The following is a 55,959-nucleotide window of genomic DNA, read 5'->3' on the forward strand; positions in this document are numbered from 1 at the left end:
TGTACTCGTCCGAATAAGAACGTCGCTGCCGTTTCGTCATCTGACACCTCTTGCTGTCTAAGCTATAGGTGTCCACCGATTTAGGGGAGGCTCAATCCAGACTGCCTCCGCGGAAGCAGTCTGGATTGCTTCGTCGCAAGCGCTCCTCGCAATGACGGAGTATGTGGCGACTACTCCATCTCCCGCATCCTTCGTGCATAAAGTCGTCGCAGCGGCTCCAACTGCGTCGCGTCTGTCGCCGCGCGATAGGCCTCGCGCGCCTCCTCATTGCGGCCGAGCCGCCGCAATAGATCCGCCCGCACCGCTGGCAGCAGCTCGTAGCCATGAAGCCCGCCGCGTGCGGCGGTCGCATCCACGAGATCGAGCGCACGCGCGGGCCCGTCGACCATCGACACCGCCGCCGCGTGGTTGAGCTCGATCACCGGTGACGGGTTGATGCGCAGCAGCACCTCGTAGAGCCCGGCAATCTGCGGCCAGTCTGTCTGCTCATAGCTCGGCGCACGCGCATGCAGCGCGGCGATCGCGGCTTGAACTGCGTAGGGCTGCGGCCGGCCGGGCACGCGCAGCGCGTCGTCGACCAGACGCAGACCCTCCTCGATCTGTGCACGGTCCCACCGCGAACGATCCTGCTCTTCCAGCAGCACGATATCGCCGGCGGCGGTCTGGCGCCCTGCGCGGCGCGCATCGTGCAGCAGCATTAGCGCCAGCAGGCCCTTGATCCCGGCGCGATCGGGTAACAGCCGGTCGAGCAAGCGGCCAAGCCGGATCGCCTCGGCCGCAAGATCGGGCCGCATCAAATCCGCACCCGACGTCGCCACATAGCCTTCGGTGAAGACGAGATAGATCACGGCAAGCACACCGTCGAGCCGCGGCACCAGCGTGTTGCGCTCGGGGACCTCATAGGGAATGCCGGCGAGTCGGATCTTCTGTTTGGCGCGGACCAGACGCTGCGCCATGGCTTCTTCGCCGACCAGGAAGGCGCGCGCGACCTGCGCCGTGGAGAGCCCGCAGACGGTGCGCAGCGTCAGCGCGACCTGGACTTCGGGCGCAAATGCAGGATGGCAGCAGGTGAAGATCAGCCGCAGCATGTCGTCGTCGAGCATCGCCGGCGGCTCGGCGGGCGCTTGCGCGTTCAGCTCGAGCTCGTGCACGAGCGCCTGCTCCTTGCCGCGGAAGACGGCCTGGCGCCTGATACGGTCGATCGCCTTGTGCCTGGCGACATTGACCAGCCAGGCACGCGCATTGTCGGGGACCTCGCACGCCGGCCAGCGCTCCAGTGCCACCGCAAAGGCGTCCTGGAGCGCGTCCTCGGCAAGATCGAAATCGCCGACGAGGCGGATCAGCGTGGCCAGCGCCCGCCCCGCCTCGTCGCGAAAGATCGTCTCGATGTCGGCAGGAGAGATCACTTGTTGTAGATCATCACGGGCCTGACCTCGATCGACCCTTCCCTGGCCTCGGGAATTCGCGCCGCTAGCGCAATGGCGGTGTCGAGATCCTTGGCCTCGACCAGATAATAGCCGCCGAGTTGCTCGCGGGTTTCCGCGAACGGGCCGTCGGTCGTCAGGGTCTTGCCCTCGCGCACGCGCACGGTGGTTGCCGTCGTGGTCGGCTGAAGTCCGTCGCCAGCCTTGAAATGACCGCTCTGGACGATGGACTGCGTATAAGCGCCGTATTCCGCCGTCACTGCCTGACGGTCCGCGGGGGACATGTTGACCAATTTCGCTTCGTTCCGGTAGATCAGCAGCAGATACTGCATTGCTTAACTCCTGTTGTTCGGCGGGATCGCCGACATCCAGTCGAACGGGACACACACCAAACGACATCTTCAGGATAAATTATTTCGGGCGAACCGTGCATGGCGATATCGGCTTGCGGAACCGACACAAATGCTTCATGCGTAAGCCGTCAGTCGGCCGGACGGCCGCTCCGGCAAGCGCCGAAAGGCCGCCGGGGAGGAAAGTCCGGGCTCCCTTGACATACGGTGCCGGATAACGTCCGGCGGGGGCGACCCCAGGGAAAGTGCCACAGAGAACGAACCGCCCGCCGTCGCAGCGCAAGCTGCACAGGCAGGTAAGGGTGAAAAGGTGCGGTAAGAGCGCACCGCGGCTGCGGCAACGGAGCCGGCATGGTAAACCCCACCGGGAGCAAAACCGAATAGGGACGGCGTAGCGGGCTGTTCGCGAAAGCGATAACGCCGCGGGGCGATGTCAGGCCCGCCGTCCGGGTAGGTTGCTCGAGGCCATGTGCAAACATGGTCCCAGAGGAATGGCCGTCACGTATCGTTCGCGCAAGCGGACGGTGCCTTACAGAACCCGGCTTACAGGCCGGCTGATATCTTGCAACGAGGGGTTCGATGCTGACCGCATCGAGCCCCTCACCATTTGGGCGCTCACTATCCGACGATCTCTTGCAATACGCCCATCAGCGCGTCCGGTGCTGTCACGTTCGGCGCGTGGCTGGCGTCGAGCTCGACAAAACGCCAGCCGTCCTCGCTCCTCGTGCGCCTCGCGAATTGCCCGAACACGTCGCCCGGCGGAATGCGCGTGCAATAGATGTAGCTGCGCGGCATCGCCGGCTCGCTACCTTCGAGCTTCAGCTTTGTCTCGAAACATTTGATCGGCATGTTGATCCGGCGGGCGTTGAGCCAGTCGAGATCGGCCTGCGGCGTGTCCGGCGGCGGCGGGTTCGGCGGGATGCGGTAGCCGTCGCCTGAGCTTGCCGCCTTGCGCATCGGCTCGCGCCCGCCCTCATGGAGATCGAACAGCGACTGGCCGTCACGCGGCACGAAGGCGTCGAGGTAGATCAATTGCGTCACCCGCTCGCGCGCGCGATCGGCGACGCCGGTGGCGACCATGCCGCCATAGCTGTGGCCGAGCAGCACGATGTCGCTGAGATCCTCGAACCTGATGACGTTGAGAATGTCCTGGATATGCGTGTCGAGATCGATCGCGGCACTGGCCAGATGCGCGCGCTCGCCGAGCCCGGTATAGGTCGGCGCAATCAGGCGGTGGCCGGCCTGCGCCATCAGCGGATGCATCTTCTTCCAGGCCCACCCGCCAGACCACGCGCCGTGACAAAGCAGGAAGGTTTTTGAGCTTGCGGCCATCGGCGTTTCCATCGTTCTTGTTTGTACGATGGAGTGTAGCGGGCGAGCGCGCGATGTAAACGCTATGGCTTCTTAAGCCGCGCGAGTGGTCACCTTCACGAGGGCGGGTGCAGGCCGACCAGCTTCGCGCCGCAGCTTGCCCGTCTCAAAACCGTGCATGCCGATCTGCCATTGCAGCCCGACGATGGCACCCTTGGTCGGCTGCAACAGCGCGAGCGAAGCGAACAAGGTCACCGGCAGCCACACCGCCAGTTGCAGCCAAACTGCTGGGGCATAGGCGGTCTCCACCGCGAGGATTGCCGGGACCACGAGATGGCCGACGACGACCATCACGAGATAAGCCGGAAAATCGTCGGCGCGCTGGTGGAACAGCTCCTCGCCGCAATGGTCACAGGTATCCGCCACCTTCAGGAAACGGCCGAACGCATGGCCTTCGCCGCAGTTCGGGCACTTGCCGCGAAATCCGCGCCACATCGCTTTTGCCAGAGAGACTGAACCGGTCGCCATGACCCCACCTCTTCCTTTTCTACGATCCATACAATAATATCTTGTATCCATACATTCAAAGGATATAGGCCTTAATTGCATGGATTGGACCCCTACAATCTCGGAGCTGAGCGGGCCGCGCTATCAGCGCATCGTCGAGGCCATGGAGGCCGACATCGCCGCCGGCCGGCTGGTGCGCGGCCAACAATTGCCGACGCAGCGGGCGCTGGCAAAGGCGCTCAGCGTCGACCTCACCACGGTGACGCGCGCCTACACCGAGGCGCGGCGCCGCGGCATCATGGAGGCCCGGGTCGGCCAGGGCTCGTTCGTGTCGGAGACCAGCGCGCGCCGCGCGGTCGACCTGCCGCATCCCGTCGCGATTGACCTCTCGATGAACGTGCCGCCGCAGCCTCTCGAAGCGCAGCTCGACGAGCGCATCATCGCCGGGATGGACGCCATCCGCGCGCAATCGGGCCTGACGGCGCATCTCAACTACCAGCCGCCCGGCGGCAGCGCACACGAGCGCGAGGTCGCCGCGCGATGGATGCGCGCACGCGTGCCGCATGCGCATGCCGACAGGCTCGTGATCTTTCCCGGCGCGCAGACCATTCTGTTCAACCTGCTCGCCCATCTCGCCCGGCCCGGCGACGTGGTGCTGACGGAGGCCCTCACCTTCCCCGGCATCAAGGCCGCCGCGGCGCGGCTCGGAGTCAAGCTCGTCGGCGTCGCCATGGATGACGGCGGCATCCTGCCCGACGCGCTGGCGGAAGCTTGCCGCACGCATAGACCGAAAGCGGTCTATCTCATTCCGACGCTGCACAATCCGACCACCGCGACGCTTCTTCCCGAGCGCCGCGGCGCCATCGCAAAAATCATCAACGATGCCGATACGATTCTGATCGAGGATGACGCCTACGGGCTGCTCGATCGCTCGGCATCGCCGATCGCCAATCTCATTCCGGCACGGACATATCTCGCGACCACGCTGTCGAAATGCATCGCGCCCGCGCTACGGGTCGCCTATCTGGTGACGCCCGACAGCAGCTCGCAGCGGGAGATGCGCAACTCTTTGCAGGCGACGGTGCAGATGCCGGCACCGCTGATGGTCGCGCTGGTGACGCATTGGATCGAGACCGGGATCGCCGACCGCATCATCACCGCCATCAGGAGCGAGGCGGTCGGCCGCCAGCAGCTCGCGCAACGGGCGCTCAAAGGATTCGAGTTCCAGGCCAAACCCGCCGCTCACCATCTGTGGCTACGGCTGCCGGAGGGCCGCGCCGACGTCGCGGCGCATCTCCTGCGGAATGGACTAGCCGTCGTCGCCGGCGAGGCCTTCACCGTCGACGGAACGCCGCCACACGCGGCACGCGTCTCGCTTGGCGCGGCGCGCAACAGGGCGGAATTGACGGAAGCGCTACGCATCCTCGTGAGCGCGCTGCACAGCCCCGCCGACACCAGACAGATCGTCTAGCAATGCTTATCGATGCTGACGGCGATGCCGCGAGCGAACGACTGGTGCGACGGGGGACGGATAGGCCGCATAGGCTTCGCTCGGCGCGACGGACTCGCCGCGGGCCCCGCGCGCGGCGGGTGTGAGCTGGCCGCCATTCAGAACGTCGCGGTCGGGATGGGCAGCCTGATAGGCCGCGGGCTCGGAAAACTGAGCCTGCGCCATTGTCGGCATCAAGGCCGCCGCCGACACTAGTGCAGCCGCGACGGCAATCTTCGTGCGGGTCATCGTCCTTCTCCATAGTCTCGTTCGGGAGACTGGCCGATCGAACCGGATGATGGCGTCGAGCGGGCCCCCAGGTTGAAGTACGAGCACCATCTAGGCCTGTCTTTCGCGAACGCCCGCCGTCGGGGATCACGCTTGCGTGCAGTTTTGAAATTGACCTGCACGGCCGCAGCTGTGCTATGCGAGCGATGGCGATCAACAGTTCGGGATCGCCCCGATAACAGGGACAATCTGTTGGAAATGCTCACCTACGCGCTGCTGCTGCTCGGCGCACTGGCCGGCGGCTTCGTCTCGGGCCTTGCCGGATTCGGCACCGCGCTGATGGCACTCGGCATCTGGCTCTACGTGCTGCCGCCCTCGCTCGCGGTGCCCCTGGTGCTGATCTGCTCGGTGATTGCGCAGAGCTCGACGCTTCCATCGATGTGGAAGAGTTTTGATCTCTCGCTGGTCTGGCCGTTCCTGATTGGTGGACTGATCGGCGTGCCGCTGGGCACCATGCTGGTCGCCTCCGCCGATCCAAAAGTGTTCAAGCTGAGCGTCGGCGTGCTGCTGCTGATCTTCTCGACCGCGCTGTACCTCAACAAGAAGCCGCTCGCCATCAGCTTCGGCGGTCGCATTGCCGACGGCGCGATCGGGTTTGCCGGCGGCATTCTTGGCGGTCTCGCCGGACTGTCGGGGCCGCTTCCGATCCTGTGGGCCAACATCCGCGGCTGGAACAAGCACGAGCGGCGCGGCATCTTCCAACTCTTCAATTTCACCGTGCTCGCCACCGCTTTGGTGTTGCAGACGGCCTCGGGCCTCGTCGCGTTCAAGGTGGTCTGGCTCGCGGTGGTCGCCTTTCCGGGCACGCTGATCGGCGCATAGGCCGGCGCGCGCGTCTATCACGCGCTGAGCGACAAGCATTTCGGCGATGTCGTGCTCGGTCTCCTGTTCCTGTCAGGCCTCGGCCTCGTCTGGAACAGTTTGGGCACGCCCTAACTCCGTATTTTCTGCGCGGCGAGCGCCATGCCGCCGGCCATTCCGACGCCAAGCACGTAGACAAGCGCTCGCTACGCGGGTGCGCGTACAGGAGACGCCACGGGCTCGGGGGTGGCCTGCTCGGGGGACTCCTCGTGCCGAAGCACCACAAGGCGCTTCCTGAATTCACGCCGTAGCAGCCATAAGCTCAAGGCAGCCTGCAGCGTGGTCGTCGCGATCGACAGGTACCAGACATGCTCCATCCGGAAGCCCGGCCATTTCGAGAGCCAGATCGATGGCAGGGAATAGGTGAGGACCCGCGTTGCCGAGGTCAACAACACCGGCTTGGTGTTGCCGAGCCCCTGAAACAGGCTGGAGCAGGTGAAGATCAGCCCCTGCGCCACCATGTTGAGCGAGACGATGCGCAGAAAAAGCGACGCAACCGCCATCGTCTCCTGATCCTTCGAGAACCCGGTCAGCAACAGACCAGGCACGAGCTGCGCCGGGATCAAGAAAACAACCATCACGGCCGTCGCGACAAGCGCCGCCTTGACAAACGTCTCCCTCACGCGCGCGCCATTGCCCGCGCCGAAGTTCTGGCCGGCGATCGGCCCTGCGGCAAGGGCGATGGCGAGCGCCGGCATCTGCATCAGGCCGAGGAGACGCGTCCCGATGCCAAATCCGGCCTGTGCCGCCGAGCCGAAAACGCTCAGCACGTAATAGCCCACGGCCATGATGATGAAGACCATCGCGAACTCGCCGCCTGCAGGCAGGCCGACATTGAGGATCCTCTTCCACTGTCGAAGCTGCGGCCGCCATTGCGCGGGATTAAAGGCGACATAGCGTTCCAATTTCAGGAAATACACCAGCAGCATGAGCACACCGATGAAGACGGCAATCGAGCTTGCGAGGCCCGCTCCGGCAACACCGAGCGCGTGCCCGGTGCCCCAACCCGAGATCAGGACCGGCGCCAGCGCGATGTTGATGACCACCGCAAGCGCTTGAACCAGCATGCTCGGCCGCACAATTCCCGTGGCCCGCAACGCAGACGCCATGACCTGCGACGCAAACTGCAGCGCCAAAGCCGGCATGAACCAGAGCAGATAAATCGCGCCGGCTTCGACCGTGGCCTCATCGGCCGCGACCGCGCGCATATATGGACGCGACAATGCGAAGCCCGCGCCCAAGGTCAGGAGCCCGAACAGCACCGACAGGAGGACCGACTGGTTGAAGACGAGGTTGGCGTCGCCGCGATCCTTGCGCCCCACCGCGTGCGCCATCAGCGCCACGGTGCCGACGCCAAGCACCTGCATCAGCGCATTGACGAGAAAGCCGGCATTGCCGGCCGCGGCGACACCCGCGATTGCCGCATCGCCCAGTCCCGACACGAAATACAGGTCGACGAGCTGGCAGATCATGATCGTGATCATGCCGACCACGATCGGTGGCGCCATGCTCAGGATGTGGCCCACGATGGAGCCGCGTGTCAGGTCTTTCATGTCATTCATCCTCTGGCGGCGCGACGGCGGGACTTTCGTCCCGCCAGCCGCGCGCCACTCACTCCGCTGCTGCGATATGTCCGAGCTCCACCACCTGGCGCTCGAACAGGCCGCGATAGATGCCGCCGGGCTTGGCCGCGAGCCTGGCATGCGTGCCTTGCTCGACGATCTCGCCGCGGTCGAACACCAGGATGCGATCGAGGCTCTTCACCGTCGACAGCCGATGCGCGATCACGATCGAGGTACGGCCTCGCATCAGCCGCTCCATCGCCTGCTGGATCAGCGCCTCGGATTCCGAATCGAGGCTCGAGGTCGCTTCGTCCAGGATCAGCACCGGCGCATCGGCCAGGAAGGCGCGCGCCAGCGCCACGCGCTGGCGCTCGCCGCCGGAGAGCTTGACGCCGCGCTCGCCGACCAGCGTCCCGTAACCCTTGGGCAGGCGCAGGATGAAGTCGTGCGCGTTGGCCAGCCGTGCCGCCTGCTCGATCGCCTCCAGGCTGGCGCCGGGCCGGCCATAGGCGATGTTCTCGGCGAGCGAGCGGTGAAACAGGATCGGGTCCTGCTGCACGATCGCGATCTGGCTGCGCAGCGAGTGCTGGGTGGCCTTGGCGATGTCTTGCGCATCGATCAGAACGCGGCCGCCGGTGACGTCGTAGAGCCGCTGCACCAGCTTGACGAAAGTTGTCTTGCCGGAGCCGGAGCGGCCGACGAGACCGACGCGCTCGCCGGCGCGGATCGTGACCGACAACCCGTCATAGAGCGGCGCGTGATGGCCGCCGTAATGGAACGTGACGTCGTCGAACACGAGCTCGCCGCGCTCGATCGCGATCGGCCGCGCGTCCGGCGCATCCGCAATCCCGATCGGCTCGTCGTGGATCGCCACCAGCTCCTCCATGTCGTTGACCGAGCGCTGCAGGTTGTTGATGTGCATTCCGACGTCGCGCAAATAGGCATGGATGACGTAATAGCTCGTCAGCACATAGGTGACGTCGCCGGGCGAGGCTCGCCCCGACATCCACAGCAGCACGGCGCCGCCGATCACGGAGGCGCGCAGGGCCAGCAGCACCGAGAGCTGCGCCAGATTGGTGTAGTTGTAGCGCAGCCAGGTCCGCCGCACGCGCACGCGCCAGCGGTTGACGACACGGGCAAGCCGCACATCCTCGCGCGCTTCCGCGCCGAAGGATTTCACCACCGCGTTGCAGGTCAGCGCGTCCGCCAACGTGCCGCCGACCTTGGTATCCCAGGCATTGGAGATGCGCGCGGCTGGCGCGATGTAGCGCGTCGAGAACAGCACCGTCATCGTGACATAGGCCAGCGCACCGAGCGCGATCACCGCGCCAAGAGAAGCCCAGTGCATGCCGAGCAGGATCATCGACCCGATCAGCACCAGCAGCGACGGCGCCAGCGCCATGAGAATGGTGTCGTTCAACAGGTCGAGCGCCCACATGCCGCGGGTGACCTTGCGCACCGTGGATCCCGCGAAGGAGTTGGCTTGCCAGTCGGTCGAGAACCGTTGCACGCGCATGAAGGCTTCCTGCGCGACCTCGGACATGATCTTCAGCGAGAACGGCACGATGGCCTGCAGGCCGGTCAGCCGCAGCACCATGGAGGCAGCGCCGAGCGCCACGATACCGCCCAATGCCATCAGCGCCGCGTGACGCGCGGCGGGATCGGATGGGCCGCGCGTCAAGGCGTCGACCAGATGTCCGGAGAAGACCGGCATGAACAGGTCGGCGACGGTTGCGCCCAACAAGCCGCCGGCCACGACGAGGGTACGCCCCGGCTGCTTCAGCCAGTGCCGGAACACGAATGGCAGCACCACGCGTATCGCCGCGGGCCTTTTTGACAGAGCGGTCATGGCGTCATCCGGCCGCTTCTGGCGCGGGCCGGCTCCATTGATGGACGCAGGCCGGCCGCGAGGGCCGAGACGGCGTCACTTAAAGTTGGCTTTGGACTTGGGGAGCGGAGCGATCGGGACTGGAAGCCCAATCGAAGCTGGCGGAAGAGGCCTCTAGGAGGCCGCGCACATACCGAGCCAGAACATCATCGAGCGCGGGCGTGCGATCTGCGAATGCGACGAAATCATGCAAATCCTCCCGGTTCGATGGAATGAGGTGCGCTTTATAGATGTGTCATTGGTGATTTGCAACGGGGCTCGCGCGAGATCACGCACGAGTGTTGCAAATTAGTGCGCGTCGCCGCTGGCGCCGAACGGCGAGGCCGGCTTCTTCAACAGCGTGACGAGCAGGGTCAGGCCGAGATAGAACAGCGTCAGCATGAAAAAGGCATCGCCGAAGCCCATCACCACGGCCTGGCGATGCACGAGCTGCGACAGCTGCTTCATCGCCATCAGCGTGGAATCGCCGAGCCCCTGGAACTTCTGCATGAACATGGTCAGGGTTTCGGTGGCGGTCGCGTTGCCCCAGGTCACGCGCTCCTGCAGGCGCGTGATGTGCAGGTCGGTGCGGTCGTTGAGCACGGTGTTGATGACGGCAAGCCCCACGGCGCCGCCGAGATTGCGCATCAGGTTGAAGAGGCCCGAGGCGTTCTTCACCCGATCGGGCGCGAGCGTGCCGAGCGCGATGTTGTTGGTCGGCACCATCGCGAACATCATGCCGACGCCGCGCAGGATCTGCGGAATCAACAGCTCGTAGAAATCGTAGTCGCGCGTGATCCAGGTCATCTGGTAGGAGCCGAGCGCGAACACGACGAGCCCGAACGCGATCATGTAGCGCATGTCGTACTTCGCCATGAGGCGGCCGACCACCGGCGCAACCAGGAACATGGTGATGCCCGAGACGAACAGGGTATCGCCGATCATCAGCGCGCTATAGCCGCGCACTTCGGCGAGATAGCGCGGATAGATGTAGGTCAGGCCGTAGAGGCCGATGCCGATGCAGAACTGAAGGACGCAGCCGATCGCGAAATTGCGATTGGAAAAGGTGCGCAAATTGACGATCGGCTCGGCCGCCGTGAAGACGCGCCAGAAGAAGGCGATCGCCGAGATGCCGCAGATCCAGGCGCAGATCGCGACCGAGGGGTCCTGCATCCATTCATATTGCGGCCCTTCCTCCAGCACGTATTCCAGCGTGCCCAGGAAGCTGGCCATGAACAGCAACCCCCACCAGTCGAAACGATCGAGCAATTCGAAATGCGGCTCGTCGAAATCGACCAGCGCCAGCACGCCGATTGTGATACCGATGCCGGGCACGATGTTGATGAAGAACAGCCAGTTCCAGGACATCAGGTCGGTGATGTAGCCGCCAACGGTCGGCCCGATGGTCGGAGCCAGCGTTGCGACGAGCCCGATGATGGGACCGACGATGTGGAATTTGGTGCGCGGGAAAACGGTGTAGGCGGAAGCGAACACCGTCGGGATCATGCCGGCGCCGAGAAAACCTTGCAGCGCGCGCCAGACGATCATCTCCTCGATGGTGGTGGCGAAGCCGCAGAGCAGGCTCGATACGGTAAAGCCGGCCGCCGAGATCGCGAACAACAGCCGCGTGCCGAACGCGCGCGACAGAAATCCCGACAGCGGAATCGCGATCACTTCGGCGATCAGATAGGCGGTCTGGACCCAGGAGACTTCACTGGAGCTTGCCGACAGGCCGGCCTGGATTTCACTCAGGGACGCCGAGACGATCTGGATGTCCAGGATCGACATGAACATCCCGAACACCATGATGATGAAGGCGAACAGCCGCTTCGGCGCGATGCGCTCCGAAGCGGGGTCCGCCATCATGGCAGGTGAAACGGTCGTGGCGTTCGCCATCGTCTGACCTCGCGGCGCAGGCGCGCTACTGCGGATGGATCATGGTGGCGTCGTCGAGATCGACCTCGCTGTCGGCGTCGGCCGCGCCCTTGTTGGTATCGACGGTCGCAGTGACCGACATGCCGGCGCGGAGCAGGTTTTGCTTCGCGACCGACTTCGGCACGCGGATGCGGACCGGCACGCGCTGCACGATCTTGGTGAAGTTGCCGGTGGCGTTGTCGGGCGGCAGCAGCGTGAACACCGAGCCCGCGCCCGCCGCGATGCTGTCGACGACGCCGGAGAACTTGCGCATGCCGTAGGCGTCGACCTTGATCGTCACCGGCTGGCCGGGGCGGATGCGCTTGAGCTGGGTCTCCTTGAAATTGGCGTCGATATAGACGTTGTCGAGCGGCACGACGTTGCCGAGCCGCTGGCCCACGGCGACGAAGTCGCCGGCACTGACGAGGCGGTTCGAGAACGTGCCGTCGACCGGCGCGCGCACCGCGGTGAAGGCGAGATCGCGCTCGGCCTTGGCCAGCGTGGTCTTGAGCTCGGCGAGCTGCGCCTGCGCTTCGGCCTGCTGCGCCTTGGCGACGTCGACATTGCTGAGCGCGACATCGTAAGCGGCCTGCGCAGCCTTGACGGCGGCGGCGCCCTGATCGCGTCCGGCTTCGGAGCTCTCGAAGGTGGCGCGCGAGGCAAACCCCTTGTTGCTCAACGCCTGCTGGCGTTCATAATCGAGGTCGGCGCGCTTGAGGCCGGCTTCGGCGGAGACGAGTTGCGCCTTGGCCTGCGCGACCTGGCTGTCGAGCGCCGCGACCTGGCGGCCGATGCGATCGATGGTGGCCTGCTGGGTCGCGATCCTGGTCGCGGCGGCGTCGACCGCGATCTTGTAGTCGCCGTCATCGATGCGGAAGACGATGTCGCCGGCGCGCACCGTCGTGTTGTCGCCGGCGAGGATCGAGGAGACGTGGCCGGCAACGCGCGCGCCCAGCATGGTGTTGTTGGCGCGGACATAGGCATCGTCGGTCGCGACGTAGAAGCGGCCGACCAGCGTGTAATAGCCGGCATAGCTCGCGGCAGCGAGCGCCAGCACCAACCCTACTCCCATCATCACGAATTTACGCTTGCCGGACTTCGGCGCGCCGGCGGCGGCAGGCGCGTCTGGGGCTGCGGCCGGCTTGTCGGTCACGGGCTGCTCCGGCGCCTCGCTGGGGCGGCGCTTGGTTTCCTCGGCCACATGAGAGCGCAACTGCTCGGCGAGAGCTACAGACGTCTCGGTGGCAGCCTCACCACCCGCGGGCGTCGGCGTCTCCACGGCGTCCGGGCGAAGGACGCGCGCAGCCTGGTCTCTCACTACGGCCATGGAGGCCTCCCCCAACAAAAAAGCGCGATGAGGGACAGCCGCGTGCGGCCCGGTCCCTCTCGCTTATCCCAAATATCATTGACCGAACGGTTCGGTCAATATAGATAATATTCCCAGGCAGAGCCTACTGGCCCGAACCCTTTATTTCGGTTTCATGATCCTGGACCGATGCAAAAACCTTCCGAGACCCTGAACCAATGGTTGTAGCCGACCGCGAACATCTGCACGTCATCCAGGAGGAGGACAGCTCCAAACGCCGCCAGATCCTGGACGGGGCCCGCAAGGTGTTCATGGATCTCGGGTTTGACGGTGCCAGCATGGGCGAGATCGCTCGCGCGGCGCAGGTCTCGAAGGGCACGCTTTACGTCTACTTCGCGGACAAATGCGCGCTGTTCGAAGCCATCCTCGAGCAGGAGGCGCTCCAGCACGGTCAGGTCGCGTTCAACTTCGATCCGGTCCGCGATGTTGAAACCACGCTGAAGGATTTCGGCCGGGCCTACAACCGTCTGCTGTGCCGGCCCGGCGGCGGATCCGCGATCCGCACCGTGATGGCGATCGCCGAGCGCATGCCCGATCTCGGCCGCCGCTATTATGCGCGCGTGCTGGACAAGTCCATCAACCGCCTCTCCGACTATCTCAACACCCATGTCGCCTCCGGCGATCTTGAGATCGATGATTGCGATCTGGCGGCGTCGCAATTCATGGAACTGTGCAAGGCCACGCTGTTCCTGCCCTTCGTCTTCCAGGCCGCGCCCGCACCGTCGGAAGAGCGCATGAGCGAAGTCGTCGACAGCGCGACGCGGATGTTCCTGGCGGCGTATCGGGCGAAGTAGCGGCAAGTCGGCCTGCGTTGCAGGCCGTTCCGGCAGCATTATATTTGGGCCCATGTCCCGTGACCTTCGGCCGCCGGTCGATATCCTCCATTACGAGATTGTCCAGGAACAGGCCTCCGCACTCGGACGGATGGGCCGCACGCTCGAACAGGCGCTGGCGCGCTTGCGCGAGTTCGACGCCGCCCATGCACTCCCCGAGGTGCCGGCCTCGATGCAGCCGGCCAGGCGCAAGCTGGTGATGGACGCCGGCCACGCACTTTGGATGTTCGTGGTGCAGCGTGAGGCGACCGGCCTGCGCGACAGCCGCCACATCATGCGGACCTACAATGTCCCCGCCGAGGTACAGCTGTGCATGGGACTGGTCCCAGCACCGTCAAAGTCGGCCTGAATTGATTTTCTACGGCGAGCCTTAGTCGGTCACCTGCTTCCGGAGCGCAGCGAGATCGTTGACTACCATCTTGGTCGGGCCGGTCCAGATGATGCCGTCGTCCTGGAGGCGGCTGAGGATCAGGCTGATCGACTGGCGCGTCGCGCCGATCATGCGCGCGAGATTGGCCTGCGTGATGCGGCCGAGCGAGATCGGGCCGCTCTCGTCCTGGGCCGCGTTCTCGCACAGCTTGACCAGCAGCAGCACCAACCGTTCCGCCGCTTTCTGTCCCGCCAGCGTCTGCGCCAGCATCGAATAGGTCTCGCCCTTGAAGCCGAGGCACTCGATCAGCGCGACTGCGAACGACGGCGACTGCGCGATCAACCGGCGAACCGCGTCCTGGTCGAGATGCAGTGCTTCGACCCGCCCCAGCGCGCGGGCCGACCAGCTGTGGCGGTGATCGCCGAGGATGTAGGGCGCGCCGACGAAGTCGCCGGCCTCCCAGGTCGACAGCATCAGTTCGCGCCCCTGCGTGCCGGCATGGGTGCTTTCGACGATCCCGTTCAGGATGATGTGGACGCCGTTTGCGGGCTCGCCCTCCCGCAGCAGATATTCGCGGTTCTGGTAGGTAGCTAACCTGCCGGTTCGCATCACCAGCTCCAGATCGGGCTTGTCCAACGCCTTCAGCACATAACGTCCGGTCCCGGGCCGTGGCAGTTCGGCGCGCGGCTCAGCTGGATCGGCCACCTCATGCGCATCGCTGCGCCCCACGATCGGTCTCCCTTCGAGTGACAGCTCGAAGGCTAGGAGGTCTCCGCTCGGATTGCAACGCGCCGCAGAAGTTCGGGCTCCGCTGAAACCTCCATGAAGGCGCAAGCCAGATCGGTGAGCAGGCGTTCCCGGCCGGCGGGTGCCAGGAACGTGACGCCATAGGGCACGCCGGCTGCGGTAACGGCGTTCGGAACGGCGATGGCGGCCAGGCCCAGCGGGTTGGCGTAATTGGTGTAATAGCCGTTGTTGAAGTTGGCCGTCAGCGGATCGCGCGCGACGTCGTCGATGCTCAGCACGGTGCCGACCGTCGGCACGACCAGCGCATCGTGATCTTGCCAGAACTCGCGCAGCGATCGCTGGACCTCCTTGACCTTGTAGAGCGCACGACAGGCATCCGCCGCCGTGAACTTCCGGCTGCCGATGACGAGGTCGCGCACGATCTTCACGCCCGCATCCGGGTTGGCGTCGAGGAATGCGCCGACCGAGACGTCCCGCTCGGCGAGGAACGGTCCGAAAAACATGAGGTCGTTGACCGAAATGAACGGCGAGAAATCGACCGATGCGATCGACAGATCAAGCTGCCGCAGCCTGCGAAGCCCATCGCCGAACAGCGCCTCCGTCTCCAAATTGCCGAAGAACCTGAGCTGATCCGGACGCGGCGTTGCGATGTTGAGGGGCCGCGCTGGCGATGCGTGCTCCGTCCATCCGGCGAAAGCTTCCGGTGAAAAACAGTCCTCGGCATCGCGCCGCGCCAACACGCGATAGACGTCGTGGCCATCGCGGGGGTCGCGCGTGTAGAGCGAGATGGTATCGAAACTTCGGCACGCGTAGACCATGCCGCGCTGACTGAAGGCGCCGGGCGCGGGCTTGAAGCCGGTCACGCCACAATAGGACGCCGGCACCCTGCCCGATCCGCCGGTATCGGTGCCGAACGCAAAGGACGAGGTGCCTGTCGCGACCGATACCGCGGCGCCAGAGCTCGAGCCGCCGGGGATGTAGTCGGGGTTATGCGGGTTGCGGGCGATGCCATAGGGCGAGCGCACGCCGACGAGGCCGGTCGCGAACTGATCCATATTGGTTTTGCCGAGATAGATCGCGCCGGCGGCGATGGCGTCGGCGACAACAGGACTCGTATCTTTCGCGGTGTAGGCGAATTCCGGGCAGGCCGAGGTGGTCTGCTCGCCGGCCACATCGATACAATCCTTGACCGAGAACACGAGACCGTAGAGCGGCAGCTCGCCGATCTCGCCAATGCGCGCATCGAGCGCACCGGCCCTTGCCATGACGCTTTCGGGATTTGCCGTCGAGATCCAGACGCCGCTCTGGTCGGCGTCGTCAAGGCGCGACAACACATGCGCGGCGACATCGGACGGCTTGAGCTCACCGCGACGATAGGCGGCGCGGAGGTGGCGAGGTGCGAGATTCATGTCGGTCACGTGCGTGCGGGAATTGGCAATGCGCCGGCGGGACAAGCCCGCCGGCACCGACCCTAGCGGCCGATCACCTTCTCCAGATAGGCGGGCTGGATGAAGGCCTCGAAGTCGGCGCGCGGCAGCAGCTTCGGCAGGCGCTCCTGCTTCACCAGGAAGTCGGCGGTCGAGATCAGCGTGTCGACGAACTTGCCCTTTTTCGCGGATGTGCCGAGATATTCCTCGGTGAGCTGCATGTTGCAGGGGATCATCCCGGTTCCCTTCATCATTCGCTGCGCGTCCTCGATGGGCAGCGAAAGCTCTTCCGCGATGATCTCCGCGGTCTTCTCCGGGTTCTTCAGCCAGAAATCGATGCCTTCGCATTCGGCCTTGATGAACTTGTCGACGTAGGACGGATACTTCTCCGCGAACGCGTTCATGACGACGCCGATATCCCAGGTCGGGTAGCCGCGCTTGGCCATATCGCCCGAGGTGACGAGAATCTTGCCGCCGTTCTTCACGGCCTTGCCGAGATTCGGTTCCCAGAACCAGGCGGCGTCGATGTCGCCGCGAAGCCAGGCGGCCGCGATGTCCGACGGCGCGAGGTCCAGAATCTTCATCGAGGCGGGATCGGCACCCTCGTCCTTGAGTGCCTGGAGCAGGAGGTAGTGCGTCGTGGAGCCGAACGGCGCCGCCACCGTCTTGCCCTTGAGGTCCTTGAGCGAGGCGATGTTCTTGTCGGCGCGAACCACCATCGACTCGACGTAGTCGAGCATGTTGATCACCAGGATGCCCTTGATCGGCAGGGCGCGCGTCGCGCCGATCGCGGTCGGCGGATTGCCGAGGCCGCCGAAGTCGACGTCGTTGCCCGCGATCGCGCGCAGCATGTCGCCGCCCCCACCAATCTTGACGTATTTTATGTCGACGCCCGGCATCTCCTTGGCGAGCAGGCCAAGATGCTTCGTAACCAGCTGCGCGTTGACGAGGTTCAGATAGCCGACGGTCACCTTCGCCGGCTTGTCCTCGGCGCGCCCTGCGCCCGTGAGCGCCAACGTGGCAACTGCGAGCGTCGCAATCAGTCTCTTCATCATGGAGGTCTCCCCTACGATCAGAATTGGATTCAGGCCCACGGCATCAACAGTTTCGCGATGCCGCGCATCATGAGATCGAGCACGACGCCGGTGAGACCGAGCACGATCAGCCCCATGATCACGATGTCGGACAGCAGGAATTTTGCGGCGTCCCAGATCATCCAGCCGATGCCGGCGGATGCCGCGACGATTTCGGCGGCGACGAGAACGGTGTAGGTGAATCCGAGCGAGATGCGCATGCCGGCGAGAATCAGCGGCCCCGCCGCCGGCAAATAGACGTGAAACAGCAGGTGGCGCCGGGTTGCGCCTAGCGACTGGGCGGCGCGCACATAGACCGGGTCCACGCTGGTGACGGCCTGGATCGTCGAGATGACGATGCCCGGCAAGCCGGCAAGAAACAGCAGCGACAGCTTCGAGCTCTCGCCGATGCCAAGCCACATCACCAGCAGCGTATAAAGGCCGAGGGGCGGCAGTGGCCGGTAGAACTCGATCAACGGATTGAGCAGCGCGCGGGCGTTGCGCGACACGCCCATGACGACGCCGAGCGGAATGCCGATCAGGCAGGCCAGCGTGAAGGCCGTGAGGATACGATAAAGGCTTGCGCCGAGATGCTGAAGCAGCGTCGCGCCCTGATATCCCTTCGTCATCGTCTTGACGAACGCGGCCCAGACCGCCTGCGGCTTTGGCAGGAACAACTCGTTGGCCCAGCCCATCTCCGTGACGATGGCCCAGCCGGCCAGCAGCACGGCGACGGTCAACGTCGAGAGCAGCACCGATCGCGAGACCTTCGGAAGTCGCAGCCGCAAGCTGCCGCGTCGCGTGCGATCCGGCGCGATTGGAATCGTCATGTGGGTCGCCTCGACGCTCATGTCCGCACTCCCAGGATCTGCATGATGGTCAGCGCGTAGATCCGCGTCGCCATCACCGACTTGGTGATCGAGATGTTCTCGTTGTCGACGGCCCAGCCGTCTTCTCCGGGACCGAACGTCACCGCATTGATTCCGGCTTCGCGGAAGCGGATCGTGTCGTTGAACGCATTCTTGCGGTTGACACCGGGCTCGCGGCCCATCAGACGCCGGTAAACCGCGCGCAAGGAACGGCAGGGCTCCTCCTCGACCGGCACCGGTTCGGTCGCGTTGACGAACAGCGAGCCCGGCACCTGGCGCACCTCCACCTTGACGTCGTTCACGCCCGCAAAAGTGTCCCGTCCGAGGCGTTCGATGTCCGCAATCACGCTCGACAGCGTCATGCCGGGCACGATGCCGACCACGGCGAGCGTGATGGTGCAGGCATCCGGCGAGAACTGCATCTCGCCGGGCAGGCCGGACCGAATGCGCACCACGGCGCAGCAGGGCGGCGTATGACCCATGAACTTGCTGGGGACATGCGTGAACGCCATGTCCTTCAGTTTCGGCAACAGCTTTGCCGCTTCCATGATGGCGTTGACGCTGATGTCCGGTCGCCAGATGTGCGACTTGATCCCGTGAACGGTGAGCTCGATCAGGCAGTGGCCGGAATTGGCCACCGACAGGTTCATGCCCCAGTCCTTGTTGACGTCACCCCAGGCGGTCGGCTCGGCGGTGATCTCGTAGTCGGCGGTCAGGCCAACCTTGTTCAGCATGTAGATGGAGCCCTCGGTGCCGTTCCGCTCCTCATCGACCGTGTAGCAGCACATCAAGGTGCCATCGAACTTCACACCCGCTTCCGTCAGGGCCTGCACCGCGAGCAACGATGCGGCGAGGTTTCCGCGCGTGTCGGACGTGCCGCGCGCATAGAGCAGATCGCCATGGCGCGTCGCCTTGAACGGATCGAAATCCGTCATGTGCCATTTCTCGGGCTCGACGGCCGGATAGGTGTCGAGGTGATCGTTGAGAATGAGCGAAGGCGCGCCGTCGCGTCCCTTGAGCACGCCGAGCACGTTCGGCCGGTGCGGCTGCGCGCTGTGCTTGGTGACCTCCATGCCGAGCGCTTCGAGCTTGCCCGCGACCAGCATCGAGATCGCCTCTTCCTCGGCAGGCGGCAAATCGGGATCCAGCGGATTGCCGGAACGGGGCTGGCCGGTGCGGATCAGCTCGGATGCGAGTTCGAGCCAGCGCTCCTCCGTGATGCGCGACAGCACGCGCTGTTCGAGATCCGAATAAGGAGGGGTGATAGACATCTGCATGACGGCTTCCGCTGGCTCACGGCGCCGGCAGCGCCGCTTCGTGGCAACCTCCTCATTGCAGCGACCGTGCCAACTGCCGAAAAAGCCCGCGACGGCACAAATATTCTTTTAATATCAATGGCCTAGGCAGGAATGGCGATCGCGCAAATTTTTGCGCCCGAGATGCGCTCTGCCGAAGACGCGGTGTCGGCTGAACAGGCAAGGCTCAGCGCGAGGCCAGCCGGCGTGGGGTCGTAGCCCGCGTGGAGCGAAGCGGAATACGGGAACACCTTCCCTGGAGGCTACGCATCACGCGCAAGCCTCAATCGTCGGCGTACTCGTCCTCTTCGTGCTTACGCGCCATGCTCTTGCGCGTACCCAGCGAGCCGGTCACGGAGGAATCGCGCGCATTCGCATAGGGATTGCGCCCGCCCGCCCGCGCGGCGACCTCTTCGCCGGAGACGGCGGCGGGCTGGCAGATCAGGCGCCGGCTGGCGCGGCGCATCAGATCGACGTGGATGTGATCGTAATGATAGACGTTCGAGCCCGGCGCCAGCACCGTGGTGAAATGCACGCACGCGCCCGACTGCACGTCGCGCAAGAAGCCCTGCTCTTCCGGCATGCCGCGCCAGCCATCCTTCACGGTGACGCGGCGGCCGTCGGCGAGCACGAAGGCGGCGATGTCGAGCGCATTGCCGAAGGCGTGCTCGGAGATATGGGCATGAGAATTGCCGTTCATGCCGCGGCAGGAATAGGCGGAGATCTGCTTGATCTCCGCGACGCGGGTGCCGAACCAGCGCATCGCCGAGGGCTGCACGGTGTCGGCGAGCCAACGATCGAGCTCGGACACGATCGGACAGGCCAGCGTCGCAACCGGCTTGATCGCAACGGGGCCAACGGCGGTGACGGGATTGCCCTGTGCCGGACCAAGGCGCGGCAGCGGTTGCTGCGCGGGCGCCTGCGAGTAGGGCGCCGGCCGTGCCGGATAGCTCGGCGCATTCATGTAGCGCGACGCGCCCGCGGCATCGGTGCCCTCGGGCGGCAAATCGATCTCGTCTTCCTGCTGCGCCACGCCAGGCGCATTCAGAGGCATCGGGCCAGGCGTAGCGCCATAGCCGGAAGGCTGCCGCACCGCGGTCTCGGGATAGTTTGAGCGTTGCGGATAGGAAGATGCCGGATAGTTCTGGCCTTGCGGGTAATTCGGCCGCGGCTGCGTCACCGGCCAGCGCGGCTGGTTGCCGATGCTCCCGGGCGGACGCAATTCCTCGTCGGCAAAGCCGTAACTGCTCGAGGCTTCGCCGAGGGCGGCCACCTTGAGCGGAAACTCCGCGCCGCACATGCCCGGCCCGGAGATCGGGTCGATGCGGACCAGATCCGGCCCCTCTTTCACCGCGCCGGATTTCAGGCATGCGGCTTCGGCCTCGGCCCGCCACGGTTCACGTTCGGCCTGGAAGACGCCGCGTCCGCAACCCGCTAACGAAACAAGGACGATGGAGCCGACGAGATACAAACGAACTCCGCGCGTCATGCACGCACGTTCGGTGAATTTACTTAAAGACTCTTCAACGTGTTGATTTCAGTGTTCTTTAACCATGTCAGCCGGCGCCAGCAGGACTGTCCGCAGGTGACGAGCGACAGCAAAGCTGACTTTTTCGGAAAGAGACTTTCTGTTAACCATGACGCTCTCGCGCAAAGCGGCGCGACAGCGGGAGCGACATCATGACGTTCGCCGGGAGACTGAGCGTTATCACCGCGTACCTCGCCATGGCCTTTGTCGGCGCCATCGTGCTCGGCATGATCTAGCGGCTTCAGTCGGCGGTATCGAACGCTTCCCTTACGACCGCGCACTCCATTGGCGCGACGTCGTGATCAGTTTCTCCGGCCGCTCTTCGGCTCGCGTCCAGTCGTTTCCGGAACACCAGAAGTGGCCCAGTGCGCAGGCTTCGACGTGAAGCTTGCCGGAGCTCTTCAGCGTCATCCTCGCGTAATAGGTACTGCCGCTGGAGCGGCTGTAGATGTTACCGGTCCAGACGTCGTGTGTTTTCGGCTTCATGTTGACGAGCACGCTCTCGCCCCTGGTCGACGCTTCAGTGAGCGCGAAGCCGCACAGTGCCGGTCCACAGCGTTCGATGCGGACCATGCCCTTGGCGCCTGCGCTCTCCCATTCGCCGAGCGGCAAATAGGCCGGCTCGTCGTCGCCGCGCTCTGGGCTCGTCATGGCCTGCTTGATCTCCGGCCTTGGCGCGACGACAGGTGCCTCCATGCGCGGCGGATCGAGCGCGACGGTCTTCGGCGGATCCATCCGCGGTAGCTCCACCCGTGGCGGATTGGAGCTTGGCGCCTGCGGCAGAACAACGTGCTGCGCCGTCGTTGAGGCAAGAACAGGAGCCGCCGGCGCCGTCGCAGGCGCGACCGCAATCGCTTGCGCTGGCCTGACCGGAGCCACGGGATAGAGCGGTTGCGGCGGCGGAAGCACCGGCGCCGGTGTCGTATCGACGTCTGGCCGAAAGCTGCGATGGGAGGAAACCGAGACACAGGAAGCCCATCGGCAATGACTGGGCGAGTCGACCCGGAATCGATGACCGCCGATCGAGAACGCGTAGGAGCCGGCCTCGGCTGCGGGCGCAATCGCCAGCAGCGCGATCAATGTGCCAAGCGACGTCACAAGCCGCATCATCGGCGCCTCCCTCTGTGTCGAGACGAGGTTACGCAGATGGACAGCGACTGAATGTGCGCGGCGTCACCCAGCACCGGGGAGCCGTTGTGACGCCCATCACAGAAGGTCCGACCGGCCCGGCGTAGGGTCGAACCACGCTTCATCCACCCGCGACTTCAGTCCCATCGGGACCCACACATTCTTCGGAGGTTGTCATGAACAAGCTCACCATCGCCGCCACCGCTCTCTTCCTCGCGTCCACCGCCGCCGCGCATGCCGGCAATGCGATCTCGTTCCAGATCGAAGGCCAGAACATCCGCATCGAGACGCCGCGCAACTGCGCCTCGCTCAATTGCGTGACCATCGTCGCGCCGGGCTTGTCCGACAAGCCGATCAAGTTGAACAACATCAACCTCAAGGGCCTTGGCTCGAAGGATGATGACCTCGACACCACGCCGGCTCCGGCCACGACTGCGCAGCCGGCGCCGGCTCCGGTGCAGCAGCAGCAGCCCGTGCAGCAGGCCCCCGTGCAGGCGACCGCGCCGGCAGCGCCCGCTATCGCGGCACCGAGCACGACGGTTGCCGCTGCTCCGTCCGCTGGCTACGACGCCACGACGCAGACCGCGCCCGCTGCGGCTCCCGCGCCCGTCGCGGTTGCTCCGGCCCCCGCTCCGGCGCCGGTGCCCGCCGCGCCTGTCGCGGTTGCCAACACGCCGATCGGCGTCTGGGCGACCGAAGAGAACAAGGGCAATGTCCGCGTCGAACAGTGTGGCGTCAATCTCTGCGGCTACGCCGCGAAGACCAACGAGCGTATCCTGATCAACATGAAGCCCGACGGCGCGAAGTGGAGCGGCCGCATCCACGATCCCGACTCCGGCCGCAACTACGACTCGACGATCGCGATGAAGGGCCCGAATGCAATGCGCGTGCAGGGCTGCGCCTTCGGCGGCATGTTCTGCGGCGGCCAGACCTGGAAGCGCGTGAGCTGACGCACCACCATCGTCCCATTCTATAGTCATCCCGGGCGATGCGAAGCATCGACCCGGGATCATGCGCGACAGTCTCAGTTTATCCCCTCACCCTGAGGAGCCTGCGAAGCAGGCGTCTCGAAGGGCAAAGGCCCGGATCGCGAGCGGGCCTGCATGGTTCGAGACGCGCGCAAGGGCGCGCTCCTCACCATGAGGGGAAAGAGTTGGATTTGAACGTTCACCGCCGCCGTGCGATAGACATTCATCCGCCATTCAGCTGTACCCGGCTGATATCGGTCGATCTCGCCTCGCGTTTCTCACCGGGACTCTTCGTGACATTTATCGTGGCCTGGCGCCGCTTCATGTTCGCGCTTGTGCTGCTGGCGTTGCCGCCGGCCGGCGCGAGCGTTGCGTTCGCATCCGATGCGATCGAGCTTGCGCAGGCGCAGCCACAAGCGCAGCCGTCGCCCGCCCCCTCGCCGACGCCATCGGCTTCACCCGTTCCCGCGACCGAGGCGCAGCCCGCCGCCATCGAGCCGATCGGCAACGTCGCGACGGTGACGGGCATCGCGACCGTGATCCGCGGCAAAAATTCCTATCCGCTGCGGGTACGCGACGACATCTATCTCAACGACGTCGTGCAGACTTCGTCGAACTCCTCGCTCGGCATCACCTTCAACGACGCGACCACGTTCAACCTCTCGGCCAGCGCCAAGATCACCATCGACACTTACGTCTATGAGGACGGCGGCAAACAGAACGCAGGAATCTTCGACATCGGCAAGGGCACGGTCGCCTTCGTCGCGGCGGCGGTGGCAAAGACCGGCGACATGAAGATCACGACGCCGACGGCGACGCTCGGCATCCGCGGCACCACCGGCGTCGTCGAGGTGCCGGAAGGCCCGGCCGCGAACAACGCCAACAACGTCAACATCAAGCTCTATCCCGACGCCGACGGCCGGGTCGGACACATCGACGTCGACGACCGCACGAGCGGGACGCGGCTCGGCGCGCTGACGCAAGGCGCGAGCGGTTTTGCGATCCGGCCGGGCGCGGCCGCGGCAGGCGTCATGCGCTTTGCCGCGGTGCCGATCACGATCGCACCACAGCAGATCGCACGCGACCGCGGCTTCGTCAGCCAGGTGCATCTGGCGCAGACCACGGGCCGGCAGATCGTCACCGAGCAGCGCGACTTCCGCCGCGCCAATCCGACCGCGAGCCCGCGCATTCCGCGGCCGTTCCAGCCGCCGCAACAGCAACAATTGCGGCCGAATACGGCGCCAGGACAACAGCCGCAACAGCCGCAGCGGCCGAACGGTCAGCCCGGTCAGAACAACCGTCCAGGCCAGCAGCAGCCCGGCACGCCAGGCCGCCAAGGCGCCCAGCCCCAGCGGCAGGGCCAAGGACAGGGTCAAGCGCCGGGCCAAGGCGGCGCCGTCCAGCCCGGTACGCCGAGCGCGGGTCAGGGTCAGCAACAGCAAGGCCAGAAGCAAGGCGCGGGACGTCCGGCAGGCCCACCGCGCACCGGTCAAGGCACGCAGCCTGACGGCACGCCGCAAACCCGGCCGCAACGCGGTGGGCAGATTCCGGCGCAGCCCGGCGGAGTCGCGCCGCCGCAGCCGGCCGGAACGCACCAGCAGCCCCGTCCGCAGCCGCAACTTCCCCCCACCGGCATGCAGCCCGGCCAGCCGCCCGCTGCTCGACAGCCGGGCATGCAACGCCCGGGCGGATTCCAGCAGCGCCTCCCCGCCGCGCAACGCCCCGCAGCGCCGCGAAGGCCAGCACCAGTTCCGAAGGAGAAGGAGCGGCGGTGACTTTCTTCCTTCTCGCCTTGCGGGAGAAGGCGGCGCGAAGCGCCGGATGAGGGGTTCTATCGGCGAAAACTCATCGACAGCTTGACGCGTGGAGAGAGACCCCTCACCCGGCTTTGTTTCGCAAAGCCACCCTCTCCCGCAAGGGGCGAGGGTGCACCGTCACGCTGCGCGCGAGGAGAACTCACGCCTCGCCGCGCAGCCAAGCCTTCACCTTCTGCAAGAGACCATGCCGCAACTCGTCCGAAGCCGCTTCGGCTGGCGTCAGCGTCTGCAAGGCTGCATCGACATCCTCGGTCGCGAGCGGCGGTGTGACGTCGGTATCCACCGGCGCAAGCCCTGCCGCCGCGAGCGCGATCGGGCCGACCTGGGTCAGAAACACGCGCTCGTACTCGCGCGACAGGCGCGCGAGCGCGTCTTCCAGCGTCAACCAGTCGACCGCCTTGATGTCGTTCATCAGCTTGCGGACGGGACCGTCCCCGGCCTCCATGCGCCAGAAATGCACGACCTTGGAGCGCCCGCCGGACTGATAGACGAGCGTGCCCAGAAATTCGTGGATGGCGACCTCGTGACCGGTCTCTTCCAGCACTTCGCGATGCGCGGCTTGCTTCGGCGTCTCGCCGTCGTCGAGCTTGCCCTTGGGCAAAACCCATTCGTTGCGCTTGCGCTGGCGCACGACGGCGATCAGCGGCGGCGCACCTCGCCGCAGCACAATACCACCCGCCGCCATCACCGGCGCCCGTGCCATCACCAAATCCGTCGTCGCAGAAACGTCCCAGGGACGATATAGGCGGCCGACGCGGCTGATTGAAGGCTAGTTTTTTCTCAGCAGCGCTTGACCTGCGCGAATGCGCGTGCCCTCGGCGATGTCGTCGCAGAAGGTGAAATCGCCGGGCGCGAGGATGATGATGGTCGAGCCATGCTCGAACCAGCCGAGCTCCTCGCCCTTGCTCACGTTGACGTCGCAGGGAAAATTGACCGGCCCTCTCGTCTGGGCATTCAGCACCATGTCGAGGAAATGCAGACGGATGCTCGCGACCAGGATCGCGGCAACCGGTACCAGCGTCACGGCTTCGCCCGTCGGCAAATGCGTGCGGATCACTGCGCGCTCGTTCTTGCAAAACAGACGCTCGACCCGTTTCAGCGCGATCGGGTTGACGTTCCAGACGTCGCCATGGATCAACGTGACACGCTCGATATGCGCGTCAAAGGGCGCGTGGAAGCGGTGATACATGCTCGAGGTCAGCCGCAGGGTGACGAAGGAGCCGTTGCGGTGCTGATCGACAAGGGCGGAATCGCCGAGCAGATCGAGCAGCGAGTACGGCGCGCCTTTGACCTGGAACAGCTCGGTGTCCGCGATCCGGCCATGGGCGCCGACGATGCCGTCGGACGGGCTGGCGACAATGGAGGGGTCCGGATCAAAGGGGCGCAAGCCGGGCTTGAGCTCCCGGGTGAAGCAGTCGTGCAGGCTCTTGAAATGCGTTTTCCGCGCCTCCGACAGATCGAGGTCGGAGAACAGCTTCCACAGCGCGATGGAGCCGTCCCGCACCAGCGGGTTCTCGATCTTCGAGAACCAGCCCATGAAGCGGGTTAGCGCCGCGCGAGGGATGCGGTTGGTCAGCAGGAAGTTGAGGTCTTCCTGCTGGGTGAAAGAGGCGATCAGGGCTTTGACTGTCATGAATCTGTCAGCTCGCAGTATTAGCGCTTGTTGTCATGGAAACGACACTCCCGATTCTTTCTTTGTCCGTGGCCGCCGCAGCGTCCGCTGCCGCCGCCTTCCCGAAAATCAAGGCACGGATCGAATTGTCCCGCGCCAAGCACCGCTCGCTCGCCGGGCACTCCAAGATGTCCCGGCGGGTGGCAAAGCTGCTCCCGTTCTACGAATTCGAAGGCGATGCGTACTTCGCTTGCGACGGCGCGCCGGCGAACGTCGCAGCCCAGCGCAAGGACGGCTTCTTCCGTCTCGCGCGTCTCTACGCCGAGCGCTACCCCAAGGGCCGCGCGATGACGAAGGACGCGGCGGAAAAGATCTCCGACCTGCACTTCACCGAAACCTACCGCGTGCCGTTCCAGTTCTCGCGCCTCGTCCGCGAGCATTTGGGCACCTCGACCTTCTTGGAGTCGTCGCGCGGCGTCACCGTCACGGATGTCGACGGCAACACCTCCTACGACCTCACGGGGTCCTACGGCGTCAACATCTTCGGCAACGACTTCTACAAGGAATGCATCGAGGGCTCCGAGAAGCGCGCGCACGCGCTCGGACCGGTGCTCGGCCCCTACCATCCCGTCATCCTCGAGAACGTGGCGCGGCTGTGCCAGATCTCGGGCCTCGACGAAGTCTCCTTCCACATGTCCGGCACCGAGGCCGTGATGCAGGCGGTGCGGCTCGCGCGCTATCACACCAGGCGCACCCATCTCGTTCGTTTCGCCGGCGCCTATCATGGCTGGTGGGGCGACGTGCAGCCTGGAGTCGGCAATCCGATTCCCGCGCACGAGACCTACACCCTCGCCGAGATGTCGGAGAAGACGCTGCACGTGCTGCGGACGCGCAAGGACATCGCCTGCGTGCTGGTCAACCCGCTGCAGGGGCTGCATCCGAATGGCAACGCGCCCGGCGACTCCTCGCTGGTTGATTCCTCTCGCGGCGGCAATTTTGACCGCACCGCCTACACCGAGTGGCTCAAGACGCTGCGCGAGGTCTGCGACCAGCGCGGCATCGTGCTGATCTTCGACGAGGTCTTCGTCGGCTTCCGTCTCGCGGCAGGCGGCGCCCAGGAGTATTTCGGCGTCAAGGCCGACATGGTGACCTACGGCAAGAGCCTCGCCGGTGGCCTGCCGGTCGGCGTGGTCTGCGGCAAGAAGGAGTTGATGCGCCGCTTCCGCGACGACCGCCCCGCCGACGTCTGCTTCGCCCGCGGCACCTTCAACTCGCACCCCTATGTCATGACGGCGATGGACGAGTTTCTGAGCCGGCTCGCCAGCCCGAACTTCCGCGCCATCTATGACGGATTGGACGAGACCTGGAGCGGCCGCGCGCAGAAGCTCAACCAAATGATGGGCGATGCCGACCTGCCGGTGCGGTTTGCCAACTTCTCGTCGATCTGGACGGTAAAATACACCACCCCGTCCCGCTACAACTGGATGCTGCAATATTACCTGCGCGCCGAAGGCCTGTCCTTGAGCTGGGTCGGCACCGGCCGGCTGATCTTCAGCTTGAACTACACCGATGCCGATTTCACCGAGGTCGCCGAACGTTTCGTTCGCGCCGCCGAGAAGATGAAGGCCGACGGCTTCTGGTGGCACGATGGCGTCCTCACCAACAAGACCATCAAGCGGCAGATCCTGAAAGAGATGCTGGCCAAGCGCTTCGGACGCTAAGGTCGATTCTCCGCTCCAACACACAGTCGTTCCGGGGCGGCTCGAAGAGCCGAACCCGGAACCTCGAGATTCCGGGTCTGGTCCTTCGGACCATCCCGGAATGACGGCGTCTGTGGCGGCGCTCAATTCCACTTCCCCGCACGCTGGGCGAGGCGAAGAAAACGCAGCGGCCGGGCCCAACACGTGGATGCCCGGGACGAGCCCGGGCATGACGCAACCATCAGACATCGGAGGCCTTGGTGAGAACGGCGCGCTCAGGCGTGCTGCTCTTCGAGCGTGGGCTCGCCGATCAGGCCCAGCGTGTGCTCGGGCTTGAGGTGCAAGCCGGGGTCCATCAGCTCGCCGCGCATCAGCGCCAGCGGCGCGTTGCGGTAGAGCATCAGATCGTGGAAGGGATCGGTCAGGATCTTCGTCATCCAGACGAGGCCGGTCTCGACGTCGCGGATGAAGAACAGGTGCACCGTGCGGAACATGAGACCGCCGCCGCCGACCACGAGCCAGATCTTGGCGACCTGCCGCATGAAGTCGGTCGCGCCCACCCAGGGCGTGAACAGTCCGAACAGCGTGGGATCGACCAACAGCACCAGTGGCGACAGCGCCCAGATCGACATCAGCACCACCTTGCGCTGAAGATTGTAGCCGACCTTGATCTCTTCCTTGTGCTCGTGCGTCGCCTGGTTGATCTGGTCGTAGCCGTGCGGCTCGAAGAAGAAGTGACCCGCCTGGCGCGAGGTCATCGAGACCAGCCAGCCGACCAGCGCCGAGATCATGGGGTCGACGAACAGCCAGACATAGGCGAACAGGAAGCTCAGCGCGCTGACGAAGTGCAGGCTCTGATTGATGCGGCTGTGGTGATAGTAGCGATGGTCGTCCCAGCGCTGGATCCGCAGCTGCTCGAGATAGTTCTTGATCATGCTCTCCCCCAAAATGCTTTCGGGCTCAGGATTTACAGGGATTCGATGTAGGCCGTGTGACATCATCATTTTGTCATGTGACGATGTGCGGTGGCGCGGTGACGCACGCGACGCGTAAGCTTCTGGTCAAGCCGCCTTGGCGACGTCGAGCTTGCGGAAGCGCACCAGCGAGAAATGACCGAGCGGCGGAATCAGGCGGCGCTCCGCGAGCTCGATACCCTTGGCACCGGCCAGCCATTTGGCGTAGCGCGACCAGGCGAACTCGGCGGTGCGGAAGCCGAGCGGACGCACCACCGGCTGCAGCTTCTGCTCGATGAAGCGACGCATGCCGGTATCGGCGCTGACGCGGGTGAGGATGATCAGTTCGCCGCCCGGGCGCAGCACGCGGGCAAATTCGTCCAGCGCGACTTCCGGGTTCGGCACGGCGGTGACGACGTATTGTGCCATCACGACGTCGAAGGAATTGTCGGGGAATTCGAGCTTCTCGGCGTCCATTACCGCGAGGCCTTCGACGTTGTTCAGCTTGCCCTCGGTGACGCGCTGGCGCGCCTTGTCGAGCATCGCCTCCGAGATGTCGGTGCCGAAGATGCGCAGATGCGGCGCGTAGAGCGGCAGCGAGATGCCGGTGCCCACGCCGACCTCGAGCACCCGGCCGCCGATCTTGTTGGTGGCCGCGATCGCGGCCTGCCGGCCCTTGGCGAACACGCCGCCGAACACGAGGTCGTAGACCGGTGCCCAGCGGTCATAGGCCTGCTCGACCGTGCCACGCGTGAGGTCGAGCTGCTGGGTGCCGTCAAGGTTCATGATCTTAGCCATCGATGAGGTTCTCGCTGTGGTTCGAAACGTTTTGGGTCAACCGCGCACCGGCCGCCGCGCCATGATCGGCGAGGCGCGCAAGGCACGGCTGGGCTGAAGTGAAGTGAGGTTGCCGACGAACTGGCGCGCGCTGTTTTCCCAGGAGCGCTCCAGCGCGAAATTGCGGCAGGTCTCGCGCGACATGGTGAGCGCGCGCAGGCACGCGGCGCGCAAATCGTGGTCGATCGCGCCGATCGGATGATCCGCGATGACGTCCTTCGGACCCGTCACCGGAAACGCCGCAACCGGCGTGCCGCAGGCGAGCGCTTCGAGCTGCACCACGCCGAACGTGTCGGTCAGGCTCGGAAACACGAACACGTCGGCGGCGGCGAGGTGCGCGGTGAGATCCGCGCTCTTCTTCTCGCCGAGGAAGACCACGTCGGGATATTTCTTTTCGAGCGCGGCCTTCTGCGGGCCGTCGCCGACGACGACCTTGGTGCCGGGCAGGTCGAGCGAGAGGAACGCTTCGAGGTTCTTCTCCACCGCCACGCGGCCCATTGTCATGAAGATCGGCCCGGGCAGATCGAGCTTGGCCGGAGAGTCCGGATGGAACAGCTCGGTATTGACGCCGCGGGTCCAGAAGCCGAGCCGCTTGAAGCCGCGTTCGGAGAGCTCCTGCCGCAGCGAGGGCGTCGCCACCATCGTCATCGCGGCGGCATCGTGGAAGTGTCGCAGCACGGCGTAGCCGACGCTCGCGGGGATGGCTGTCCGCACCGAGACGTACTCGGGAAAGCGCGTGGTGTAGGAGGTGGTGAAGGCGAGCCGGTTGCGACGGCAATAAGCCCGCGCCGCCCAGCCGATCGGCCCTTCGGTCGCGATGTGCAGCGCCTCCGGCGCCGCCCTCTCGATCCGCCGCGCAATCTCCCTGCCGCTCGGCAGCGCAATGCGCAGCCCCGGATATGTCGGTAGCGGCCACGACCGAAAACCGTCCGGGGTGAGGAAGTCGATCTCGACATCCAATGCCTTGGCCGCGCCAGCCAGCGAGGTCAGCGTCCGGACCACACCGTTGACCTGCGGATGCCAGGCGTCAGTCGCGATTAATACCCGCATGGGGAAATCCCGAGATTTTTATGATTCTCGGCTTTGGACCATCAACCACGGATATTTCAGGCGTGTGACGTCATGGAAGTGTCGGCCCGCTGTTTTGTTCGTTAACGGGTCCGCGCAGCCACGAAACCGTCATGAAACAATCCTTGCCGCCATGAAGCCGTTTTCGGTTTTCCGCGCAAACGTCCCGAAACTTCTTTCCGTTAGTGATTTCCGCAACAGAGCACCGAAACGGTGCCGGGTGACCAAGAAACACCGCGCAAACAGGGGCGACCAATGATCAATCTGAAGACGTTGAAGACTTATTCGCGCGCCGTTGCGTTTGGCGCAGTGGCTGTCACCGCGATCGCGTTCGCCGGCCCGGCAAAGGCCGCGCCCGTGCAGCTCTTCCCCTTCTTCCAGCCGCTACCGCCGATCGCAGCGCCATACCAGCCTTATCAAGCAACGCCCTATCAGGCCGCGCCGTCCGAAGATCAGGACGCCGTCGAAACGCCGGCCCGCTTCCGCCGCCAGACCGTCTCCTACGCAACGCGTGAGGCGCCCGGCACCATCATCATCGATACGCCCAACACCTACCTCTATCTGGTGCTCGGCAACGGCCAGGCGATACGCTACGGCATCGGCGTCGGCCGCGACGGCTTCACCTGGTCCGGCACCCAGTCGGTGACCAAGAAGGCCGAGTGGCCGGATTGGACCCCGCCGCCGGAGATGATCGCCCGCCAGCCTTATCTGCCGCGCCACATGGCCGGCGGCCCCGGCAATCCGCTCGGCGCCCGCGCCATGTATCTTGGCGGCACCATCTACCGCATCCACGGCACCAACGCGCCCGACACCATCGGCAAGCACGTCTCCTCCGGCTGCATTCGCCTGACCAATGACGATGTCGCGGACCTCTACTCCCGCGTCAACGTCGGCACCAAGGTGATCGTGCTGCCGATGACGGAACGCCGCGCGGATCTCGGCGCCGCGACGCGGTAAGCGACAGGACATTGTGACGCAAACGGCCCCGGAACCCACCGGGGCCGTTTTCGTTTGCCCTCGGTATCCCCAAGCGCGCGCGTGCTGCGACGCAATCCCGATGGAGGCGCGAATGCAACCACGTCCGCAAATGTCGCAAGGCACTCGAATGCGCGCGGTGGCCGGCGCACTGACGCTGCTGCTGACCGCGCCCGCCTCGCTCGCACAGCAGCCGGCGAGCGACGACGCAGCCCAACAGGCCTTCAACAATTCCTGCCGAACCTGCCACTCGGTGAAAGAGGGCGACAATCGTCTGGGCCCCAACCTCAATAAAATCGTCGGACGCAAGGCCGGCTCGCTGCCGAACTACAACTATTCCGCGTCGATGAAAGAAGCCGGCTTCGTCTGGGACAAGGACAAACTCATCCGCTTCATGGTCAAGCCGGACGAAGTCGTATCCGGCAACAAGATGCAGCCCTATGGCGGCGTCTCGGCGGAGGAAGCGGCGAAGGTGATTGCCTATCTGGAGGCGATGGGCAGCCAATAGGATCGCGGTGGCGCTACGTATCCGCCGGCTCATACCGTCGCTCCACGTGGAACGATTTCGCGGTAATCAGCCAGGTCCCATTGATGCAGTGGTACGCCAGATAGTCAACGTATTGGAGCACATCGATCCGAATGCGAACTTTCACCATGGCTTGCGCTGACGACGCCATATCGACCAGCAATATCTCCTGAAGGCGCGGGGCATTCTTCGATTTGGGCGACGCAGTCGACGCCAGCATCGTCCTGTAGTCGCGAACGGGCAGGATCCGCAATTCGGCGTCGCGAAATCCATGGAGTTGCGCAGTCGGCGCAAAGACGCGGTCGAACTGCGAAACGTCATCGTCGTACATCAGCACAAAGTAGCGTTCGACGGCCTCCAGCAGAGGCGCAAGGTTCGGGCTCTCGGTCATGGCTCGCTCCATCAGCAGCAAAGTCGGAGCAATCCATCCCACGGAAAGCCGAGGCGTGTCCTTGCGAACTGGGCTAATCTCGAAGCCTCCGGCGCAACATTGCGCCCTCCTTGATCAAACGGGATGCGGTTCATGCCAAAATGCGAGCTGGATGCGATCGACCGGCGCATCGTCACCGAACTCCAGACCAACGCGCGACTGAGCAACATCGAACTGGCAGACAAGGTCGGATTGTCCCCGTCACCCTGCCTGCGACGGGTGCGACGGCTGGAGCGCGACGGCTATATCGACGGTTACCGCGCCTCCCTCCGGCGCGGCCGCCTCGGGCTCGGCTTCTCGGCCTTCCTCGGCGTCAAGATCAACGGCCATGCCAACGACCAGGCGCTGAGCTTCGAAAGGACAGTCGTTGCCATGCCCGAGGTCGTTGCCTGTCACCTCGTCTCCGGTGAAGCTGACTACCTCCTCGAAATTGTCGTGCCCGAGCTCGAGGACTACCAGCGCTTTCTCGTCGACAAGCTGCTCAACCTGTCCATCGTGCGAGAGGTTCGCAGCAGCATCGCACTCCAGACGCTCAAGGCCGGCGCACCCCTGCCGCTGGCACATCTCGCATAACCATGATCAGACTGCTGACACCAGCCGACGCCGCGCTCTACCGCCCCGTCCGGCTGGAGGCGCTCGCGAGCAATCCCGAGGCTTTCACCAGCACGCTTGAACGCGAACAAGACAAGCCACTCGCATGGTTCGAGGAGCGCCTCGCGATATCGGACGTGTTCGGCGCGTTCATCGCGGGCGAGCTCGTGGGGACCGCCGGCTTCCGCCGGGAGGACGGCTCGAAGACCGCACACAAGGGGGTGCTCTGGGGCATGTATGTGCGGTCGCGGGCACGGAAGTCCGGCACAGGGAGGCTCCTCGTCAACGCGGTCGCGGCGCATGCCGCAAAGCGCGTCGAGCAGCTTCATCTCGTCGTCGTCAGCGACAACGAGGCCGCGTTGCGGCTCTACGTGGCCGCAGGATTTGTCGAATACGGCCGCGGGATGAAGGCGCTGAAATACAATGGCCGATATTACGATGAGACCCTGATGGCCATGTTCTTCGACGGAAGCGACGCGGCCGCGGTGACGCGGCGGCCGTCTTAACGGCCGACCGCCCTCCACCGCTCCGCAATCAGCCTCAGCCACGCCGCCGAATGAAACGCGCTCATCAGCAGATACATCGGCACCATCCCGCCGAGCATCGCCCCATGTCCGGAGCCGCACAGCATGTCCGCCGGGCCATCGACCATGGCCGTCAGCACGGCCATGATCGCGAAGGTCGGCGTCGCCGCCAGCGCCAGCCATCTGGCGAGGTGACGCGCGGCCACCACACCATTGCGGCTCGCGCCGACAGTTGCGCTGGCGGGACTAGTCACGTCCTTCAGCCGCCTCCTCGCGAAAAGCCTTCTCGCCGGCGGTCGAGATCTCGACCCATTTCTTGTCGGGCGCCGCGCCTTCGGTGTAGCTGTCGTGCCAGTTCCACCATTTGTAGGTCGGCGTTTGCGGATAGCCTTTCGGCGAATCCTCCCAGACCTCCTGCCGTCCCAGCGGGGTGATGTCGAGGTAATTCCAGGTGCCGCCCATCTGCTCGTCGCCCCGGCTCTTGACGAAATAGGTGCGGAAGATGCGCGTCCCGTCGCGGAAGAACACGTTGGTCCCGTGCCATTCGTCGACGCCGAAATCCGCATCGAAACTGTCGGTGACGGTGACCCATGGCATGGTCCAGCCCATCCGCTGCTTCAGCCTGATGATATCGGCCTGCGGCGCGCGCGAGGCGAACACCAGCGTGGTGTCGCGGGCATTGAGATGCGCGACATGGGCGACCTGGTCGGCGACCATAGAGCAGCCCCGGCAGGCATGATCGGGCCAGCCGAACACGCCCGGCTCGAAGAAGGCGCGGTAGACGATCAGCTGCCGGCGGCCCTGGAACAGGTCGTGCAGACTGACCTTGCCGCCGGGCCCCTCGAACGCATAGGTTTTGGTGACTTCCATCCACGGCATGCGCCGGCGCTCGGCCGCCAGGGCGTCGCGGGCGCGGGTATGTGCCTTTTCCTTCACGAGCAGTTGCTGACGGGCGGCCTCCCAGTCCTGCGGCGACACCACCGGCGGTGTTTGCATGGCGGCTTGTCCGTTATTTCCTGCGTTGTCAGCTGATGTCATCATGGCTCTCCAACTTTTCCCGGGCGGCCGTTCCGTATCTCGCTGTGCGAGATGCGGAACCGCTCGTCCCTCGCCGCACATTGTCGGCCGTCAACGATCTCTCGCACCGGACGGTTGCGTGGTGGGAGTAACAAGTGTGGCGGGATTTGAATGGAGTCGCTGATCACGGCCGCGGCGCGCGCGCTCCAAGCCGGCGATCCGCTCGGCGCGCTGAACCGCGTTGCGCTGCGCAATGATGCACCTTCGCTGGCGCTGCGCGGCATCGCGATGGCGCAGCTCGGCGATCTCGCCAAGGCGAAGACGTTGCTGCGCAGCGCCGCACGCGCCTTCGGCCCGAGAGAGGCGGTCGCGCGCGCCAGGTGCGTGGTCGCGGAAGCCGAGATCGCACTCGTCTCGCGCGACCTGAATTGGCCGGCCAACACGCTCGCGGCGGCGCGAGCGACGCTCGCAAGCCACGGTGACCTCGCCAACGCCGCCCATGCGGGTCACATCGAGGCGCGCCGACTTCTCCTTCTCGGGCGCCTCGAAGAGGCCGAGCGCACGCTGGCCGAGATCAACACCACGCCGCTGCCCCCGGCCGCGCAGGTCGCCCGCGAGCTCGTGATTGCCGGCATTGCCATCAGACGGCTCCGAACGAAAGCAGCGCGCGCGGCGCTCGGCCGCGCGGCGAGCGCAGCACGGCAGGCCGGCATTCCCGCACTTGCAGCCGAGGTCGAAAGCACGAGCCGCGTGCTCGACACGCCCGCAGCGCGCCTGATCACGCGCGGGCACGAGCGGCCGCTGCTGCTCAAGGAGGTCGAGGACCTCGCAACATCGGAGGCGGTCGTGGTGGACACGTTCCATCACGCGGTTCGCAGGCGAGGCATTCTCGTGCCGCTCGGCAGGCGGCCGGTGCTGTTCGCGCTGGCCCGCATCCTGGCGCAGGCCTGGCCCGCCGATGTCTCGCGGGAAGCGTTGATCACGGGCGCGTTTCAGGCAAGGCACGTCGATGAATCGCATCGCGCCCGGCTGCGCGTCGAAATCGGACGGCTCCGCACCAAGCTCAAGCCTCTCGCCGATATCAGCGCGACGCGGCAAGGTTTTGCGCTGACGCCGCGCAAGACGCGCGACGTCCTCGTGCTGGCACGGCCCGTCGAGGAGAAGCACGCGACTGTGCTCGCCTTCCTCTCCGACGGCGAGCCCTGGTCGAGCTCGGCGCTCGCGCTGGCGCTGGGAACGAGCGCGCGCACCGTGCAGCGGGCCCTCGAAGAACTGGCGCGATCGAACAAGGTACAGTCCTTCGGACACGGACGGGCGCGGCGCTGGATGACGCCGCCCGTGCCGGGTTTCCCGACAGGCTTGTTACTCCCCGGACCGCTCATGAAGACGTAAAGTGGGATTCACACCACAGGGACCGAGCAGATGAAACGTTCAGCCGCCGAGATCGTCAGGGAATACGGGCCCTTTGCAGGCGTCGAAGCCGTGCACGGCGTCACCTATGACGGCAGCCATATGTGGTTCGCATCCGGCGACAAATTGAACGCGGTCGACCCGGCCGATGGCAAGATCACCCGCTCCATCGATATCGCTGCGCATGCGGGAACGGCGTTCGACGGCCGCCACCTGTTCCAGATCGCCGAGGACCGCATCCAGAAGATTGACGCTGCGACCGGCAAGGTGCTCGCCACCATCCCTGCACCTGGCGGCGGCGGCGATTCCGGACTGGCCTGGGCCGAGGGCTCGCTCTGGGTCGGGCAGTATCGGGAACGCAAGATCCATCAGGTCGATCCCCAGACGGGAAAAATTCTCCGCACCATCGAAAGCAAGCGCTTCGTCACCGGCGTGACCTGGGTCGAGGGCGAGCTCTGGCACGGCACCTGGGAAGGCGAGGACAGCGACATCAGGCGGATCGACCCTGATACGGGCAAGGTGCTGGAGCAGCTCGACCTGCCCGCCGGGACGATGGTGTCAGGATTGGAGTCCGATGGCGGCGACCGTTTCTTCTGCGGTGGCGGAGATCGCGGCAATGTGAGAACGGTGCGCCGTCCGAAGCGCAGCTAGGGTGCGCCATGACGAATGCGCGGCAATTGCGCGTTCGCAACCGTTAATATGTTTGCCCCAATTCCACCCCATGGGTGGGCTCTAGCGCCCTCCTCGCCTGCCCTGTAGACTTCTGCCCGGGCGGCCTGGGGGATTGATGCGACTGACGCTGAACTTGAAAACTGTCCTGATCGCCGTCGTGGTGCTCGCGGCGTCGTTTTTCATCAGCCTCAAGGCGATGGACTGGCTGTCGCCGCGGGCGACGAATTCCGCCCCGCCGGTTGCGCAATTGCCGCCGCTGCCGCCGGTCTCGAAGAGCTCGATCGTGGTGGCGCCGGTCGCCATCGCGCTGTCGGCGATCCGCGAGCAGGCCGAGAAGGCCGCTCCGCGCAATTTCGCCGGCAAGGCCGAGAACCCGATCTCGCAAATCCTGGAGAACGGCGACATCGGCTGGTCCGCCGTGCGCGGGCCGATGTCGGCTGTCGGCGACAAGGACGTGCTGACGATCTCGACGCCGCTCACGGGCAAGCTGAACGTGACGGGCTCGCTGTCGTCGAAAGCCACCGGCGCGCTCGGCGAGGCGCTCGGCAGCGTGCTCGGCGGCAATGCCGCGAAACAGATCGGCGCGGTCAACATCAAGAATCTGAACGCCAGCGCCGAGATCAAGGGCAACGTCGTCGTCACCTCGCGGCCGAAGCTCGCGGCCAACTGGCATCTCGAGCCCAATCTCGGCGCCCAGGTCAACCTTGGCGACACCAACCTCAACATCTCCGGTGCCAAGGTCAACGTGCCGGCGCAGGTAAAGCCGCTGATCGACAAGACCGTCGGCGAACAAATCAACGCCGTCTCCGAACGGATGCGCAACGATCCGACCTTGCGGGAGAACGCGAAGCTGCAATGGGCCAAGGCTTGCCGCTCGATCCCGCTGCAAGGCTCGGACTCCTCGGCCGCACTGCCGCCGCTCTGGTTGGAGATGAAGCCGATCCGCGCCATCGCCGCGCAGCCGCGCGTCGACGCGCAGGCCGTGACGCTGCTGATGGGCCTGGAAGCGGAGACGCGCGTCACCTCCACGCCGACCAAGCCCGACTGCCCGTTCCCCGACAAGATCTCGATCGTGCCGCCGACCGGCACCGGCGTGAACATCGGCGTACCCATCGACGTGCCCTTCACCGAGATCAACAAGCTGATCGCGGCGCAGATGGTCGGCCATACCTATCCCGAGGATGGCTCCGGTCCCGTGGACGTCACTGTGAAAAGCGTCAACGTGATCCCGTCGGGCGAGCGCCTCCTGATCTCGCTGCTGGTGCGCGCCAAGGAGAAGAAGAGCTGGCTTGGTCTCGGCGCCGAAGCGACCGTGCACATCTGGGGCCGGCCGATGCTCGACCAGGCGCAGCAGACGCTGCGGCTCGCCGACATCCAGCTCGCGGTGGAGTCCGAGGCGGCCTTCGGCCTGCTGGGTGCCGCGGCGCGCGCGGTGGTGCCGCAGATGCAGCAGGCGCTGGTGCAGAAAGCGACAATCGATCTGAAGCCGATTGCCGCCAATGCACGCGAGAAGATCGCAGCCGCGATCGCCGATTTCCAGAAGAGCGAGGACGGCGTCAAGGTCGAGGCGAAGATCGACAGCCTGACGCTGGCCGACATCGCCTTTGACTCCAAGACGCTGCGCGTGATCGCGGAAGCTGGCGGATCGCTGAATGTGTCTGTGACGAAACTGTCGGGAATGTAGCGCGCGCCTTTCCTCGACGGGTCCGTGCGCGTCGTTACTTGCGCCGCTGGCATTCTGGTCGGAGGATGCTAAGCTGTTCCTCGCACACTCGGACGAGGTGCCGACAGCACTGTGGCTGATAACGCGAGGACGACATGGAAGCCGGCATGGTCACGCCTGCGCCGGCACTGGTGCGCTTTTCCGGCATTCAGAAGACCTACGATGGCGAGCACCTCGTGGTGAAGAACCTCGATCTCGACATCAGGAAGGGCGAGTTCGTCACCCTGCTCGGTCCGTCGGGCTCGGGCAAGACGACCACCCTGATGATGCTGGCGGGTTTCGAGGTTCCGACCCATGGCGAGATCTACCTCGCGGACCGGCCGATCAAGAATGTGCCGCCGCACAAGCGCGACATCGGCATGGTGTTCCAGAACTACGCCTTGTTTCCGCACCTGACGATTGCGGAGAATATCGCCTTCCCGCTATCCGTCCGCAGCACGAACAAGGCCGAAGCGCAGGATCGTGTCAAAGCGGCATTGCGCATGATCAAGATGGAAAACCTGGCACAGCGCCGGCCCGGGCAGCTGTCCGGCGGTCAGCAGCAGCGCGTGGCGCTGGCCCGCGCCCTGGTTTTCAATCCGCAACTCGTGCTGATGGACGAACCCCTGGGCGCCCTGGACAAGCGCCTGCGGGAGCAGATGCAACTGGAGATCAAGCAACTGCACGAGACGATGGGCATCACCGTCGTCTACGTCACCCACGATCAAAGTGAAGCGCTCACCATGTCGGACCGCATCGCCGTATTCAACGACGGCATCGTGCAGCAGATCGACAGGCCCGACAGGCTGTATGAGCATCCGGTGAACAGCTTCGTCGCCCATTTCATCGGCGAGAACAATGTGCTGGCCGGCACCGTCGAGACGGTCGAGAAAGAATATTGCCGCGTTGCGCTGGCTGGCGGCGGCGCCGTGACCGCACGAGCGGTCAACGTATCAGGCGCGGGCGCATCGACCTCGCTGTCGGTGCGGCCGGAGCGGATCGCTATTATCCCGAATGGCACCTCCAGCGATGAACCGAACCGACTGCCGGCCAGGGTGCAGAACACCATCTATCTCGGCGACCACGCGCTGGCCGTGCTCGACGTCGCCGACAACAGGGAGTTCATGGTCAAGCTTCAGCCGGGGACGCATGACAGCCTGAGAGCTGGCAGCCTTACAGCTGGCAGCCTGAGACCTGGCGATGACGTGTTCATCACCTTCCGCCCGGAGGACTGCCTCGCCCTCGATCCCGTCTGATCCAACCATGCAGCAACGCTCCAACGCGGGCGGACCTACATCGACCAAGCTCAACGCAAGTCACGTGAAGAAGAAGGAACAAAGACCATGCTGAAGCGCAAGATTGTACTGGGGTTCGCCGCGGCATTCGCCGCCAGCGCGGCGCTGGCCACGGTCGCGCAGGCGCGTGACCTCACCGTCGTGTCGTGGGGCGGCGCGTATCAGGATGCCCAGAAGAAGGTCTATTTCGAGCCGTTCAAGAAAGCGACCGGTGTTGCGATGAACGACGAGTCCTGGGACGGCGGCGTCGGCGTGTTGCGCGCCAAGGTGCAGGGTGGTGCCGCCACCTGGGACGTCGTGCAGGTCGAGAGCGACGAACTGGCGGTTGGCTGCGAGGAAGGCCTGTTCGAAAAGCTCGACTATTCGAAGATCGGCGGCGAGGCCGCCTATATCCCACCGTCAGTCAACGCTTGCGGCGTCGGCGCCATCCTCTACGATTTCGTTCTCGGCTACGACAAGGACAAGCTGAAGGAGCCCCCGAAGGGCTGGGCCGACTTCTTCGACACCAACAAGATTCCAGGCAAGCGTGCCTTGCGTCAGGGCCCGAAGACCACGCTGGAGATCGCCCTCATGGCCGACGGCGTCGCGCCAAAGGACGTCTACAAGGTGCTGGCGACCGACGAGGGCGTCGAGCGCGCCTTCAAGAAGCTGGACACCATCAAGGGCGACATCGTCTGGTGGAAGGCCGGCGCCCAGCCGCCGCAATTGCTCGCCTCCGGCGAGGTGGCGATGACCTCGGTCTACAATGGCCGCATCGACACCGCGAACAAGAACGAGAAGAAGAATTTCGGCATGGTGTGGGACGGAGCGCTGTTCACCCTCGACACTTGGGTGATCCTGAAAGGCAGCCCGAACAAGGATGCCGCCTACAAGTTCCTGGATTTCGTCGGCAAAGCGGAGAACCAGTCAAAGCTGTCGGAGAACATTGCCTACGGCACCTCGAACAAGGACGCAGCCGCTCTGCTCGCGCCCGCCGTTCTGAAGGACCTGCCGACGGCGCCTGACAACATCAAGAACGCAGTCGAGATCAACGTTGCCTTCTGGCTCGAGAACATCGACCGCCTGACCGAGCGCTTCAACAAATGGGCAGCGAAATAGCGCGCGGCCGAACCGGCGTGCGGCGCGCATTGACGGCAGTTTCGTCGCGGCCATCCTTCGAGACGCCCGCCTTAGGCGGGCTCCTCAGGATGAGGACGTGCGCGGCAGCGACTTCGGAGAGCCTCATCCTGAGGAGACCGCCACCGGGTCCGCGCAAAGCGCGGCCCGATGACAGGCTCCGCGGTCGTCTCGAGGGACGAGGCGCTTGCTCAGATCGCTCCGAAAGGCCGCACGCAATTGCCACAGCCAAAATGACGAGAGATGTCCAGTCACAATGGGGCTCCCGATGACGGCAGCCTCCTCAATCGGCGCCGACGCGTTGGCCAAGGTGCCGCTCAAGCGCCGGCTGAAGCAGGCGGAGCGCGCGCGCCAGACCAAGGCGCTGGCACTCATTCTGCCGCTTCTCGTCTTCCTGCTCTTCACCTTCGCTGGGCCCATCGCCGGCATGCTGTGGCGTGCCGTCGATGACCGGGAGGTGCGTCTGGTTCTGCCTCAGACCATCGCGGCTCTCGCCAGTTGGGACGGCAGGGATCTGCCGGACGAAAAGGCCTACGCGGCGCTGGCAGGCGACATCATGGCGGCGCGCGCTTCCGGCACCATTGCGATTGCGGCCAAGCGGCTCAATTACGCCCTGAACGGGTTCCGTACGATCCTGACCAGCACCGCACGCAATCTGAAGACCGTGCCCGACCCCGGCACGGCGAGGGAGACGCTGGGCAAGATCAACCCGGCCTGGCGCGAACGCGCCACCTGGACCACGATCAAGGACGCCAGTGGTCCCATGACCGGCTTCTATCTTTTGTCGGCGCTCGATCTGACGCGGAACGCGGACGGCACGATCGTCGCAGCCCCGCCGGATCAGGCCATCTACCGCGACGTTTTCGTCCGCACCTTTCTCATCAGCCTCAGTGTCACGGTGCTGTGCCTGATCCTCGGCTTCCCGGTCGCTTACTTGCTGGCGGCGCTGCCGCCCGGCCGGTCGAACCTGCTGATGATCTTCGTCCTGCTGCCGTTCTGGACGTCTCTGCTGGTCCGCACCTGCGCCTGGATCGTGCTGCTGCAGAGCAAAGGCGTCGTGAACGACAGCCTGCTCTGGCTTGGCATCATCGACGCGCCGTTGCGCCTGATCTACAACCGCTTCGGCGTCTGCGTGGCCATGACCCACGTCCTGCTGCCGTTCATGATCCTGCCGCTGTACAGCAGCATGAAGGCGATCTCGCCTGCTTACATGCGTGCCGCCGCCTCGCTCGGCGCGCCGCCGCTCACCGCCTTTCTGCGGATCTACCTGCCTCAGACGCTGCCCGGCATCGGCGCGGGAAGCCTGCTCGTCTTCATCCTGGCGCTCGGCTATTACATCACCCCGGCCCTCGTCGGGGGCGCCGCCGATCAAATGATCAGCTACTTCATCGCGCTCTACACGACCGAGACGGCCAATTGGGGTCTTGCTTCGGCACTGGGTGCGGTGCTGCTGCTCGCCACTATTCTGCTCGCGCTCGTCTACGGAAAGCTGGTGCAGGGACAGCAGGTGACGGGAGGGATGAAGAATTGAGCGACAATTCCTCCATCCGCACGCCGAGCCAGCGTATCGCGTGGACCGCGACCATCGTTATCTCCACGCTGGTGTTCATCTTCCTGATCGCGCCTATCCTTGCGATCATGCCGCTGTCCTTCAGCTCGGGCTCGTACCTCACCTATCCGCTGCCGGGCCTCTCCCTGCGCTGGTACGACGACTTCATCAATTCGCCGCGCTGGATGAATTCGCTGAAGAACAGCATGATCATCGGTGTGGCCTCGACCTTGCTCTCGATGGTGCTCGGCACGCTGGCGGCGCTGGGGCTGGCGCAGTGGAAGAGCCGGTTCAAGCCGCTCGTGCTGGCCTTCGTGCTGTCGCCGGTCGTCGTGCCCGGGGTCATCACGGCGGTTGGCCTGTATTTCTTCTTCGCGCCGATCGGACTGACCGGCAGTTATCTCGGCTTGATCCTGGCCCACACCGCGTTGGCGACGCCCTTCGTCGTGATCACGGTCGGCGCGACGCTGCAAAGCTTCGACACCAATCTGGCCCGCGCCGCCGCCTCGCTCGGCGCCTCGCCGCTTGAGGCGTTCCGCCGCGTGATCCTGCCGCTGATCCTGCCCGGCGTGGCATCGGGGGCCCTGTTCGCCTTCGCGACCAGCTTCGATGAGATGGTGATCGTGCTGTTCATGGCAGGTCCGGAACAGCGCACCCTGCCGCGCGAGATGTTCAGCGGAATCCGCGAGAACATCAGCCCGACCATCACGGCAGCGGCGGTGATCTTGACAACGGTCTCGGTCATCCTGCTCGCCACGCTGGAAGGCTTGCGCCGACGCAACGAACGGCTCAAGGGCGGCAGTGTGTGAGCTTCTTCCTTCTCCCCTTGCGGGAGAAAGTGGCGCGAAGCGCCGGATGAGGGGTATCTCCCCGCCCATTCAATGACAGTGAGACTCGCGGAGAGAACCCCTCACCCGTCTCGCCGCTAGCGCGGCGAGCCACCCTCTCCCACAAGGGGAGAGGGCAAAAACACCGCCGCGCCCTGCTTATTTCTCAACCCTCATCTCGCATCCCGGGCTTTGCTCCCGCGTCCGTTTGTCGCTAGAACGTGCCCGCAACAACGCCCAAACAACAACGCAAGGGAGAAAAACAAATGCAAAAACTCATCGTCGCGATCGCGGCCGGTCTTGCTCTCGCCGCCACGTCGGGCGCCGCGCAGGCGCAGATTTCCGACGACGTCGTCAAGATCGGCGTGCTCACGGACATGTCGAGCCTCTATGCGGACGCGACCGGCAAGGGCTCGCTCGCCGCCGTGGAGATGGCGGTCGCCGATTACGGCGCCAAGGTCGCGGGCAAGCCTGTCGCAGTGGTCTCCGCCGATCACCAGAACAAGCCCGACGTCGGCGTCAACATCGCCCGCAACTGGTACGACAACGACAAGGTCGACGCGATCTTCGACGTGCCGACGTCGTCGGTGGCGCTGCCGATCTCGGCGCTGACGCGCGAGAAGAACAAGATCCACATCAACTCGGGCGGCGGCTCATCCGATATCACGGGCGTCGCCTGCTCGCCCAACACGGTGCACTGGACCTACGACACCTATGCGCTGTCGAACGTCGCCGGCAAGGCGATGGTCAAGCGCGGCGAGGACACCTGGTTCTTCGTCACCGCCGACTACGCCTTCGGCATGGCGCTGCAACGCGACGCCGCCAACGTCGTCAAGGAGAGCGGCGGCAAGGTGCTCGGCGAAGTCCGCCATCCGCTCAACTCGTCGGACTTCTCCTCGTTCCTGCTCCAGGCCCAGGCCTCCAAGGCCAAGGTGGTCGCGTTGGCCAATGCCGGCGGCGACACCACTAACGCCCTGAAACAGGCGGCCGAATTCGGCCTGACGCAGGGCGGCCAGAAGATGATCGCGTTGCTCATGGAGATCACCGACGTTCATTCGCTCGGCATCAAGTCGACGCAAGGCCTGATCATCACCGACGCGTTCTACTGGGACACCAACGAGGAGACGCGCGCCTTCTCCAAGCGCTTCAACGAGAAGGTCGGCCACATGCCGACCATGATCCAGGCGGGGCTCTATTCGGCGACCATGCATTATTTGAAGGCGATCGACGCCATCAAGTTCGACGAGGCACCGAAGGTGATGGAGCAGATGCGCAAAACGCCGGTCAACGACTTCTTCGCCAAGAACGGCCAGATCCGCATCGACGGCCGCATGGTCCACGACATGTATCTGTTCGAGGTCAAGAAGCCCGAGGAATCCAAGGGCGAGTGGGACCTCTACAAGCTGATCGCCACCGTGCCCGGCGACGAGGCCTTCCGCCCGCTCGACAAAGGCGGCTGCCCGCTGGTGAAGGGAAATTAGGGATATTCTCCGTCATTGCGAGCGAAGCGAAGCAATCCAGAAATGCATCCGCGGTGACAGCCTGGATTGCTTCGTCGCAAGAGCTCCTCGCAACGACGGCAGACGAAAAAACGCACGACAGCGCGCCCGGCAAAAACCGGGCGCGCTTCGTTTAGCGGTTCAGAGCCGCGTTACTCCGAGTACTTGAACTCGGGCATGTTCTTCAGCTCGTCCTTGCTCGCATTGAACACGGCGTGGTCCGGATACCATTTCGACGAGGACGTGGCCGTCGTCGCGGGCTTGTTGTCGGTGCCGGTCGCGGCACCCGTCGTGGTGGTCGCCGCGGGCCGGTTGGCCGCGCTGTTCGGGTTGTTCCCGGCAGCGCCGGTGTAGGCAACGGCCTCGTTGACGAATTTCAGCTTCTCATAGGGCACCGCGACCAGATGCTCGCCCAGGCCGAGGAAGCCGCCGACGCCGATCACGGCGATCTTGATGTTGCCGCTCTTGTCCATCAGCAGATCGTTGATCGAGCCGATGTTCTCGTTGGCGTCGTTATAGACCTTGATGCCGTTCATCTTGGACGTACGCCACTGTCCCGACGCGGTCGTGGTCGTCGTCGAGGCGGCGGCAGCCGGCGCCTTGTCGGTGGTGGCGGTCGGATTTTGCGCGAACGCAACGGTTGCGAGCAGTGCGGTACCGGCGAGACCGGCCGCGATCGATTTCATCAACATATTGTCCTCTCCTTCAGCAGAAAACTCGTGCGGAGAAAACAGCTCGGATCAGTCCCAGTTCCGCGCGTGCTGCAATTTCGTCGCGTGCTGCGCGAGGATTGGAGCCGCGTGCGATTGTTCCTAAGTCACTCAGGAACATTTTGCAGCGCACTGTTCCTCGCGGACGATCGTGCGCCCTGGGTGAAGCAAGACCGCAGCGAGGAACGCGCCGATCTGCGTCACGCAGATCAGCTCCTGTAGTCGATCAGAAGCGCGGCGAAGTCCGAGCCGCCTGATGAGCTGCCGTTGGCGCCGTAAGACGACGACGACGATTGCGACTGCTGCAGCGCCTGGAGAAACTGCTGAAGGATCTCGGCCGTGGTGGAGGCGGTTGACGTGCTGCTGGTCGCGTCCGCTGACGACGAATCCGACGAGCTGTCGTCCGGCGGCGGACCTGGCGGGGGGCCGCCCGCACCCCCGGGACCGCCGGCGCCATTGGCGAAGGCGGATTGGAATACGTTCTTCAGCTCGTCGGCCTGGTCTGACGTCAGCGTCCCGTTCGACACCTCGTTGGAGATGAGGTCGTCGATCTTCGAGTTGATGTCATCCTTGGAGGGACGCGCGCCGCTCGACTGATCGCTCGACCGGCCCTGCTGAAGCGCCGTGTCGATGTCGGTCAGCGCCGTCGAAAGCGCCGACTGGTCCGACGACGAGACCGTGCCGGCGGACACGTCCGATTGCAATTGCTGCTGCAGCCTCTGCAACGGCGACTGGTGGTGACCGGCGGAGGCCGCCGAAATCGAGGTCATGATGGCTCCGTGAGTTCTGCGGGGTTTCGTGGCCGACCAAGCCACGGTATGGTTAGCGCGCTTAACGAGACCTTGCCGCTTCCCTGCCCGGTGATGTCCTGCTGTTGCGGCATGGGCCATGGAAACAATCTGAAACAAATCTCTTCGCCATTTGGCCCGAATCTTGGACAAACAAAGCGCATGGCCCTTCCCAATCCCAACATCCTTGTCGTCGAAGACGACCGTGAAACCCGGACGTTGATTGCGAAATACCTCCGCAACAACGCCTGCAACGTCACCGCCGTGAGCGACGGCCGCGAGATGTCGCGCGCGATGGCCGATCATCGCGTCGACCTCATCATCCTCGACGTCATGCTGCCCGGCGAGGACGGCCTCAGCCTGTGCCGCAAGCTGCGCGCGGAAGGACAGACGCCGATCATCATGCTGACCGCACGCGGCGAGGACGTCGACCGCATCGTCGGCCTCGAAATGGGCGCGGACGACTATCTGCCGAAACCGTTCAACCCGCGCGAGCTGCTCGCCCGCATCAACGCGGTGCTGCGCCGCCAGGCGGCCGCGCAGGCGAAAAGCTCGATCGAAGGCGCGAGCACGCTCGCCTTCGAAAGCTGGCGCATCGATCTGCGCCTGCGCGAGCTGCGCAATCCCGACGGCGCGCGCGTCGCGGTGACCAGCGCCGAGTTCGACCTGCTGCGGACGTTCTGCGAGCGTCCCGGCCGCGTGCTCTCACGCGACAGCCTGCTCGACCTCACGCAGGGGCGCAGCACAGGCTCGTTCGAGCGCTCGATCGACGTGCTGGTCAGCCGCATCCGCCGCAAGATCGAGCCCAATCCGGCCGATCCGACCATGATCAAGACGGTGCGCTCCGGCGGCTATCTGTTCACGCCAAGAACTGAAGCGGTCAGGACTGAAGCGGTCGCGGCGTCCCTGAGCAGCTGAGGGAACGCCGACGATGAAGCCGTTCGGGTTCTTCCACCTCAGGGGTATCGGCGGGCAGATCGCCGCGCTGGTGCTGGCTTCCACCGTCGCGCTGCATCTCGTCGTCACCGCCGCCTTCCTGATCGGCCGGCCGGACCGCCCGGACGCGGCGCCGGACGGCGCGCCTCAATTGGCGGACGCCGCGGTGCTGCTCGGCTCGGCTGAGCAGGCCGAGCGGCCGCGCCTCATCGCAGATCTCGCGCGCGCCTTCCCGAAGCTCAACATCGAGACGTTCGCACCCGGCACCGCGAACGTCGTCGACGACAGCGAAAGCCAACATTTGCACGGGATCCGCCGCCATCTCGGCCGCGGCTACAAGGTGGTGCAGCTCGCCCCCCAAGCCGGCGAGCACCGCATCGGCGTACAGCTGCCCGACGGCACTGTGATCGCCGGCCAGGTCCGTGGCGGCCCGCGGCCGTGGTTCTGGGGCGCACCGTGGCTGATGGCGCTGATGACCACCTTTATCTGCGTCACCGTGCTCGGCCTGTGGGCGGCGCGCGCGCTGGCGGCGCCGCTGTCGTCCTTTGCCAGGGCTGCCGAGAATTTCAGCCTGGACGGGACGGCCGATCCGCTGCCCGAGCGCGGCCCGGAAGAGATCCGCTCGGTGGCGCGCGCGCTCAACCGCATGCACGAGCGGATCGCGCGACTGATGTCGGACCGCACGCGGATGCTTGCCGCGATCAGCCACGATCTGCGCACACCGATCACGCGGCTGCGCCTGCGCGCCGAGTTCGTCGAGGACGAAGGCAACCGCAAGCGCATGCTGATCGATCTCGACCAGATGCGATCGATGCTGGAATCCGTTTTGTCGCTGTTGCGCAACGACCGCCAGATCGAGGCGGTGACGCTGGTCGACATCGCGAGCACGCTGCAGCTCATCGCCGACCAGTTCGGCGACATGGGCCATGTCGTGCACTATGAGGGCCCGCTATCTGCGACCGCCGCCGCGCGTCCCGACGATCTGCATCGCGGCGTCACCAACCTCGTCGAGAACGCAGTGCGCTTCGGCGCCGAGGTGACGATCCGGCTCGACATCTCGGCCGCCAGGCTCGTCATCGACGTCGAGGACGACGGTCCCGGCATTTCGGATGCGCGCAAGCAGGAGATGCTGGAGCCGTTCGTGCGCGGCGACGACGCCCGCACCATGGACGAGTCCACCGGCTTCGGCCTCGGTCTGTCGATCGCACGCGCGATCGCCCTCGCCCATGGCGGCGAGCTGTCGCTGCACGACCGCGAGCCGCATGGGCTGATCGTGCGGATGCAATTGCCGGTATGGCAACAGCCGCGGCTTGCGGCCTAACTTCAGGCCGCGAGCGGCGGGTGCTCGAGGGCAGCCTCGTCGAAGATCGCAATCGCCTCGAAGCGATAATTGCAGGCCTGGCAAGTCCAGAGATAGGAGACGCGCCCCTCGCCCGGCTCGACCCAGTCGGGCGTCGGGATCAGCGTGCCGCATTGGGCACAGGGATTGTTTCTGGGCAAATCGTGTTCTGACATGTCGCCGCTGTGGGCTTTGACCATGGTTGATTTTGTCATGGCACCTCTCCCGATTCGCTGGCCGTGACATACTCGCTTTCGTGCGCCCATGCGAATAGACAGGCCTGCTGTCGCGAGTTGTCCGCCTGAGGAAACTCTGACGCCAGCATTGAGTCGTCACAGCGGCTCGGCACCGCGAAAAAATTAACGGCGGCGTTTGGTCACATCATTGCCGCGTTCGGGAGGCCTAAACGGCAGCCGGGCGCAGGCCTTCAATCAGTCTCAGGGACCTCCGGGATATCTGATGAAAATTTTACGTATCGCCGCGCTGCTCGCGGCCGGACTGACGTTGCCACAGGCCGCATTCGCGGGCCAAGCGGAGTACGCCGAGATGGTCGCGGCCCACGCGCGCGCCAACGGCGTGCCGGAGGCGCTGGTGCATCGCGTGATCATGCGCGAAAGCCGCTATCAGCCCGGCCTGGTCGGCCATGGCGGCACCATCGGGCTGATGCAGATCAAGCTCGCGACCGCCCGCGGGGTCGGCTACACCGGCGACGCCGCCGGCCTGCGCGATCCCAACACCAACCTCACCTATGCCGTGAAATATCTCGCCGGCGCCTATCACGCGGCAAATGGCGACCACGCCCGGGCCGTTCGTTATTTCGCCGGCGGCTATTACTACGCCGCAAAGCGGCAGCGGCAGGAGGCCGTGCAGGTCGCCAATACGAACGAGGCCAACATGAGCGCCCCTTGGCTCGAGCCGAACGGCAATCCGCAGCCGATATTCGGCGCCGCGCCGCACCGGAAGCTCGCCCAGCGCGTTCGCAACGCTCGGGCACAGACGCCCAGGTAAGTGCGGTTCCCGCCAAACGCGTTGACACAGCCTGTCACTGGCATACATTAGAGCCGTTCCGAGGGGTGCTCCGAGGAGGAGCTGAGATACCGCTAAATGGGCAAATCCGCCCAGGACCGCGGTGACCCTTTGAACCTGATCCGGGTCATGCCGGCGAAGGGACAGGGATGTTGCAGACGACCAAGCGACCGGATTCCCCGGTATCCATCATCGGCGCAGGCATTGCTGGCGCCTGGCAGGCCTTGCTGTTCGCGCAGGCCGGCCACGCCGTCACCCTGCACGAGCGCGGTGACGCCGACATGACCGATGCCACCAGCCATTGGGCCGGCGGCATGCTCGCGCCTTTTTGCGAGGCGGAGGTTTCCGAACCCATCATCTCCAGGCTCGGCCTGCGCTCGCTCGACATCTGGCGGCGCGAGCTGCCCGACACGCCCTTCAACGGCTCGCTGGTCGTCGCCCACCCGCGCGAGCGCAACGATTTCGAGCGTTTTGCCCGGATGACCGAGGGCCATTGCCGGCTCGATGCCGCCGGCCTTGCCGAGCTCGAGCCGTCGCTCGAAGGCCGCTTCCGCGACGCGCTGTTCTTCCCGACCGAGGGCCATGTCGAGCCGCGCCGCGTGCTGCCGAAACTGCACGAGCGCATCCGCGCCGCCGGCGGCACCATCAAATTCGAAAGCGACGTCGCCGCGGCCGAACTTGCAAAACTTGATCCTAAAGGCCTCGTGATCGACTGCCGCGGCCTTGCTGCGCGCGACGAGCAGCCTGGCTTGCGCGGCGTCAAGGGCGAGATGATCCTGATCGAAACCGCCGAGGTGCAGCTCGCGCGCCCGGTACGGCTGATTCATCCGCGCTGGCCGCTCTATGTGATCCCGCGCGAGGACAATCTGTTCATGCTGGGCGCGACCTCGATCGAGGCCGAGGACACCGGCGTCAGCGTGCGTTCCGCGCTGGAGCTGTTGGGCGCGGCCTATGCCGTGCACCCCGCCTTCGGCGAGGCCCGCATCGTCGAATTCGGCTCCGGCCTGCGCCCTGCTTTCCCCGACAATCTGCCGCGCATCGGCATCCGCGGCAACACGATCAGCGTGAACGGCCTCTACCGCCACGGCTTCCTGATCGCGCCTGTTCTGGCCGAGCTGACGCTTAGCTTTGTCGAGCGCGGCCAGATCGACAACGAGGTGATGCAATGCGCGTGATCGTGAACGGCGAGCAGCGCGAGGTGAATTCCGCTAGCGTGGACGCGCTACTCAGCGAGCTCGACTACGAAGGCACCCATTTCGCGATCGCGCTCAACTACGACGTCGTGCCGAAGAGCCGCTGGGCCGAGACCGCGCTGAAAGCCGGCGACGAGATCGAGATCATCACACCGCGGCAGGGAGGGTGAGGATGGCTCTCCATTTATCGCCTAGGCGCGCGCCACACATTCCGCTGTCATCGCCCGGCTCGACCGGGCGATCCAGTACGCCGCGGCGTCTCGGTTCTAGCCGCACCGCCTCTGGAGTACTGGATCCCCGCCCCCCGTGCGCAATTTGCGCACTAGGCGGGGATGACAGTGTCATTTGGAGAGACACCACATGGTGACCTTCTACGGCAAAACCTTCCCCTCCCGCCTCCTGATCGGCAGCGCGCTCTACCCCTCGCCTGCGATCATGCAGTCGGCGATCCGCGCCTCGGGCTCGAACATCGTCACGGTGTCGCTGCGGCGCGAATCCGCCGGCGGCAAGACCGGGGACGCGTTCTGGAATCTGATCCGCGAGCTCGACGTCACCGTGCTGCCGAACACCGCCGGCTGCCGCAGCGTGCGCGAGGCGGTGACGACGGCCAAGCTCGCGCGCGAATTGTTTGGCACATCCTGGATCAAGCTCGAAGTCATCGCCGACAACGACACGCTGCAGCCCGATGTGGTCGGACTTGTGGAAGCAGCAAGCGTCCTGATCAAGGACGGCTTTGAGGTGTTCCCCTACTGCACCGAGGATCTCTCGGTCGCGAACCGGCTGGTCGATGCCGGCTGCAAGGTGGTGATGCCTTGGGCGGCGCCCATCGGCAGCGCAAAAGGCATCACCAACCGCGACGCACTCAAGTTGATGCGCGAGCGGCTGCCTGACATCACGCTGGTGGTCGACGCCGGCATCGGCGCGCCTTCGCATGCGGCGCAGGCGCTCGAGCTCGGCTACGACGCCGTGCTGCTCAACACGGCCATCGCAAAGGCCGCCGATCCCGTCGCCATGGCCAATGCCTTCCGCCTCGGTATCGAGGCCGGCCGCACCGCTTTTGAGGCCGGGCTGATGAACGCCCGCGATTTCGCCTCCCCTTCCACCCCTGTCGTTGGGACACCGTTCTGGCATGCCGTATCCTGATCGCTTTTATCCCGTCGTCGACAGCCTCGCCTGGGTCGAGCGCCTGACCAGGCTCGGCGTCGGCACCATCCAGCTGCGCGCAAAGGACCTCGACGACTCCCAGTCGCTCCAGATCGTCACCGATGCGCTGGCGATCACCGCGGGCACGCAAGCCAAGCTCGTCGTCAACGACTATTGGCGCGCCGCGATCGTCGCCGGCGCGAAATATCTGCATCTCGGCCAGGAGGACCTTGCGGACGCCGACCTCGCTGCGATCCGCGAGGCCGGCCTGTCGCTCGGCGTCTCCACCCATGACGATGCCGAGCTTGACACCGCGCTCGCCGCCGAGCCCGATTATGTCGCGCTGGGCCCGATCTTCTTCACCACGCTCAAATCGATGCGCTTCGAACCGCAGGGCATTCCGAAGATCACGGAATGGAAGAAGCGCATCGGCGACATCCCGCTGGTCGCGATCGGCGGCATCAAGTTCGAGCACGCCGCGGAGATTTTTGCGGCAGGCGCGGATTCCATCGCCGTCGTCAGCGACGTCACTCAAAATGCCGACCCGGATGCGCGGGTGCGGCAGTGGCTCGGCCAATCCGCGGAGGCGGCGTGATGCGCACTCTCTCCACCCGTCATTGCGAGGAGCACTTGCGACGAAGCAATCCAGACTGCCTCTGCAGAGAGATTCTGGATTGCTTCGCTGCGCTCGCAATGACGGAGCAAGAATTCACCGCTGTCGCTCAAACGCACGCACAACAGAATTAAACCGGAGGATCCCATGAACATCCGCTCCAATCCCGACAAGACCGTCCCCGCCGTCACCACCGGCCCGCTGCCCTCGTCGCGAAAAATCTTCGCCTCGCCCGATGCCGCGCCTGACCTGCGCGTGCCCCTGCGCGAGATCATCCTCTCTGAGGGCGCCGGCGAGCCGAACCTGCCGGTGTACGACACCTCCGGTCCCTACACCGACCCGAGCGTGACCATCGACGTCAACGCCGGTCTCGCGCGCGGCCGCAAGGCCTGGGTGCTGGAGCGCGGCGGCGTCGAGGAATATCAGGGGCGGCAGATCAAGCCGGAGGACAATGGCAGCGTCTCCACCGACAAGGCCGCGCGCGCCTTCTCGGCCTATCACCAGCCGCTACGCGGCCTCGACGGCCACAAGATCACGCAGCTCGAATTCGCCCGCGCCGGCATCATCACCAAGGAGATGATCTACGTCGCCGCGCGCGAAAATCTCGGCCGCAAGGAGCAGCTCGCGCGCGCGGAAGCAGCGCTTGCCGACGGCGAAAGTTTTGGCGCGGAAGTGCCCGCCTTCATCACCCCGGAGTTCGTCCGCAGTGAGATCGCGCGCGGCCGCGCCATCATTCCCTGCAACATCAACCACAGTGAACTCGAGCCGATGATCATCGGCCGCAACTTTCTCACCAAGATCAACGCCAATATCGGCAACTCGGCGGTGACGTCATCCGTCGAGGAAGAGGTCGAGAAGATGGTGTGGGCGATCCGCTGGGGCGCCGACACCGTGATGGACCTCTCCACGGGCCGCAACATCCACACCACCCGCGAATGGATCCTGCGCAACGCGCCGGTGCCGATCGGCACCGTTCCGATCTATCAGGCGCTGGAGAAGTGCGACGGCGATCCGGTCAAGCTGACCTGGGAACTCTACAAGGACACGCTGATCGAGCAGTGCGAGCAGGGCGTCGACTATTTCACCATCCACGCCGGCGTGCGCCTGCAATACATCCACCTCACCGCCAACCGCGTCACCGGCATCGTCAGCCGCGGCGGCTCGATCATGGCGAAGTGGTGCCTGGCGCATCACAAGGAAAGCTTCCTCTACACCCATTTCGACGAGATCTGCGACCTCATGCGCAAATATGACGTCTCGTTCTCACTCGGCGACGGCCTGCGTCCTGGCTCGATCGCCGACGCCAACGATCGCGCGCAGTTCGCCGAACTCGAGACGCTCGGCGAGCTGACCAAGATCGCGTGGGACAAGGGCTGCCAGGTCATGATCGAAGGCCCCGGCCACGTGCCGATGCACAAGATCAAGATCAACATGGACAAGCAGCTCAAGGAGTGCGGCGAAGCGCCGTTCTACACCCTCGGGCCCCTGACCACCGACATCGCGCCGGGCTACGACCACATCACCTCCGGCATCGGTGCGGCCATGATCGGCTGGTTCGGTTGCGCCATGCTCTGTTACGTCACGCCGAAGGAGCATCTCGGCCTGCCCGACCGCAACGACGTCAAGGTCGGCGTCATCACCTACAAGATCGCCGCGCACGCGAGCGATCTCGCCAAGGGTCACCCGGCCGCCCAGCTGCGCGACGACGCGCTGTCCCGCGCCCGCTTCGACTTCCGCTGGAGCGACCAGTTCAACCTCGGCCTCGACCCGGATACCGCCAAGAACTTCCACGACGAGACCCTGCCGAAGGAAGCCCACAAGGTCGCGCATTTCTGCTCGATGTGCGGGCCCAAGTTCTGCTCGATGAAGATCACGCAGGACGTCCGGGATTACGCGGCGACGCTGAACGATCCGAACGGCTTGGGCATGTCGATGAGCGGGACGGCCGAAGACGGCATGGCGAAGATGAGCGCGAAGTTCAAGGAGATGGGCGAGAGCTTGTATCTGGATGCGGAGAAGGTGAAGGAGAGCAATCGGGTGTTGTGAGGATCATCTCACCGCGAAAAGACAAAGGCCGGGCTTATCGCCCGGCCCTTTGCATTAACCCTTAGTTGCAATGACGGAAGATAGGTGGCAACCTTAGAGCCGCTTCTTTAGGGCCATTAATTCCGTCGAGATTTTTTTCAATGAGCGAGAGACAGCCTGTAGCTTTCCTCAGTTACGTCAGATCAAATGACGATCATGACAATGGCGCGATAACTGCATTCCGAAAGAGGCTCGAGGGCGAAGTTCGTATGCAGACAGGCGAATCTTTCGCCATATTTCAGGACCGCAACGACATCAGCTGGGGGCAACAATGGGAGGAACGGATAGAGAGGTCCCTCTCTGACGCAACGTTTCTCATTCCTATTGTAACCCCGAGTTTTTTTAGAAGCCCGGCTTGCCGCTCTGAGTTTAGTATTTTTGCTCGGAAGGAAAAGCTGCTCGGTCTGAACCGCCTCATACTGCCACTCTATTATATAACTTGCGATCAGTTGAGCGCCACCTACGAGGTAGGATCAGATGAGATTGTCGAGACGCTTAAGCTGAGGAACTGGACTGATTGGAGACATTTTCGCTTTAAGCAATTCGTCGAAGAACCAGTTGCAAGTGCGTTGGCTGAAATGGCAGCAATGATCAAGGGCTCGATTCGAGAACTTGAAGCCATTGGAAATTTATCGCGGGCAAAGGCAACCTCCCAAAACCAGGTGGCGACCTCCGAATCGCTGCAAGCACCAGATTTGGAAGAAGCCGCATCTTTAACAGAAGAGACTATATTCGAGGACGCATCCCCTACAGAATCAGCAAATGAGATTCCTGTTTATTCGCCCGACTCGACGGCGAGTTATTGTGCGTACACAAAGGACTACGACGA

Annotated in this window: 54 protein-coding genes, 1 other RNA gene, 1 pseudogene and 1 riboswitch (1 of these 57 only partly in view); of the genes and pseudogenes, 29 read left to right on the forward strand and 27 right to left on the reverse strand. The window is 64.8% G+C overall.

Features of this window, described 5'->3' with window-relative positions:
* Nucleotides 1–170 precede the first annotated feature (170 nt).
* Complete coding sequence (locus tag ABIB91_RS33285) at nt 171–1,403, reverse strand: RNA polymerase sigma factor (protein WP_354170944.1); 1,233 nt, start codon at nt 1,401–1,403, stop codon at nt 171–173.
* Nucleotides 1,403–1,756 (reverse strand): YciI family protein, encoded by a 354-nt coding sequence (locus tag ABIB91_RS33290; protein WP_219683419.1) that lies wholly within the window; start codon nt 1,754–1,756, stop codon nt 1,403–1,405. Before ABIB91_RS33290 ends, ABIB91_RS33285 begins: the two co-directional genes overlap by 1 nt.
* A 149-nt stretch (nt 1,757–1,905) precedes the next feature.
* Between ABIB91_RS33290 and rnpB the strand changes: the two genes are divergently transcribed.
* An RNA gene (rnpB, locus tag ABIB91_RS33295) (RNase P RNA component class A) lies at nt 1,906–2,336 on the forward strand.
* Between the two features lie 56 nt (nt 2,337–2,392).
* Here the strand turns inward: rnpB and ABIB91_RS33300 are convergent.
* Both ABIB91_RS33300 and ABIB91_RS33305 read right to left on the reverse strand, forming a co-directional pair.
* Complete coding sequence (locus tag ABIB91_RS33300; RefSeq protein ID WP_219683418.1) at nt 2,393–3,106, reverse strand: alpha/beta fold hydrolase; 714 nt, start codon at nt 3,104–3,106, stop codon at nt 2,393–2,395.
* Between the two features lie 72 nt (nt 3,107–3,178).
* Nucleotides 3,179–3,643 carry a DUF983 domain-containing protein gene (locus ABIB91_RS33305; protein ID WP_083869967.1) on the reverse strand — a complete coding sequence of 155 codons (465 nt, stop codon included), beginning with the start codon at nt 3,641–3,643 and terminating at the stop codon, nt 3,179–3,181.
* 49 nt (nt 3,644–3,692) lie between these two features.
* On the opposite strand from ABIB91_RS33305, the gene ABIB91_RS33310 reads away from it, so the two are divergent.
* The gene (locus ABIB91_RS33310; protein ID WP_354170819.1) at nt 3,693–5,063 is read left to right on the forward strand and encodes an aminotransferase-like domain-containing protein; all 1,371 of its coding nucleotides are present in this window, start codon (nt 3,693–3,695) and stop codon (nt 5,061–5,063) included.
* Nucleotides 5,064–5,069: 6 nt separating this feature from the next.
* On the opposite strand, the gene ABIB91_RS33315 is transcribed toward ABIB91_RS33310, so the two are convergent.
* On the reverse strand, nt 5,070–5,330 hold the full coding sequence (locus tag ABIB91_RS33315) for a hypothetical protein (RefSeq protein ID WP_354170820.1): 261 nt from the start codon (nt 5,328–5,330) through the stop codon (nt 5,070–5,072).
* Nucleotides 5,331–5,561: 231 nt separating this feature from the next.
* On the opposite strand from ABIB91_RS33315, the pseudogene ABIB91_RS33320 reads away from it, so the two are divergent.
* A pseudogene (locus ABIB91_RS33320) lies at nt 5,562–6,305 on the forward strand (sulfite exporter TauE/SafE family protein).
* A gap of 71 nt (nt 6,306–6,376) precedes the next feature.
* Here ABIB91_RS33320 and ABIB91_RS33325 read toward each other — a convergent pair.
* The 4 genes from ABIB91_RS33325 to ABIB91_RS33340 all read right to left on the reverse strand — a co-directional run bounded on the left by ABIB91_RS33325 (nt 6,377) and on the right by ABIB91_RS33340 (nt 12,900).
* Complete coding sequence (locus ABIB91_RS33325) at nt 6,377–7,783, reverse strand: MATE family efflux transporter (RefSeq protein ID WP_354170822.1); 1,407 nt, start codon at nt 7,781–7,783, stop codon at nt 6,377–6,379.
* Between the two features lie 58 nt (nt 7,784–7,841).
* A complete protein-coding gene (locus tag ABIB91_RS33330) occupies nt 7,842–9,641 on the reverse strand; it encodes an ABC transporter ATP-binding protein (protein WP_354170824.1) in 1,800 nt (599 codons plus the stop codon).
* 327 nt (nt 9,642–9,968) lie between these two features.
* On the reverse strand, nt 9,969–11,555 hold the full coding sequence (locus ABIB91_RS33335; RefSeq protein ID WP_354170826.1) for a DHA2 family efflux MFS transporter permease subunit: 1,587 nt from the start codon (nt 11,553–11,555) through the stop codon (nt 9,969–9,971).
* A gap of 25 nt (nt 11,556–11,580) precedes the next feature.
* A complete protein-coding gene (locus ABIB91_RS33340) occupies nt 11,581–12,900 on the reverse strand; it encodes an HlyD family secretion protein (RefSeq protein WP_354170828.1) in 1,320 nt (439 codons plus the stop codon).
* A 197-nt stretch (nt 12,901–13,097) separates the two neighbouring features.
* Between ABIB91_RS33340 and ABIB91_RS33345 the strand changes: the two genes are divergently transcribed.
* The gene (locus tag ABIB91_RS33345; protein WP_354170830.1) at nt 13,098–13,733 is read left to right on the forward strand and encodes a TetR/AcrR family transcriptional regulator; all 636 of its coding nucleotides are present in this window, start codon (nt 13,098–13,100) and stop codon (nt 13,731–13,733) included.
* A 52-nt stretch (nt 13,734–13,785) separates the two neighbouring features.
* Nucleotides 13,786–14,121 (forward strand): DUF6665 family protein, encoded by a 336-nt coding sequence (locus ABIB91_RS33350; RefSeq protein ID WP_354170831.1) that lies wholly within the window; start codon nt 13,786–13,788, stop codon nt 14,119–14,121.
* Nucleotides 14,122–14,142: 21 nt separating this feature from the next.
* On the opposite strand, the gene ABIB91_RS33355 is transcribed toward ABIB91_RS33350, so the two are convergent.
* The 7 genes from ABIB91_RS33355 to ABIB91_RS33385 all read right to left on the reverse strand — a co-directional run bounded on the left by ABIB91_RS33355 (nt 14,143) and on the right by ABIB91_RS33385 (nt 22,191).
* On the reverse strand, nt 14,143–14,871 hold the full coding sequence (locus tag ABIB91_RS33355; RefSeq protein ID WP_354170833.1) for a Crp/Fnr family transcriptional regulator: 729 nt from the start codon (nt 14,869–14,871) through the stop codon (nt 14,143–14,145).
* A gap of 32 nt (nt 14,872–14,903) precedes the next feature.
* Nucleotides 14,904–16,298, reverse strand: coding sequence for an amidase family protein (locus tag ABIB91_RS33360; protein ID WP_354170835.1), 1,395 nt, complete (start codon nt 16,296–16,298; stop codon nt 14,904–14,906).
* 62 nt (nt 16,299–16,360) lie between these two features.
* Nucleotides 16,361–17,371 (reverse strand): taurine ABC transporter substrate-binding protein, encoded by a 1,011-nt coding sequence (locus ABIB91_RS33365; RefSeq protein WP_354170837.1) that lies wholly within the window; start codon nt 17,369–17,371, stop codon nt 16,361–16,363.
* Nucleotides 17,372–17,400: 29 nt separating this feature from the next.
* Nucleotides 17,401–18,240: an ABC transporter permease gene (locus ABIB91_RS33370; RefSeq protein ID WP_354170839.1), complete on the reverse strand. Its 840-nt coding sequence runs from the start codon at nt 18,238–18,240 to the stop codon at nt 17,401–17,403.
* Entirely contained in the window at nt 18,237–19,535 is a 1,299-nt protein-coding gene (locus ABIB91_RS33375; protein ID WP_354170841.1) for a M20 family metallopeptidase, read from the reverse strand. The genes ABIB91_RS33370 and ABIB91_RS33375 overlap by 4 nt, the downstream gene beginning before the upstream one ends.
* Before the next feature lie 301 nt (nt 19,536–19,836).
* Nucleotides 19,837–21,042: an extensin-like domain-containing protein gene (locus ABIB91_RS33380; RefSeq protein WP_354170843.1), complete on the reverse strand. Its 1,206-nt coding sequence runs from the start codon at nt 21,040–21,042 to the stop codon at nt 19,837–19,839.
* Nucleotides 21,043–21,348: 306 nt separating this feature from the next.
* The gene (locus ABIB91_RS33385) at nt 21,349–22,191 is read right to left on the reverse strand and encodes a DUF2147 domain-containing protein (protein ID WP_354170846.1); all 843 of its coding nucleotides are present in this window, start codon (nt 22,189–22,191) and stop codon (nt 21,349–21,351) included.
* Nucleotides 22,192–22,385: 194 nt separating this feature from the next.
* Here ABIB91_RS33385 and ABIB91_RS33390 point away from each other — a divergent pair, with 194 nt between their 5' ends.
* Nucleotides 22,386–23,159 (forward strand): DUF2147 domain-containing protein, encoded by a 774-nt coding sequence (locus ABIB91_RS33390; RefSeq protein WP_354170848.1) that lies wholly within the window; start codon nt 22,386–22,388, stop codon nt 23,157–23,159.
* A gap of 320 nt (nt 23,160–23,479) precedes the next feature.
* Entirely contained in the window at nt 23,480–24,952 is a 1,473-nt protein-coding gene (locus tag ABIB91_RS33395) for a FecR family protein (RefSeq protein ID WP_354170946.1), read from the forward strand.
* Between the two features lie 181 nt (nt 24,953–25,133).
* Here ABIB91_RS33395 and ABIB91_RS33400 read toward each other — a convergent pair whose 3' ends face one another.
* Nucleotides 25,134–25,697 (reverse strand): NUDIX hydrolase, encoded by a 564-nt coding sequence (locus ABIB91_RS33400; protein WP_219683407.1) that lies wholly within the window; start codon nt 25,695–25,697, stop codon nt 25,134–25,136.
* A 66-nt stretch (nt 25,698–25,763) separates the two neighbouring features.
* Nucleotides 25,764–26,627 carry an archaetidylserine decarboxylase gene (gene asd / locus ABIB91_RS33405; protein ID WP_007600814.1) on the reverse strand — a complete coding sequence of 288 codons (864 nt, stop codon included), beginning with the start codon at nt 26,625–26,627 and terminating at the stop codon, nt 25,764–25,766.
* Between the two features lie 35 nt (nt 26,628–26,662).
* Between asd and ABIB91_RS33410 the strand changes: the two genes are divergently transcribed.
* Nucleotides 26,663–28,327, forward strand: a complete 1,665-nt coding sequence (locus ABIB91_RS33410) for an aminotransferase class III-fold pyridoxal phosphate-dependent enzyme (protein ID WP_354170851.1) — start codon at nt 26,663–26,665, stop codon at nt 28,325–28,327.
* A 254-nt stretch (nt 28,328–28,581) separates the two neighbouring features.
* Here ABIB91_RS33410 and ABIB91_RS33415 read toward each other — a convergent pair whose 3' ends face one another.
* The 3 genes from ABIB91_RS33415 to ABIB91_RS33425 form a co-directional block, all read right to left on the reverse strand.
* A complete protein-coding gene (locus ABIB91_RS33415; protein WP_354170853.1) occupies nt 28,582–29,241 on the reverse strand; it encodes a hypothetical protein in 660 nt (219 codons plus the stop codon).
* A gap of 126 nt (nt 29,242–29,367) precedes the next feature.
* Nucleotides 29,368–30,057 (reverse strand): class I SAM-dependent methyltransferase, encoded by a 690-nt coding sequence (locus tag ABIB91_RS33420; RefSeq protein WP_354170855.1) that lies wholly within the window; start codon nt 30,055–30,057, stop codon nt 29,368–29,370.
* Nucleotides 30,058–30,093: 36 nt separating this feature from the next.
* Nucleotides 30,094–31,146 carry a glycosyltransferase family 4 protein gene (locus tag ABIB91_RS33425; protein ID WP_354170857.1) on the reverse strand — a complete coding sequence of 351 codons (1,053 nt, stop codon included), beginning with the start codon at nt 31,144–31,146 and terminating at the stop codon, nt 30,094–30,096.
* Between the two features lie 273 nt (nt 31,147–31,419).
* Between ABIB91_RS33425 and ABIB91_RS33430 the strand changes: the two genes are divergently transcribed.
* A complete protein-coding gene (locus tag ABIB91_RS33430) occupies nt 31,420–32,121 on the forward strand; it encodes a L,D-transpeptidase (RefSeq protein WP_354170859.1) in 702 nt (233 codons plus the stop codon).
* Between the two features lie 100 nt (nt 32,122–32,221).
* Nucleotides 32,222–32,647 (forward strand): c-type cytochrome, encoded by a 426-nt coding sequence (locus ABIB91_RS33435; protein WP_354170948.1) that lies wholly within the window; start codon nt 32,222–32,224, stop codon nt 32,645–32,647.
* A gap of 13 nt (nt 32,648–32,660) precedes the next feature.
* Here ABIB91_RS33435 and ABIB91_RS33440 read toward each other — a convergent pair whose 3' ends face one another.
* The gene (locus tag ABIB91_RS33440; protein WP_354170861.1) at nt 32,661–33,056 is read right to left on the reverse strand and encodes a nuclear transport factor 2 family protein; all 396 of its coding nucleotides are present in this window, start codon (nt 33,054–33,056) and stop codon (nt 32,661–32,663) included.
* 132 nt (nt 33,057–33,188) lie between these two features.
* Between ABIB91_RS33440 and ABIB91_RS33445 the strand changes: the two genes are divergently transcribed.
* A complete protein-coding gene (locus ABIB91_RS33445; RefSeq protein ID WP_354170863.1) occupies nt 33,189–33,668 on the forward strand; it encodes an Lrp/AsnC family transcriptional regulator in 480 nt (159 codons plus the stop codon).
* A gap of 2 nt (nt 33,669–33,670) precedes the next feature.
* Nucleotides 33,671–34,192 (forward strand): GNAT family N-acetyltransferase, encoded by a 522-nt coding sequence (locus ABIB91_RS33450; RefSeq protein WP_354170865.1) that lies wholly within the window; start codon nt 33,671–33,673, stop codon nt 34,190–34,192.
* On the opposite strand, the gene ABIB91_RS33455 is transcribed toward ABIB91_RS33450, so the two are convergent.
* Entirely contained in the window at nt 34,189–34,464 is a 276-nt protein-coding gene (locus ABIB91_RS33455; protein ID WP_354170867.1) for a hypothetical protein, read from the reverse strand. The genes ABIB91_RS33450 and ABIB91_RS33455 overlap by 4 nt on opposite strands.
* Nucleotides 34,457–35,251 carry a DUF899 domain-containing protein gene (locus ABIB91_RS33460; protein ID WP_354170869.1) on the reverse strand — a complete coding sequence of 265 codons (795 nt, stop codon included), beginning with the start codon at nt 35,249–35,251 and terminating at the stop codon, nt 34,457–34,459. The genes ABIB91_RS33455 and ABIB91_RS33460 overlap by 8 nt, the downstream gene beginning before the upstream one ends.
* A gap of 147 nt (nt 35,252–35,398) precedes the next feature.
* Here ABIB91_RS33460 and ABIB91_RS33465 point away from each other — a divergent pair, with 147 nt between their 5' ends.
* From ABIB91_RS33465 to ABIB91_RS33500, 8 genes are all read left to right on the forward strand, one after another.
* Nucleotides 35,399–36,619, forward strand: a complete 1,221-nt coding sequence (locus tag ABIB91_RS33465) for a helix-turn-helix domain-containing protein (protein WP_354170871.1) — start codon at nt 35,399–35,401, stop codon at nt 36,617–36,619.
* A gap of 30 nt (nt 36,620–36,649) precedes the next feature.
* Nucleotides 36,650–37,288, forward strand: coding sequence for a Vgb family protein (locus tag ABIB91_RS33470; RefSeq protein WP_354170873.1), 639 nt, complete (start codon nt 36,650–36,652; stop codon nt 37,286–37,288).
* A 136-nt stretch (nt 37,289–37,424) separates the two neighbouring features.
* Nucleotides 37,425–38,993 carry a DUF4403 family protein gene (locus ABIB91_RS33475; RefSeq protein WP_354170875.1) on the forward strand — a complete coding sequence of 523 codons (1,569 nt, stop codon included), beginning with the start codon at nt 37,425–37,427 and terminating at the stop codon, nt 38,991–38,993.
* A gap of 134 nt (nt 38,994–39,127) precedes the next feature.
* A complete protein-coding gene (locus tag ABIB91_RS33480) occupies nt 39,128–40,267 on the forward strand; it encodes an ABC transporter ATP-binding protein (protein ID WP_354170877.1) in 1,140 nt (379 codons plus the stop codon).
* An 87-nt stretch (nt 40,268–40,354) separates the two neighbouring features.
* Nucleotides 40,355–41,404, forward strand: coding sequence for an ABC transporter substrate-binding protein (locus ABIB91_RS33485; RefSeq protein ID WP_354170880.1), 1,050 nt, complete (start codon nt 40,355–40,357; stop codon nt 41,402–41,404).
* Nucleotides 41,405–41,690: 286 nt separating this feature from the next.
* A complete protein-coding gene (locus ABIB91_RS33490) occupies nt 41,691–42,953 on the forward strand; it encodes an ABC transporter permease (RefSeq protein ID WP_354170882.1) in 1,263 nt (420 codons plus the stop codon).
* The gene (locus ABIB91_RS33495; RefSeq protein ID WP_354170884.1) at nt 42,950–43,780 is read left to right on the forward strand and encodes an ABC transporter permease; all 831 of its coding nucleotides are present in this window, start codon (nt 42,950–42,952) and stop codon (nt 43,778–43,780) included. Before ABIB91_RS33490 ends, ABIB91_RS33495 begins: the two co-directional genes overlap by 4 nt.
* Nucleotides 43,781–44,064: 284 nt before the next feature.
* On the forward strand, nt 44,065–45,279 hold the full coding sequence (locus ABIB91_RS33500; RefSeq protein WP_354170887.1) for an ABC transporter substrate-binding protein: 1,215 nt from the start codon (nt 44,065–44,067) through the stop codon (nt 45,277–45,279).
* 170 nt (nt 45,280–45,449) lie between these two features.
* Here ABIB91_RS33500 and ABIB91_RS33505 read toward each other — a convergent pair whose 3' ends face one another.
* Both ABIB91_RS33505 and ABIB91_RS33510 read right to left on the reverse strand, forming a co-directional pair.
* Nucleotides 45,450–45,989 carry a PRC-barrel domain-containing protein gene (locus ABIB91_RS33505; protein ID WP_007600783.1) on the reverse strand — a complete coding sequence of 180 codons (540 nt, stop codon included), beginning with the start codon at nt 45,987–45,989 and terminating at the stop codon, nt 45,450–45,452.
* 227 nt (nt 45,990–46,216) lie between these two features.
* A complete protein-coding gene (locus tag ABIB91_RS33510) occupies nt 46,217–46,777 on the reverse strand; it encodes a hypothetical protein (RefSeq protein WP_354170889.1) in 561 nt (186 codons plus the stop codon).
* A gap of 180 nt (nt 46,778–46,957) precedes the next feature.
* On the opposite strand from ABIB91_RS33510, the gene ABIB91_RS33515 reads away from it, so the two are divergent.
* Nucleotides 46,958–47,713, forward strand: coding sequence for a response regulator (locus ABIB91_RS33515; protein WP_354170891.1), 756 nt, complete (start codon nt 46,958–46,960; stop codon nt 47,711–47,713).
* 13 nt (nt 47,714–47,726) lie between these two features.
* Nucleotides 47,727–49,052: an ATP-binding protein gene (locus tag ABIB91_RS33520; protein WP_354170893.1), complete on the forward strand. Its 1,326-nt coding sequence runs from the start codon at nt 47,727–47,729 to the stop codon at nt 49,050–49,052.
* A gap of 2 nt (nt 49,053–49,054) precedes the next feature.
* On the opposite strand, the gene ABIB91_RS33525 is transcribed toward ABIB91_RS33520, so the two are convergent.
* Nucleotides 49,055–49,285: a hypothetical protein gene (locus tag ABIB91_RS33525; protein WP_007600778.1), complete on the reverse strand. Its 231-nt coding sequence runs from the start codon at nt 49,283–49,285 to the stop codon at nt 49,055–49,057.
* 244 nt (nt 49,286–49,529) lie between these two features.
* On the opposite strand from ABIB91_RS33525, the gene ABIB91_RS33530 reads away from it, so the two are divergent.
* From ABIB91_RS33530 to ABIB91_RS33560, 7 genes are all read left to right on the forward strand, one after another.
* Complete coding sequence (locus ABIB91_RS33530; RefSeq protein ID WP_007600777.1) at nt 49,530–50,078, forward strand: lytic transglycosylase domain-containing protein; 549 nt, start codon at nt 49,530–49,532, stop codon at nt 50,076–50,078.
* 51 nt (nt 50,079–50,129) lie between these two features.
* Nucleotides 50,130–50,258: riboswitch (TPP riboswitch) on the forward strand.
* Entirely contained in the window at nt 50,246–51,271 is a 1,026-nt protein-coding gene (locus ABIB91_RS33535; RefSeq protein WP_354170896.1) for an FAD-dependent oxidoreductase, read from the forward strand. Its footprint overlaps the riboswitch before it by 13 nt.
* The gene (gene thiS / locus ABIB91_RS33540) at nt 51,262–51,459 is read left to right on the forward strand and encodes a sulfur carrier protein ThiS (RefSeq protein WP_135175802.1); all 198 of its coding nucleotides are present in this window, start codon (nt 51,262–51,264) and stop codon (nt 51,457–51,459) included. Before ABIB91_RS33535 ends, thiS begins: the two co-directional genes overlap by 10 nt.
* 190 nt (nt 51,460–51,649) lie before the next feature.
* On the forward strand, nt 51,650–52,432 hold the full coding sequence (locus ABIB91_RS33545; protein WP_354170898.1) for a thiazole synthase: 783 nt from the start codon (nt 51,650–51,652) through the stop codon (nt 52,430–52,432).
* Complete coding sequence (locus ABIB91_RS33550; RefSeq protein ID WP_354170900.1) at nt 52,419–53,027, forward strand: thiamine phosphate synthase; 609 nt, start codon at nt 52,419–52,421, stop codon at nt 53,025–53,027. Before ABIB91_RS33545 ends, ABIB91_RS33550 begins: the two co-directional genes overlap by 14 nt.
* Before the next feature lie 165 nt (nt 53,028–53,192).
* Nucleotides 53,193–55,091 carry a phosphomethylpyrimidine synthase ThiC gene (gene thiC / locus ABIB91_RS33555; protein ID WP_354170902.1) on the forward strand — a complete coding sequence of 633 codons (1,899 nt, stop codon included), beginning with the start codon at nt 53,193–53,195 and terminating at the stop codon, nt 55,089–55,091.
* Between the two features lie 248 nt (nt 55,092–55,339).
* On the forward strand, nt 55,340–55,959 hold the start of the coding sequence (locus ABIB91_RS33560; protein WP_354170904.1) for a cobaltochelatase CobT-related protein. 832 nt of this gene lie beyond the right edge of the window; 620 of the gene's 1,452 nt are visible here — the first part of the coding sequence; it begins with the start codon at nt 55,340–55,342; its stop codon lies off the right edge, out of view.

It is taken from the genome of Bradyrhizobium sp. JR4.3 (genome assembly GCF_040547695.1).
GTDB lineage: Bacteria > Pseudomonadota > Alphaproteobacteria > Rhizobiales > Xanthobacteraceae > Bradyrhizobium > Bradyrhizobium canariense.

Coding starts and splice junctions, on each gene's coding strand:
- ABIB91_RS33290 (WP_219683419.1), bottom strand. CDS start 1,756: ATGCAGTATCTGCTGCTGATCTACCGGAACGAAGCGAAATTGGTCAAC.
- ABIB91_RS33300 (WP_219683418.1), bottom strand. CDS start 3,106: ATGGCCGCAAGCTCAAAAACCTTCCTGCTTTGTCACGGCGCGTGGTCT.
- ABIB91_RS33305 (WP_083869967.1), bottom strand. CDS start 3,643: ATGGATCGTAGAAAAGGAAGAGGTGGGGTCATGGCGACCGGTTCAGTC.
- ABIB91_RS33310 (WP_354170819.1), top strand. CDS start 3,693: ATGGATTGGACCCCTACAATCTCGGAGCTGAGCGGGCCGCGCTATCAG.
- ABIB91_RS33315 (WP_354170820.1), bottom strand. CDS start 5,330: ATGACCCGCACGAAGATTGCCGTCGCGGCTGCACTAGTGTCGGCGGCG.
- ABIB91_RS33325 (WP_354170822.1), bottom strand. CDS start 7,783: ATGAAAGACCTGACACGCGGCTCCATCGTGGGCCACATCCTGAGCATG.
- ABIB91_RS33330 (WP_354170824.1), bottom strand. CDS start 9,641: ATGACCGCTCTGTCAAAAAGGCCCGCGGCGATACGCGTGGTGCTGCCA.
- ABIB91_RS33335 (WP_354170826.1), bottom strand. CDS start 11,555: ATGGCGAACGCCACGACCGTTTCACCTGCCATGATGGCGGACCCCGCT.
- ABIB91_RS33340 (WP_354170828.1), bottom strand. CDS start 12,900: ATGGCCGTAGTGAGAGACCAGGCTGCGCGCGTCCTTCGCCCGGACGCC.
- ABIB91_RS33345 (WP_354170830.1), top strand. CDS start 13,098: ATGGTTGTAGCCGACCGCGAACATCTGCACGTCATCCAGGAGGAGGAC.
- ABIB91_RS33350 (WP_354170831.1), top strand. CDS start 13,786: ATGTCCCGTGACCTTCGGCCGCCGGTCGATATCCTCCATTACGAGATT.
- ABIB91_RS33360 (WP_354170835.1), bottom strand. CDS start 16,298: ATGAATCTCGCACCTCGCCACCTCCGCGCCGCCTATCGTCGCGGTGAG.
- ABIB91_RS33365 (WP_354170837.1), bottom strand. CDS start 17,371: ATGATGAAGAGACTGATTGCGACGCTCGCAGTTGCCACGTTGGCGCTC.
- ABIB91_RS33370 (WP_354170839.1), bottom strand. CDS start 18,240: ATGAGCGTCGAGGCGACCCACATGACGATTCCAATCGCGCCGGATCGC.
- ABIB91_RS33375 (WP_354170841.1), bottom strand. CDS start 19,535: ATGCAGATGTCTATCACCCCTCCTTATTCGGATCTCGAACAGCGCGTG.
- ABIB91_RS33380 (WP_354170843.1), bottom strand. CDS start 21,042: ATGACGCGCGGAGTTCGTTTGTATCTCGTCGGCTCCATCGTCCTTGTT.
- ABIB91_RS33385 (WP_354170846.1), bottom strand. CDS start 22,191: ATGATGCGGCTTGTGACGTCGCTTGGCACATTGATCGCGCTGCTGGCG.
- ABIB91_RS33390 (WP_354170848.1), top strand. CDS start 22,386: ATGAACAAGCTCACCATCGCCGCCACCGCTCTCTTCCTCGCGTCCACC.
- ABIB91_RS33400 (WP_219683407.1), bottom strand. CDS start 25,697: ATGGCACGGGCGCCGGTGATGGCGGCGGGTGGTATTGTGCTGCGGCGA.
- asd (WP_007600814.1), bottom strand. CDS start 26,627: ATGACAGTCAAAGCCCTGATCGCCTCTTTCACCCAGCAGGAAGACCTC.
- ABIB91_RS33410 (WP_354170851.1), top strand. CDS start 26,663: ATGGAAACGACACTCCCGATTCTTTCTTTGTCCGTGGCCGCCGCAGCG.
- ABIB91_RS33415 (WP_354170853.1), bottom strand. CDS start 29,241: ATGATCAAGAACTATCTCGAGCAGCTGCGGATCCAGCGCTGGGACGAC.
- ABIB91_RS33420 (WP_354170855.1), bottom strand. CDS start 30,057: ATGGCTAAGATCATGAACCTTGACGGCACCCAGCAGCTCGACCTCACG.
- ABIB91_RS33425 (WP_354170857.1), bottom strand. CDS start 31,146: ATGCGGGTATTAATCGCGACTGACGCCTGGCATCCGCAGGTCAACGGT.
- ABIB91_RS33430 (WP_354170859.1), top strand. CDS start 31,420: ATGATCAATCTGAAGACGTTGAAGACTTATTCGCGCGCCGTTGCGTTT.
- ABIB91_RS33435 (WP_354170948.1), top strand. CDS start 32,222: ATGGAGGCGCGAATGCAACCACGTCCGCAAATGTCGCAAGGCACTCGA.
- ABIB91_RS33440 (WP_354170861.1), bottom strand. CDS start 33,056: ATGACCGAGAGCCCGAACCTTGCGCCTCTGCTGGAGGCCGTCGAACGC.
- ABIB91_RS33445 (WP_354170863.1), top strand. CDS start 33,189: ATGCCAAAATGCGAGCTGGATGCGATCGACCGGCGCATCGTCACCGAA.
- ABIB91_RS33450 (WP_354170865.1), top strand. CDS start 33,671: ATGATCAGACTGCTGACACCAGCCGACGCCGCGCTCTACCGCCCCGTC.
- ABIB91_RS33460 (WP_354170869.1), bottom strand. CDS start 35,251: ATGATGACATCAGCTGACAACGCAGGAAATAACGGACAAGCCGCCATG.
- ABIB91_RS33465 (WP_354170871.1), top strand. CDS start 35,399: ATGGAGTCGCTGATCACGGCCGCGGCGCGCGCGCTCCAAGCCGGCGAT.
- ABIB91_RS33470 (WP_354170873.1), top strand. CDS start 36,650: ATGAAACGTTCAGCCGCCGAGATCGTCAGGGAATACGGGCCCTTTGCA.
- ABIB91_RS33475 (WP_354170875.1), top strand. CDS start 37,425: ATGCGACTGACGCTGAACTTGAAAACTGTCCTGATCGCCGTCGTGGTG.
- ABIB91_RS33480 (WP_354170877.1), top strand. CDS start 39,128: ATGGAAGCCGGCATGGTCACGCCTGCGCCGGCACTGGTGCGCTTTTCC.
- ABIB91_RS33485 (WP_354170880.1), top strand. CDS start 40,355: ATGCTGAAGCGCAAGATTGTACTGGGGTTCGCCGCGGCATTCGCCGCC.
- ABIB91_RS33490 (WP_354170882.1), top strand. CDS start 41,691: ATGACGGCAGCCTCCTCAATCGGCGCCGACGCGTTGGCCAAGGTGCCG.
- ABIB91_RS33500 (WP_354170887.1), top strand. CDS start 44,065: ATGCAAAAACTCATCGTCGCGATCGCGGCCGGTCTTGCTCTCGCCGCC.
- ABIB91_RS33505 (WP_007600783.1), bottom strand. CDS start 45,989: ATGTTGATGAAATCGATCGCGGCCGGTCTCGCCGGTACCGCACTGCTC.
- ABIB91_RS33510 (WP_354170889.1), bottom strand. CDS start 46,777: ATGACCTCGATTTCGGCGGCCTCCGCCGGTCACCACCAGTCGCCGTTG.
- ABIB91_RS33515 (WP_354170891.1), top strand. CDS start 46,958: ATGGCCCTTCCCAATCCCAACATCCTTGTCGTCGAAGACGACCGTGAA.
- ABIB91_RS33520 (WP_354170893.1), top strand. CDS start 47,727: ATGAAGCCGTTCGGGTTCTTCCACCTCAGGGGTATCGGCGGGCAGATC.
- ABIB91_RS33525 (WP_007600778.1), bottom strand. CDS start 49,285: ATGACAAAATCAACCATGGTCAAAGCCCACAGCGGCGACATGTCAGAA.
- ABIB91_RS33530 (WP_007600777.1), top strand. CDS start 49,530: ATGAAAATTTTACGTATCGCCGCGCTGCTCGCGGCCGGACTGACGTTG.
- ABIB91_RS33535 (WP_354170896.1), top strand. CDS start 50,246: ATGTTGCAGACGACCAAGCGACCGGATTCCCCGGTATCCATCATCGGC.
- thiS (WP_135175802.1), top strand. CDS start 51,262: ATGCGCGTGATCGTGAACGGCGAGCAGCGCGAGGTGAATTCCGCTAGC.
- ABIB91_RS33545 (WP_354170898.1), top strand. CDS start 51,650: ATGGTGACCTTCTACGGCAAAACCTTCCCCTCCCGCCTCCTGATCGGC.
- ABIB91_RS33550 (WP_354170900.1), top strand. CDS start 52,419: ATGCCGTATCCTGATCGCTTTTATCCCGTCGTCGACAGCCTCGCCTGG.
- thiC (WP_354170902.1), top strand. CDS start 53,193: ATGAACATCCGCTCCAATCCCGACAAGACCGTCCCCGCCGTCACCACC.